The organism is Actinophytocola sp., from assembly GCF_009379765.1.
Lineage (GTDB): Bacteria > Actinomycetota > Actinomycetes > Mycobacteriales > Pseudonocardiaceae > Actinophytocola.
This window is the reverse complement of record NZ_WHTD01000042.1, coordinates 1-51,759: the sequence shown is the minus strand read 5'-3', so window position 1 is coordinate 51,759 and position 51,759 is coordinate 1. Positions and strand designations below refer to the sequence as shown.

General features: G+C 74.0%; 27 protein-coding genes and 1 pseudogene. 13 read left to right on the top strand and 15 right to left on the bottom strand.

What is annotated here, in order from left to right:
• On the top strand, window positions 1-595 hold a 595-nt coding region (locus GEV28_RS15315; protein WP_367115106.1), incomplete at its 5' end, for a peroxidase family protein.
• A 253-nt stretch (window positions 596-848) separates the two neighbouring features.
• On the opposite strand, the gene GEV28_RS15310 is transcribed toward GEV28_RS15315, so the two are convergent.
• Window positions 849-1,241: a DoxX family protein gene (locus GEV28_RS15310; protein ID WP_291412735.1), complete on the bottom strand. Its 393-nt coding sequence runs from the start codon at window positions 1,239-1,241 to the stop codon at window positions 849-851.
• Window positions 1,242-1,613: 372 nt separating this feature from the next.
• Between GEV28_RS15310 and GEV28_RS15305 the strand changes: the two genes are divergently transcribed.
• Window positions 1,614-2,594 (top strand): aldo/keto reductase, encoded by a 981-nt coding sequence (locus tag GEV28_RS15305; protein WP_291412733.1) that lies wholly within the window; start codon window positions 1,614-1,616, stop codon window positions 2,592-2,594.
• Between the two features lie 183 nt (window positions 2,595-2,777).
• Here the strand turns inward: GEV28_RS15305 and GEV28_RS15300 are convergent, their stop codons facing one another.
• A complete protein-coding gene (locus tag GEV28_RS15300) occupies window positions 2,778-3,716 on the bottom strand; it encodes an aldo/keto reductase (protein WP_291412732.1) in 939 nt (312 codons plus the stop codon).
• A 45-nt stretch (window positions 3,717-3,761) separates the two neighbouring features.
• On the opposite strand from GEV28_RS15300, the gene GEV28_RS15295 reads away from it, so the two are divergent.
• Window positions 3,762-5,210 carry a PLP-dependent aminotransferase family protein gene (locus GEV28_RS15295; RefSeq protein ID WP_291412731.1) on the top strand — a complete coding sequence of 483 codons (1,449 nt, stop codon included), beginning with the start codon at window positions 3,762-3,764 and terminating at the stop codon, window positions 5,208-5,210.
• 369 nt (window positions 5,211-5,579) lie between these two features.
• Here GEV28_RS15295 and GEV28_RS15290 read toward each other — a convergent pair whose 3' ends face one another.
• The 5 genes from GEV28_RS15290 to GEV28_RS15270 form a co-directional block, all read right to left on the bottom strand.
• Window positions 5,580-11,162, bottom strand: coding sequence for a carboxyl transferase domain-containing protein (locus GEV28_RS15290; RefSeq protein WP_291412730.1), 5,583 nt, complete (start codon window positions 11,160-11,162; stop codon window positions 5,580-5,582).
• Window positions 11,163-11,552: 390 nt separating this feature from the next.
• Complete coding sequence (locus GEV28_RS15285) at window positions 11,553-12,140, bottom strand: dihydrofolate reductase family protein (protein ID WP_291412729.1); 588 nt, start codon at window positions 12,138-12,140, stop codon at window positions 11,553-11,555.
• A 4-nt stretch (window positions 12,141-12,144) separates the two neighbouring features.
• Window positions 12,145-12,741 (bottom strand): dihydrofolate reductase family protein, encoded by a 597-nt coding sequence (locus GEV28_RS15280; protein ID WP_291412728.1) that lies wholly within the window; start codon window positions 12,739-12,741, stop codon window positions 12,145-12,147.
• 236 nt (window positions 12,742-12,977) lie between these two features.
• Window positions 12,978-14,228 (bottom strand): aminotransferase class V-fold PLP-dependent enzyme, encoded by a 1,251-nt coding sequence (locus tag GEV28_RS15275; RefSeq protein ID WP_291412727.1) that lies wholly within the window; start codon window positions 14,226-14,228, stop codon window positions 12,978-12,980.
• Window positions 14,225-14,911, bottom strand: a complete 687-nt coding sequence (locus tag GEV28_RS15270; RefSeq protein WP_291412726.1) for a hypothetical protein — start codon at window positions 14,909-14,911, stop codon at window positions 14,225-14,227. The genes GEV28_RS15275 and GEV28_RS15270 overlap by 4 nt, the downstream gene beginning before the upstream one ends.
• Before the next feature lie 263 nt (window positions 14,912-15,174).
• Between GEV28_RS15270 and GEV28_RS15265 the strand changes: the two genes are divergently transcribed.
• Complete coding sequence (locus tag GEV28_RS15265) at window positions 15,175-15,336, top strand: hypothetical protein (RefSeq protein ID WP_291412725.1); 162 nt, start codon at window positions 15,175-15,177, stop codon at window positions 15,334-15,336.
• Between the two features lie 169 nt (window positions 15,337-15,505).
• On the opposite strand, the gene GEV28_RS15260 is transcribed toward GEV28_RS15265, so the two are convergent.
• The 7 genes from GEV28_RS15260 to GEV28_RS15230 are packed head-to-tail and all read right to left on the bottom strand — an operon-like array spanning window position 15,506 to window position 30,124.
• Entirely contained in the window at window positions 15,506-20,950 is a 5,445-nt protein-coding gene (locus GEV28_RS15260) for a type I polyketide synthase (RefSeq protein ID WP_291412724.1), read from the bottom strand.
• Entirely contained in the window at window positions 20,947-24,171 is a 3,225-nt protein-coding gene (locus GEV28_RS15255; RefSeq protein ID WP_291412723.1) for a thioesterase domain-containing protein, read from the bottom strand. Before GEV28_RS15255 ends, GEV28_RS15260 begins: the two co-directional genes overlap by 4 nt.
• A complete protein-coding gene (locus tag GEV28_RS15250) occupies window positions 24,164-24,370 on the bottom strand; it encodes a hypothetical protein (RefSeq protein WP_291412722.1) in 207 nt (68 codons plus the stop codon). Before GEV28_RS15250 ends, GEV28_RS15255 begins: the two co-directional genes overlap by 8 nt.
• Complete coding sequence (locus GEV28_RS15245; RefSeq protein WP_291412721.1) at window positions 24,367-25,773, bottom strand: polyketide synthase; 1,407 nt, start codon at window positions 25,771-25,773, stop codon at window positions 24,367-24,369. Before GEV28_RS15245 ends, GEV28_RS15250 begins: the two co-directional genes overlap by 4 nt.
• A 5-nt stretch (window positions 25,774-25,778) precedes the next feature.
• On the bottom strand, window positions 25,779-27,683 hold the full coding sequence (locus GEV28_RS15240; RefSeq protein ID WP_291412720.1) for a non-ribosomal peptide synthetase: 1,905 nt from the start codon (window positions 27,681-27,683) through the stop codon (window positions 25,779-25,781).
• A 33-nt stretch (window positions 27,684-27,716) separates the two neighbouring features.
• Entirely contained in the window at window positions 27,717-29,138 is a 1,422-nt protein-coding gene (locus GEV28_RS15235; RefSeq protein WP_291412719.1) for a DUF6002 family protein, read from the bottom strand.
• Window positions 29,138-30,124 (bottom strand): hypothetical protein, encoded by a 987-nt coding sequence (locus GEV28_RS15230; protein ID WP_291412718.1) that lies wholly within the window; start codon window positions 30,122-30,124, stop codon window positions 29,138-29,140. The genes GEV28_RS15235 and GEV28_RS15230 overlap by 1 nt, the downstream gene beginning before the upstream one ends.
• A 673-nt stretch (window positions 30,125-30,797) precedes the next feature.
• On the opposite strand from GEV28_RS15230, the gene GEV28_RS15225 reads away from it, so the two are divergent.
• The 9 genes from GEV28_RS15225 to GEV28_RS15185 are packed head-to-tail and all read left to right on the top strand — an operon-like array spanning window position 30,798 to window position 51,225.
• A complete protein-coding gene (locus tag GEV28_RS15225; protein WP_291412717.1) occupies window positions 30,798-31,112 on the top strand; it encodes a hypothetical protein in 315 nt (104 codons plus the stop codon).
• On the top strand, window positions 31,109-34,711 hold the full coding sequence (locus GEV28_RS15220) for an amino acid adenylation domain-containing protein (protein WP_291412716.1): 3,603 nt from the start codon (window positions 31,109-31,111) through the stop codon (window positions 34,709-34,711). Before GEV28_RS15225 ends, GEV28_RS15220 begins: the two co-directional genes overlap by 4 nt.
• 1 nt (window position 34,712) lies before the next feature.
• Complete coding sequence (locus GEV28_RS15215; RefSeq protein WP_291412715.1) at window positions 34,713-34,934, top strand: MbtH family NRPS accessory protein; 222 nt, start codon at window positions 34,713-34,715, stop codon at window positions 34,932-34,934.
• Entirely contained in the window at window positions 34,931-38,488 is a 3,558-nt protein-coding gene (locus tag GEV28_RS15210) for a condensation domain-containing protein (protein ID WP_291412714.1), read from the top strand. The genes GEV28_RS15215 and GEV28_RS15210 overlap by 4 nt, the downstream gene beginning before the upstream one ends.
• Window positions 38,485-40,674: an acyl-CoA dehydrogenase family protein gene (locus tag GEV28_RS15205; protein ID WP_291412713.1), complete on the top strand. Its 2,190-nt coding sequence runs from the start codon at window positions 38,485-38,487 to the stop codon at window positions 40,672-40,674. The genes GEV28_RS15210 and GEV28_RS15205 overlap by 4 nt, the downstream gene beginning before the upstream one ends.
• A 2-nt stretch (window positions 40,675-40,676) precedes the next feature.
• The gene (locus GEV28_RS15200; protein ID WP_291412712.1) at window positions 40,677-41,990 is read left to right on the top strand and encodes an MFS transporter; all 1,314 of its coding nucleotides are present in this window, start codon (window positions 40,677-40,679) and stop codon (window positions 41,988-41,990) included.
• Window positions 41,987-48,607 (top strand): non-ribosomal peptide synthetase, encoded by a 6,621-nt coding sequence (locus GEV28_RS15195; protein WP_291412711.1) that lies wholly within the window; start codon window positions 41,987-41,989, stop codon window positions 48,605-48,607. Before GEV28_RS15200 ends, GEV28_RS15195 begins: the two co-directional genes overlap by 4 nt.
• 33 nt (window positions 48,608-48,640) lie before the next feature.
• On the top strand, window positions 48,641-49,660 hold the full coding sequence (locus GEV28_RS15190) for an iron-containing redox enzyme family protein (protein WP_291412710.1): 1,020 nt from the start codon (window positions 48,641-48,643) through the stop codon (window positions 49,658-49,660).
• Window positions 49,657-51,225, top strand: a complete 1,569-nt coding sequence (locus GEV28_RS15185; protein WP_367115105.1) for an AMP-binding protein — start codon at window positions 49,657-49,659, stop codon at window positions 51,223-51,225. The genes GEV28_RS15190 and GEV28_RS15185 overlap by 4 nt, the downstream gene beginning before the upstream one ends.
• A gap of 383 nt (window positions 51,226-51,608) precedes the next feature.
• Here the strand turns inward: GEV28_RS15185 and GEV28_RS15180 are convergent.
• Window positions 51,609-51,759: pseudogene (locus GEV28_RS15180) on the bottom strand (RNA polymerase subunit sigma-24); the annotation flags it as partial.

Here is a 51,759-nt window from a genome sequence, read left to right as displayed (position 1 = left end):
GTGTGCCGCCGTCGAGCAGGCCGCCAGGAACGCCGGCCACGAAGTCCAGGTCCCGTTCACCCCGGGCCGCACGGACGCGTCGCAGGAGCAGACCGATGTGGAGTCCTTCGCCCCGCTGGAGCCGGCCGCGGACGGGTTCCGCAACTACCGCGGGAAGGGTCATCGGATGCCGTCCGAGTACCTGCTGGTCGACCGCGCGAACCTGCTGACCCTGAGCGCGCCCGAGATGACCGTTCTCGTGGGCGGCCTGCGCGTCCTGGGCGCGAACCACCAGCAGTCCACGGTGGGTGTCCTCACCTCGGCGCCCGGGTCGCTGACCAACGACTTCTTCGTGAACCTGCTCGACATGGGTACGGAGTGGAAGGCGGTGGCGACGGCGGAGTCCGGGGACGCGGAGACCTTCGAGGGCCGCGACCGTGCCACGGGCGAGGTCAGGTGGACCGGCAGCCGCGTCGATCTCGTCTTCGGCTCGAACTCCGAGCTGCGTGCCGTCGCCGAGGTCTACGCGAGCGACGACTCGCGGGAGAAGTTCGTGCACGACTTCGTGGCCGCCTGGGACAAGGTCATGAACCTCGATCGGTTCGACCTCACCTGATCCCGATGTCCAGGTCGGCCGCTCGATGGCCGACCTGGACATCCTCGGTCGGTGGCCGTATCCCCTTCCACGAATTGAGGACGCCCCATGGCCCTCGTCGTGCTCGGCGGGTGTGCCGCCGTCGAGCAGGCCGCCATGACCGCCGGCCACGATGTCCAGGTCCCTTGACCCCGGGCCCGCGGCCCGCAGGTTCCCCGGCTGACGGCACGCGCGAGCCCGGGCGACCGGCGGTCACCCGGGCTCGGCGGCGTGGTCAGGCGGCGGCGCGCCGGCGGCGCAGCGTGTCCAGGGCGAACGCGCCCGGGCCGAGGATGCCGATCAGCAGGAATATCCAGCTGTACAGCGCGGCGGGCTCGCCACCGTTCGGGATCGGCAGCAGCGCGATCGGCTGGTGCACGGTGAAGTAGGCGTAGGCCATCGCGCCCGAGCACAGCAGCGCGGCTGCCCTGGTGAACAGGCCGACCAGCACCAGTGTGCCGGCCACCAGGTGGATCATCGAGCCCCACCAGTCCGGCCAGGTGAAGAGCTCGACGGTGCCACCCTGGCCGTCGACGCCGCCGAAGGTGCCGAACAGGCCCATCGCGCCGTGGCAGATGAACAGGAACGACACCACCACGCGGGTCGCGGCGATCGCGCCGGCCTGCAACGTCGGGCTCGTCGAGGTGGTTGTGGCGGTCGGTTCGGTGGTGTGCAGGGGTCGCAGCGACGGCCGGATCGACAACCGCGACCAAGATTGTGGCTACCAGTAACGGGACGTCGGGCGGCGGCGGCCGGCCACGCCGCCCGTCTCGTCGGCCGGCCACCGCGTGCGCGATGCCGGGCCGGATCTGACTTGGGCTTATGGAGGAGTTCTAGGCTGATGACCTTGGTTTTCCAGGCAAGTCGAGCCGCCTGCCTTCAGATAGCCATTCAGATGGCCGGGTCCAGCTCGCAGAATACGACCGTGCCACCAGCCGCCGGCAGCGCCGGTCGCGTCAGCTGCTCACCATCCAAGACATCCATCTCATGTGGAGGCTGTATGAAATACGCCCGACTGGGCTGGTCGGGCCTGCGCGTGTCGCGGATCTGTCTCGGCATGATGAGCTACGGATCGAAGACCGAGCGGGCATGGCATCTGGACGAGGCCGAGGCCGAGCCGATCGTGCGGCGGGCAGTCGAGGCCGGCGTGACGTTCTTCGACACTGCCGACATGTACTCCGACGGCCTGACCGAACAGATCACCGGCCGCCTGCTGGCCAAAGTCTTCCAGCACAGGGACGACTACGTGCTCGCGACCAAGGTCTACTTTCCGATGGGACCCGGTCCGAACGACGGAGGGCTGTCGCGCAAGCACATCCTGGCCGCGATCGACGGGTCGCTGAACCGGCTGGGCACCGACTACGTCGACCTCTACCAGATCCATCGCTGGGACTACGAGACGCCGATCGCCGAGACCATGGCGGCACTAGACGACGTCGTACGAGCCGGCAAGGCACGTTATGTCGGCGCGTCGAGCATGTACGCCTGGCAGTTCGCGAAGGCGCAGCATATCGCCGAGCTCGGCGCCTGGACCCGCTTCGTGTCCATGCAGAACCACTACAACCTGGTCTACCGGGAGGAGGAGCGCGAGATGATCCCGCTCTGCCTCGACCAGGGGATCGGTGTCATCCCCTGGAGTCCGCTGGCTCGCGGCCTGCTGGCTGGTACGCGGGATCGGGAAGGTCCGAGCCGGACGGTACGGTCCGGCAGCGACCCGCTCGCCGACCAGATGTACAACGACGCCGACTTCGACGTCGTCGACGTCGTGTGCGAGATCGCCGGCGAGCGCGGACTGGCACCCGCACAGATCGCCCTTGCCTGGCTGCTCGACCAAGCAGCCGTCACCGCACCGATCGTCGGCGCCACCAAGATCGAAAACCTCGACGACGCAGTCGCCGCCGTCGACGTGACCCTGGACGCCGACGAAGTCGCGCGTCTGGAAAAGCCCTACCGCCCCCACTCGGTCCTCGGCCACTCATGACGCGGCAAGGGCCACGGTCACAATGAGCCGACGGTCCCAATCCAGCCGGCATCCGGCGGCACGGACATGCTCCCCGACTCCGCGCCAGGCCGATGAACGTCAGCGCGTGGATAAGCGAAAGTGCCTCTCCTGCAAGGGAACTTGTTTACGGCGTGGTCGAGGGAATAAGCGTGTTCTGACAGGTCACACCGCGGAGTCCAGGCGTTCGCGCTGGTCGGCGGTCAGCTTCAGGGACACCCCCGCGACCGCCTCGTCCAGGTGTTCGACGGTGCTGACGCCGACGACCGGCCTGACGGCCGGGATCCCTGCGGCCAGCCACGCCAGCACCACCCGGTTGCGGTTCGTGCCGGTCTCGGCGGCGATCTCGTCGAGCACCGCGAGGCGACTGGTGGTGCCGGGGTGGTCGTACGTCGCCGCCAGCGGCTTGTCCGCGCGGGTGTAGCTGCCGCTCAGCAGCGGCGTGTACGCCCACAGCGCCATGTCGGCGTGGTGCTCCAGGTAGTGCAGCACCTCCTCGGTGACCGCACCGAACCGGAGCCCGCTGGGCCGGACCCCGGGGCGGGGCTGCAGGTACGTGTGGTGCTGCTGCACCGCGGTGAAGCCGGTGCCCCCGTTGGCCCGCGAGATCTGCCGGGCCCGCTCGAGCTGCCAGACGGGGTAGTTGGAGCAGCCGAGCCGGCCGACCACACCGGCGGACACCAGCTCGTCGAAGGCGCCGACCGTCTCGTCCAGCGGTGTGGCCGGATCGGGCATGTGGGCCCAGTACAGCTCGACGTGGTCGGTGCCCAGGCGCCGGAGACTGTCCTCGATCCCGCTCTTGATCGCCCCGGCCGAGAGGCCCTCGGCCGTCTCCGGCCACGGCCCGGCCTCGGTCGGCGCGGCGCCCACCTTGGTGCTGATCCGGACGCGGTGACGGACACTCGGACGACGCGCCAGCCAGCGTCCGAGCACCGTCTCGCCCTGCCCGCCGAAGCCGGACGGGTCCACCCAGAACGCGTAGGAGTTGGCGGTGTCGATCCAGACGCCGCCCGCGTCCACGTAGCGGTCCAGGATCTCGAACGACCGGTGCTCGTCCACGAGCGTGCCGAACCACATGGCACCAAGAGCCAGGCTGTCAGTCATGTTCGCCACCGTAGGCGGATTCGGCTCGGCGTACCCTCCAATCTCGTGGCGGTTTCCCAGACCAATCTCGCGTGGGCGACGTTGCTGGACGTCGGCCCTCCGGACCACGGCCGCCGCCTGCACGATCGCCTCGCGCACGCGCTGCGCACCACGATCCGGGGCGGCCGGCTCGCGGAGGGCGCGGCCGTGCCACCGAGCCGAGCGCTCGCCGAGGAGCTCGGCATCTCCCGCTGGGTCGTGACGGAGGCGTACGGGCAGCTCGTCGCGGAGGGCTACCTCTCGGCCAGGGTGGGTTCGGCCACGCGTGTCTCATGGACACCGGACACGTCACCGGGCACCGCGCCGCCGCGCCCGCACACGCCGCGGGCCCCGGCGGTGCCACCGATCCGGTACGACCTCGCGCCCGGCCTACCCGACCTGCGGGCGTTTCCCCGCCGCCGCTGGGCGGACGCCGTCCGGGCGGTCACCGGCTCGGCCGTCCACTACGACCTCGGCCTGCCCCACCCCGCCGGGCACGCGGTGCCGCGTACCACCGTCGCGCAGTACCTGCGGCGCTCGCGCGGCGCGGACGCGCACGCCGCGTCCGTGTTCGTGTGCGCGGGCGTCACCGACGGTCTGGTCCGCACGTGCCGAGCGCTGCGCGCCGAGGGGATCGCCGACCTGGCTGTGGAGGACCCGGGCTGGGGGCGGCTGCGGGACGCCGCGACGAGTGCCGGCCTGCGCGTGCACCCGGTGCCCGTGGACCACGACGGCCTCCGCGTCGACGACCTCGCGCGTACCCCGGCCCGGACCGTCGTCGTCGGTGCGGCACACCAGTTTCCCACCGGCACGGTGCTGTCCCCGGCGCGCCGGGCACAGCTGGTGCGCTGGGCCCGTGAGGTGGACGGCTTCGTCATCGAGGACGACTACGACGCCGAGTTCCGCTACGACCACCACCCGGTCGCCGTCATGCAGGGGATGGACCCGAGCCGGGTCTTCCTCCTCAGCTCGGTCAGCAAGACGCTGTCACCCGCGCTCGGCCTGGGCTGGCTGGTCGCGCCTGCCGCGATGACCCCGGCGCTGCGGGCGGCGAACCCCGTCGCCGCGGCGCCACCGGTACTGGACCAGCTCGCGCTCGCCACCTTCATCGACCGCGGGTGGTACGACGCACACCTGCGCGCGGCGCGGCGGCGGTTCCGCTCCCGCCGCGACGTGCTGGTCCGCACACTCGGCGCCCAGGTGCCGCAAGGCCGGGTCGCCGGTACCGCCGCCGGCCTGCACATCCTGCTGCACCTACCGAACGACACCGACACCAGCGCGACGGTCCGAGCGGCAGCCACCAACGGCCTACAACTGAACGACCTCGACGACTACCGCACGAAACCGTCGACGGAACGCGCGCTCGTCCTCGGGTACGGCAACATCAGCGACACGGAGATCCCCCCGGCCGTCGCGCTCCTCCGCGAAGCGTTGCGTTCGACCGCTCCGCGGTCACGGCCCCACGCTGACCAATGACGAGGCACGCTGATGCCGGAGGGTTGGCGACACGGGTGATCAGCAGTCGGCACTCGCCCGGCTCGACGTGCTGTCGTCGGCGTGTAGACAAGCGAAAGCGCCGCTCCTGCAAGGGGAACTGTTCGACAAGCTCCAGGAGTCCCGCGCGTCGATCGAGGATCTCGGCCCACCTCGACCGACGCCAGGTACGGCATGCTGGTCACCGTGATGCTCGGCAAGCAGCTCAGGCCGTCCGATCGGCGGCCCGGTTTCGCGCGGGGTCGTTGACACGGGCACCCACCAGCACCGTCCCGAACGACAAGGGAGTCGACGAGTGCCTGAACGACGTCCTGACCTGGGGCTTGGGCGTCGGGTGGGTCGAGACACAACCTAACGCGGACGGGACTCGATGGCCTCGATGATGCGCGGGCGGAGCTCGGCGGCGCGGATGACGGCGTCGACGGAGCCGACCTCGACGGCGCGCTGGATGTTGTGCACGCGGTCGAACTCCGTTGCCACCTCGCCGAGCTTCTCCGCGCGGACCGACGAGCGGAGCTCGTCGAGCTCCGCGGCCAGCGCCGCGCGGTCGGCGCCGGAGGCAGCCGCGACGCGGGTCTCCAGGTCCCGCACGCGCGGGTCGGCCGCGGTACGGGCGTTGACGTCGCCGGCGAACACCACCGCGGCGGCGGGGGCGCCACCGAGCACCGAGGCGAACGAGCCTTCCAGCGCGAGCACGGTCATGTTCGGGTTCAGTACCTTCGAGAACACCACGAACGCGCCGCCGTGGTACCGCGAGATCACGCAGAACACGATGGGCCCGCGGAAGTTCACGATCGCGCGGCCGATCTCGGCGCCGTACTCCAGCTGCAGCTTCCGCATCGACTCCGGCGAGCCGTCGAAGCCGGACAGGTTCGCCAGCACCACCAGCGGCCGGTTGCCGCTGGCCGCGTTGATCGCCCGGGCGGCCTTCTTCGACGACTGCGGGAACAGCGTGCCGGCGGTGTAGGTGTCCGGGCCGTCGGTGGGCGGGAAGCCGCGCCGCGGCACCGCCTGTGACTCGATGCCGAGCAGGCACACCGGCATGCCGCCGAGGTGCACGTCCTGCACCACCGCGGTCTCCGCGTCGGCCATGCCCGCCCAGCGTTCCAGCACCGGGTGGTCCTGGTCGGAAAGCGCCCGCATCACGGTCCGGATGTCGAACGGCTTCTTGCGGTCCGGGTTGGCCTCGGCGGAGAAGATCTCGCCGACGCATGCGAAGTCGCTGTCCACCACGGCATGCGGGAAGTCGGAGATGTCGCGGTCGACGGGGTCGGTCGTGGTCGCCCGCCGCGGCGCCTCCTCGCCGGGTGCGACGTACGTGTGGTCGTAGTGCGACATCAGCACGTCCCGCGCGGCGGCCAGGTTCGGCGCCCAGTACTGCGCCTGCCCGTTGGGGCCCATCACCCGGTCGTAGCCGCCGATGCCGAAGTTGTCCTCGGCCGACACGCCGCCGGAGAAGTCGAGCGACTGCTTGCCGGTGAGCACCATGGCCGAGTCCGGTGTCATCACCAGGATGCCCTTGGTGTGCATGAGCATCGTCGCCTCGGCGTTCCAGTACGGCTGCGCGCCGACGTTGATGCCCGCGACCACGATGTTGATCTCGCCGCCGTCCTGGGTGAACTCGACGATCCGCTTGAGCGCCGCGGCCACCCAGTCCATGTTCTCCGTGCCCGACGCCATGGAGATCCGCGCGCCGGCGGACAGCGCGTACCACTCCAGCGGCACCCGCATCCGGTCGGCCAGGTCCAGCGCGGCGATCACGCGGCGGCACTCCGGTTCGGAGAGCGCCCCCAGTGACTTGGTGGGGTCGCCGAGCAGCACGACCCTGGCGACGCCCCGCGGGTGCCGCCGGGTCGGCGTGGTCACCACGCCCGCGACGATCGCCGCGGTGTTGCGGCCCTTCGGTCGGTCGACCGGCACCAGCGCGTGGTCTCCCGCGTCGTCACCGTCGAGGTCGTGCTCGACGAAGTCGCCGAGCAGGCCGGTCAGCTCGTACGGGTACACCGTGTTGCGGCTGCTCGCGCGCAGCACCTTCTGCCGGTAGTCGTCGAGCGGCTCGACCGGCTCGGCCGACGGCTCGCGGACGGTCAGCTCGGTGCCGCCGGTGGCGTCGAAACAGATGCGTACGGCGATCTTGGTCAGCTCGCCGGTCTTCCGGGAGCGCTGCCGCGCGATGAACAGGATCTCTTCCAGCCCGGCGCCCGCGGTCGTCGGCAGCACCCGCCGGGCGATCATCTCCAGCTCCGCGCGGGTGATGTCGCTCGGCGGCCAGACGTAGACCACGATCCGGTTGGTGTTGAAGCGACTCGTCGATGGCCGCCCTGACTGTGCGCGGCGGATCGAGTCGAGGCAGGTGGCGATGGTGTCCTCGGCCGTCGGCAGCGCGACCAGCCTGCCGTCGTGCTCGCGCAGCTCGGTCAGGTCGCGCACCTGAGCGAACGCGACGAGGCGGTCGTCCGACGGGTTCTCCCGCGCCACGCACTGGAAGAGGTAGACCTCCTCGTCCGACGACGGCAGCCGGGTGAGGTCGAACTTGCCCAGCCGCTCCAGCTGCATCCGCTGCGCGATGTACGGATGCAGGCCGCGGATCAGCCGTTCCTCGGTCATCCCGGTGGTCAGTCCGGTCGTCACTGGGCGGAACGTGACGTGGTGGTGCATCACCGCGCCGCCGCTGCCCGCGACGGTGGCGGTGAGCCTGCGGACCTGGTTCGGCAGCGGGTGCGCGCTGACGACCTCGTGCAGCGCGGCCGCCATCGCGTCGGAGTCCTCCGGCTGCCTCTCCCAGGCGAGGTAGATGTCGGCGTCGATGGCGTCAGTGGCATTCTGGCCGCTCGCCAGCTCCGCGAGCCCGCGCAGCGCGCTGCCCAGCGCCTCGAAGCTCACCGCGGAGGAGACCACGCACGAGCCCGCGCGCTCGGCGACCACGAACGTGCAGCCCGCGACCTCGCTGGTGCGGACGCCGGTGAGACCCTTGTTGCCGTAGTACCGCCGGGTCAGCACTTCCAGCATGATCGCGTTGTCCAGGTCGGTGTCCGTGGTACCGCGGACAAGCCGCTGGCCGAGCAGCCGCACGAGCGGCTCGGTGCTGCGCACCATCTCGGCGACGCGCTCGGCGCGGTCCGGCGCGTCCGGGTGCGCGTCCAGGTGGCGCAGGTGCTTGCGGACGTCGGCGTAGACGCGGGCGCGGTTGCGGCGCAGCAGCGGCTGGCCGAACCAGGCGAACACCACGCCGCGCGCGAGGTCGGACACCACGGGGAAGCGGACCTGCGTCGCGGCCACCAGCCGCTCCAGCGCGAGACCGGCGGGCTCGCGCAGCGTCTCGTCCGGCGGCGGCTCGCGCAGCCACGCGCGCAGCAACGTCGTGACGACCGTGGCGTCGGCGGACGCGCGTTGCTGGGCGAGGAAGATCCGGAACACCGCGGCTTCGAGCTCGGGGGAGCGCTCCAGCTCGGTGACACCGTAGTGCCCGAGCGCCTTGGCGAGCTTGGCCTGGAACGCCTCCGGCAGTCCGGCCCGCTCGACGTCGAGGCTCTGCAGGTAGGTGTGGAAGTACTCGCGGGCGGTGTGGACGTGCAGGTGCACGTGGTCGTTACCGCCGCCGTCGGTGCTTCCGTCGCTGCCCGCCTGCCGGTTGCGGCTCAGCTCGGCGAGGTCGGCGAACACGTCGACGAGCTCGAGCTCCTCGGCCAGCGGCCGGTGGCCGTCCTCGGTTGCCGCCCGGCGCGCGACGAGGTAGTCGTCGAGCACCCGGCGTTCGTCGTGCGGGTCGACGTCGAAGCCCAGCAGCAGGCCGCGCAGGTCCTCCTGGCCGCGCGTGGTGCGCGCCCGCGCCGGGATCTTCCCGGGCGCGGCGGGCAGGTCCAGCTCGACGGATGCAAGTAGGTCCCGGGTGTCCTCGGCTTCGGCGTCGGCTTCGTTGTCGGCGTCGGCGAGCGGCTCCAGCCGCAGCAGCGGTGTACCGGTCTCCACCTGGCTGCCCACGGAAACGGGGCATTCCTTCAGCCGCGCCTTGAACGGCGCCCGCAGCACCGTCTCCATCTTCATGCTCTCCAGCACCAGCACCGGCGCGCCGGCCTCGACCTCGGCGCCGACCGCCAGGGGCGTGGCGACGACCAGCGCGGGCGCGGGCGAGCGGACGACGCCGCCCTCGTCGCGGCTGACCCGGTGCGTCACGCCGTCCACCTCGACCTGGTGGATCGGCCCGTGCGTGCCGGTGAGCAGGCGGTACCGGGTGCCGTTGACGACGATCCGCCCGGTGTGCCGGTCGAAGCGGTCGAGCTCGACGTCGGCGATGCGGACAGTGGTGTTGACAGTCGTATTGACACTGCCACCCGCCCCACCATCTTCCATGCCGACGCGGAACCGGTGCGCGCCGACCCGCGCGACGCGCACGCGGTAGCCGACGCCACGCAGCTTGAGGTCCAGCGGTCGGCCGCTCTCGTGCTGCACCTGTGGGCGTCCGCCGAACGCCGTCGACAGCAGCCGCTGCCGCTCGACGCGTTCCTCCTCCTCGTACGCATCGATGGCGGCGGCCGCCAGCGCGACGGCGGAGTGCCGGTGCGAGACGAGCCTGCCCTCGCCGCGGACGCGGTCGATCCAGCCGGTGTCCGCGCTGGCGTCGATCACCTCTGGCTGGTCGAGCAGGTCGAGCACGAAGCTCTTGTTCGTCGCGCCACCCTCGATGATCACCATGGTCCGCGCCATCGCCCGGCGCAGCCTGCCGAGCGCCTCGTCGCGGTCGCGGCCGTAGGCGATGATCTTCGCGATCATCGAGTCGAAGTCGGCGGGGATGGTGTCGCCCTCGCTGACGCCGGTGTCCACCCGGATACCCGGCCCGGCGGGCAGGTCCAGCCGCGCGATGCGGCCCGGGGAGGGCGCGAAGTCGCGGTCGGGGTCCTCGGCGTTGAGCCGGGCCTCGATGGCGTGCCCGCGCTCGACCGGTGGCTCGCCGTCGAGCGAGTCTCCACATGCCACCCGCAGCTGCGCCTTCACCAGGTCGAACCCGGTGGTGGACTCGGTGATCGGGTGCTCGACCTGCAGGCGGGTGTTGACCTCGAGGAACGCGAACTGCTTGTCGCCGGGGTGGTAGAGGAACTCGACGGTCGCCGCGCCGCGGTAACCGACCGCGACGGCCAGCCGTTCGGCCGACGCCTTGAGGTCGGCCGCCTGCACCGGGCTGAGCACCGGCGACGCCGACTCCTCGATGACCTTCTGGTTGCGCCGCTGCACCGAGCAGTCGCGGACGCCGAGCGCCCACGCGGTGCCCTCGCCGTCAGCGATCACCTGGACCTCGACGTGCCGGGCACCGGTGACCAGGCGCTCCAGGAACACGATGCCGCTGCCGAACGCCCGCGCGGCCTCCTGGCTGGTGCGCTCGTAAGCGTCGGCGAGCTCGGCCTCGTTCGTGACCACGCGGATGCCGCGTCCGCCGCCGCCCGCGGTCGCCTTCAGCATCAGCGGGTAGCCGATCTCGGCCGCCGCCGCCAGGGCGGCGTCCAGGGTCTCGACCGCACCGCGGCTCCACGGCGCGACCGGCACGCCGACCTCCTCGGCGATCAGCTTCGCGCCGATCTTGTCGCCGAGCTTGCGCATGGCCTCCGCGCTCGGTCCGACGAAGGTGACTCCGACCTTCTCGCACAGCTCCGCGAACGCAGGGTCCTCCGCGACGAAGCCCCAGCCGACCCACGCCGCGTCGGCCCCGGTCTCCACCAGCGCGCGCTCCAGCGCCTTCAGGTCGAGGTACGGGCGCGCGGACGCGGGACCGAGGTCGTAGCACAGGTCCGCTTCGCGGACGAAGGTCGCCGTGCGGTCGACGTCGGTGTGCAGAGCGACGGTCTCGATCCGCGTCCCGGTCTCCGCGGCGATTTCCCTTACGGCGTGGATGAGCCGCATGGCGGCCTCACCACGGTTGACGATGGCGACACGACCGAACACCCGACCGAGCCCTCCTGTAGACCAACGATGTGCGCGCCGCGACACGGCTGCCCCGGCAGTGTTCACCCTTCCGTCTACCGGCTGCCAGCGCCATGTCGCAGACAGCGCACGCTACGCGGCTCCAGTTGTGGAAAACGACCAAAGCAGTCGGCCGCCCGCGCCTGACCAGGGCATGTGCGAACGGAGTAGCGGCACGCTCTGCCGCACGTCGACGGTTGACACGACGCAGGCTCGATGCGGATACCAGTACAGGCCGGCTGGGCCGCTGGGGGCGCGTCGGCAATCGTCCCGTCCCGCATCGACCGGGTTGTGACCGGACACGGCGGCGAGGCGGCCGGTAGCCCGCTCCCGGTCAGCGGCCCGCGCTCCGACCGGGAGCGACTCGGCGGGTCACCGGCGGCGGACGCGGTAGCGCAGGTGCGTGACGTGCTGCGCGAGCTCCTCGACCTCCGGAGTGGTCAACCGGCGGACCAGGTCGAGCTCGATGTGCTCCGCCGGCAGGTCGTCGAACAGCCGTCGCCCCCGCCCGAGCAGGACCGGTACGACGTGCAGCTCCAGCTCGTCGAGCTGGCCGGCCCGCAGCAGCGCCTGCGCCGCCCCGGCCCCGTGCACCAGCACGTCGCCGTCCCCGGCCGCCGCGCGGGCCTGCGAGGCGCACTCGCGCACATCGGTGACGTAGCGGACGCTGCCCGGCGGCGGGTCGTCCGGGACGTCGTGGGTCAGAACGAAGACCGGTACGCCGTCGTGGTGGTCGCCCTGCCAGCGGCCGGCCAGGTCGTAGGTACGGCGGCCGGCGATGACCGCGCGGGTGGACATCGACTCGGTGAACACCTGGCCGCTCGGTCCCGGGTCGTTGCGCCGGTCGAGCCAGTTGAAGAGGCGGAACCCGTCGATGCCCATCGGCGCGTCCACGCTGTCCTGCGGCCCGGTCACGTAGCCGTCCAGGGACATGGTCATGTACAGCCGGATGAGTGCCATCGCCTCAGCCCGCCGACCGCACGCGGTAGCGCAGGTGCTGCACACCCGGCCCGTCCAGGGCACGGAGCAGTTGGAGCTCGGTGTGGTCGGGCGGCATGTCCTCGAACAGCCGACGGCCCTGCCCGAGCAGCACGGGCATCAGCTGCAGCTCCATCTCGTCCAGCAGGCCGGCACGGAGGCACTCCTGCGCGACCGCGGCGCCGTGCAGCAGGATGTCGCGGCCACCGGCCGCCGCCTTGGCCTGTGCGACGCAGGATTCGATGCCGTCGGTGACGTAGCGCGCATGTCCGGGCGCGGGCTCGTCGGGTGCGGCATGGGTCAACACGAAGATCGGGACCCCGTCGTGGTGATCGCCGGCCCAGCCGCCCGCGTTGGCGAAAGTACGCCGACCGGCGATCACCGCTCCCGTGGCCATCAGCTCGTCGAACACGGTTGCACCGGGTCCGTCGACGGGCCGGTGCGAACGCGGATCCACGCCGCCGGAGCGCAGCCAGTCGTGCAGCCGCTCTCCGTTGACGCCGAGTCCGTGATCCATCCCGTCGTCCGGGCCGGTGATGAACCCGTCCACCGACATCGACATGTAAAGCACGACCTTGCTCACTAGTGCTCCAGCCGTAGATTGTTGTGATCATGATTGTGCGGCTTGTTGGCGCTGGTAGTGACTGGTCTGGGCGCGGTGTCGTCGCCAGTGTGACCAAGCGTGTGGGCTGGCTACGGTGCGGGTGGGCTCGATGACGAGGGTGGCGAGGGCCCAGTTGTAGAACCGCTGTCCCGTTCGCGCCCGGCCCGGCTGAGAGGTGCTGCCAGGCCCGTTCCGGCAGCCCTTTGGTGATCTCATCAGCGCGTTGTGGCCCGTCGGGGGTCGGGACGCGCCGGTTGCACGTCAGGCGCCCGCCAGGAACGGGTGGAGCTCGTCGAGGGCGTCGAACGCGAGGTGGATGTCGTCGGCGGTGTTGTAGAGATAGGCGGACAGGCGCAGCACCGCGTGCCGGCGATGCTGTCGACCAGGGGTTGGGCGCAGAGGTGGCCGCTGCGGCACATCACGCCGTAGCTGTCCGACAACGCCCGCGCGAGCTCGGTCAGGTCGTCGACCCCTCGCACCGCGGCCGACAGCGTCGCGCTGCGCTCGCCCGGGCCGGGCTCGAGCACGGCCAGGTAGTCGCGCTTGCCGGCCTCGGCGTAGAGCAGCTCCGCGAGCCACCGGTCGTGGTCGGCGACCTCGGTCATGCCGAGCGCGTCGAGGTAGTCGACCGCGGCACGCAGCCCGTAGGCGCCGGCGATGTGCGGCGTGCCGGCCTCGTACCGGTGCGGCGCCCGGCGCAGCACCCACCTGTCGACGTCGACCCAGTCCACGACGCCGCCGCCGAGCGCCGTCGGCCGCATCCGGGCGGCGAGCTCCTGGCCGATCGCGAGCACCCCGATCCCGGTGGGACCGAGCATCTTGTGGCCGGAGAACGCGATCGCGTCGGCGCCGAGGTCGGGCAGCAGGACCCGCCGGTGCGGCACGGACTGCGCCGCGTCGACGACGGTGAGCGCGCCGTGCTCGCGGGCCAGCGCGGCCATCTCCACGACCGGGGCGTACCGGCCGGTCACGTTGGAGCAGTGGGTGATCGCCACCAGTGCGGGTCGCCGGGCGAGCAGGCCGGCGTAGGCGTCCAGGTCGACCGTGCCGTCGGCGTGCACCGGCAGCCACTCCACCCGCGCCCGCGCGCGCAGCGGCAGTTGGAGCGAGTGGTGCGCGTCCCGCGACATCAGCACGAGGTCGTCGGGGCGAAGGTCCAGGCCGGCGGCCACGATGTTCAGCCCGTGGGTGGTGTTGGCGGTGAACACCACGTCGGCGGCGCGCACGCCGAGGAAGGCCGCGACGCGCACGCGGGCCGCCTCGTAGGCGTCGGAGGCCTCCTCGGACAGCATGTGCTTGCCCCGGTGGATGTTCGCGCTCACGTCGGTGTAGTAGTGGGTCGTCGCGTCGATCACCGGCTGCGGCTTGAGGGAGGTCGCCGCGCTGTCCAGGTAGGTCACCCGCATGCCGTCGACCTGGCGGCGCAGCACGGGGAAGTCCGCGCGGAGGGTGTCCCGCATGGTCATCGGGCCTCCCGGACGCAGCCGAACAACTTGCCCGAGCGCTCCGACTCGATGTGGCCGACCGCCGTGGCGGTGACCTCGCGGCCGGTCCGTTCCCTGATCGCGGCGGCCAGGCGCCGGCCCGGCCCGGCGTGATCGGCCCCGGGCACCGGGATGTAGCGCAGCAGCAGCGGCCCGGTGTCGTGGTGGGTCAGCTTGTAGAAGGCGAGCCACGCCGCGGGGCCGGCAAGCTCGTCGAGCGTGCGCGGGGTCAGCACGACCGCGCCGCCGGCGGTGAGGTAGTCGCGGCACCGTCCATGGTGGACGGCGCGGGGGAACCGGTGCCCGCACGGGCAGTCGCCGTCGAGCAGTACGTACCCGTCGCCGGTGCGGTAGCGGATGTGCGGGCTGAGCTGGTCGCCGATGCTGGTCGCGTACAGCTCGGCCGGCTCGCCCGGCTCGGCGGGCCGGTCGGTGCCGTAGGCGAGCAGCTCGAGGTAGAAGCTGTCGGTGTTGAGGTGTAGTCGCCCGTGCGGGCAGGTCATGCCGAGCCAGCCCAGCTCGGACATGGACGCGACCTCGACGACGACGGTGTCCTCCGGCAGGTGGCCCCGGATCCGCCGCAGCGCGGCGCCGGGTGGCCAGGTTGTAGGCCAGCACGACGCCACCCACCTCGGGTACCGGCAGATCGCGCTCGGCCATGGCATCCAGCAGGAACGCGAGGTGCGCAGGGTCCGCGTAGATCCACTGTGGACCGTGGGCGAGCAGCTCTTCTGCGGCCTGCTCGACGAGCTCCTGCGACGTGGCGAGCAGGTCGTGCGTGACCGGCAGCACCAGCGTGCCGTCGTCGAGCGTCCGGCTCGCCATGGTCGTGAACGGTGTCGCGCACTCGACGTCCGAGCAGGCGGGCGGGGCGTAGCGGCAGACCCGCTGCGGGCGCGCGCCGGCGAACACCCGCAGCATGTCCCTGTTGACCGAGGTGGTCCGCATCTGCCGCTGTGCCAGGGTGAACGTGTGCGCCAGGGTCACCAGCCGCTCGCCGGTGGTGCCGGAGCTGCGGCTGCGGAACACGAACTCGTCGACCAGCGTGCTGCCGCGCACGAGCACTCCGGCGGGAAAGTGTCGCCGGTAGTCGGCCTTGCTGGTGGCCGGCACCCGGCGGAAGTCGGCCGGGCTTCGGATGTCGCCCGGCCGCAGGCCGGCCGCGTCGAGGTGCGGCCCGTAGAACGGCACCACCTCGTAGGCCCTGGCGAGCTCGTCCACGGCACCGGCGAACGACGCCTCGAACGCCTCGGTGGTGGTCATGCCGGCCCCCGGTCCGAACTGCGGGCAAGTCTCCGAATCGTCGAGGAGGGCTCGGGCTCGGCGGGCGGCGCCGCGCTCATCGCGGTGATGGTGACCGCCATCTCCGCGACCGTCGGAGTCTCGAAGATCGCCCGCATCGGCAACCGCACCCCGGTCGCCTCGCGGATCTGCGCGATGAGCTGGACGGCGACGAGCGAGTTGCCGCCGAGGTCGAAGAAGTCGCTGTCGGCGCGCACGGTGGTCACGCCGAGCACCGACGACCAGATCCCCGCGACCATCGCCTCGGTCGGGTTGGCGTCCGGGTCCGCGGGCGTGGCCTGCGCCACCGGCTCGCCGCCCGCGGGCGCTCCGCCGCCGAGTGCCGCCCGGGCGTCGCGGGCGACCTGCTCGACGACCCAGTCCAGCGAACGCGGAGTGATCAGCACGTGCCCGCCGACGTCCGCCCGCAGGCTGCGCAGGAACGCGTCGACGCCCTCCGCGGGCGCGAGCCACCGCGCCTCGGCGTCGGCCGGAGCGGCCGGGGCCCTCCGTGCGGCGGCCGGCCGCACGGAGTCCATGCGGCGCAACAGGAAGTCCGTGACGGATACGAGCTCGGTGCCGTGGTCGTCGACGACGGTGAAGCTGTCGGTGCGGATGTCCGATGCGACGGCGTCACTGCCCGGGGTGGCTAGCCCGCGGTGGACCCACACCCGCGCCGGCAGCGGCCCGTGCACCAGCAGCCGGCCGTAGCCCATGGGCAGCGCGCCACCGCCCGCGCCGTCGAAGACGAACGTCGCCTGGTCGAGCACGGCCGGGGAGAAGCCCCAGCCCGCCAGGTCGCCGCGCTGGTCCTCCGGGACCTCCAGGAGGGTGAGCTGCTCGCCGGCCGAGCGCCACACGTCGCGAACGGTGCGCCAGTGCGCGCCGTAGGTCACGAGGGCGCCGGGCGGCGCGTGGCTCCCGGACGCCAGGTCCGGCCGTGGGGTACACCGGGCCCGCACGGCATCGAGGTCGAGTGCCGCGCCGCGTTGGGTGGTGGGCCAGGCGACCGTCGCGCGGCAGTAGGTCGTCCCGCCTCCGGTGAGCGTGGCCGGCGCCGAACCGTCCGCGCGCGGGCCGATCGTGACCCGGAGGTCGGCGGTGGAGCCGTCGGGCACCGCGAACGGCTCGAGGAACAGCACGTCGGTCAGCTCGACCGGCGCACCCGTGCCGGCGGCGGCCGTGGCGCGGACGGCCTCGAGCTGTGCGGTGCCGGGCAGGACCGGCACGCCGTCGATGCGGTGCTCGTCGAGTGCCCAGTGGGTGCCGGCCGAGACGGTGCCGTGGCCGGTCGTGGTGCCGTCCGCGGCGCGGCGGATCTCGGTGACCAGCGGGTGCGCCGGCGGCTCGGCCGGCCCGGCGGCACCCTCGTCGCCGCGCCCGGCGCCGGGCTCGAGCATGTCGGCGAGCATGCCTACCTCCAGCCAGCCCGCCCAGCCGAGGGAGCGGACGGGCGCGCGCCAGCCGCCCGCGGACGCGTGGGCGTCGAGGTAGGCGTTCGCGGCGCAGTAGTCGGTCTCGGCCAGCCCGCCCGCGGTGCCGGTGACCGACGAGAACAGCGACACGAAGTCGAGCTCGTCCGCGCCGAACACCGCGCGCAGCGCCACCGCGCCGGCGACCTTCGGCGCGAGCACGGCCCGCATGTCGGTGATGTCGCGCGTCTCGACCAGGCCGCCGCCCGCGATGCCGGCGGCGTGCACGATGCCGTCCAGCCGCCCGAACCGGGCGAGGAGCTCGGCCCGCAGGTTCCGCAGGGCGTCCACATCGGACACGTCGACGGCCGCGGTGAGCACCTCGGCGCCGGCGGACTCCATCCGGCGCACGGCGCGGACGGCCCGGCCCATCTTCTCGCCCGGTCCGTGCCCGCGCAGGTACCCGTCCCACTCCTCGCGCGGCGGCAGACCGGACCGTGAGGTCAGCACGAGCCGGGCACGCCGGCGCTCGGCGAGTGTCTCGCCCAGCACGAGGCCGAGGCCGCCGAGGCCGCCGGTGATCAGGTAGACGCCGCCCTCCCGGACCACGTCCTCGCCGGCCTCGGGCAGCTCGACCTGGTCGAACCCGACCGTCCACACGCGACGATCGCGCAGCGCGAGCAGCGCGTCGCCGGCCGGGCGGCCCAGCACGCCGGCCAGGTCGGCCGGCCGGGTCGCCGCGGTGCAGTCCACGTGCCGCAGCCGCATGCCCGGCACGTCGAACGGCGCGGAGCGGACCACGCCGGCCACCGTCGCGTGCTCCGGCCGGGAGAGGTCGTCGCCGACCACGTGCTGGGTTGCCGCGGTGACGACGTCGATGTGGACGTCGATGCCGGCCGGGCGGCCCGAGCCGGCGAGCGCCTGCACCAGGCGCACCACGCTGAACAGGCCGAGGCGCTGGGCCGCCCAGGTGGCGTCCACGTCGCCGGCGGGCCCGCCCGCGAGCGCCCACGCGTGCACGAAGCGGCCGGGAACGGCGCCGAGGTCGGCGTCCAGGTCGGCCAGCAGCGCGGCGTAGTCCTCCGGAACGTCCGGCCGGATCGCGTACCCGGTGCCGGCGCGGGCGTAGGTGTCGCCGGGCACCACCTCGGTGACCGCACATCCGGCGGAACGCAGCAGCCCGGCCGTGGCGCTGCCGAGCTCGTCGGCGGCGAACAGCACGCACGACGCCGGCGGCTCGGCCGCGGGAGCCGGCGGCAGCTGGCGCCAGCTCGGCACGGCGAACCGGCGCGACGGCGGCAACCGGTGGTCCTCGGCCCGCGCGCCGGCGCCGGGCCCGGCGGTCACCGGGTCGGCGTCCACCCAGTGCCGGGTGCGCTGGTAGGCGTAGCCCGGCAGCGAGACGCGCCGGCCCCTCGACGGCGGGGCCACCGGGATGCCGTGGGTCCACAGGGTGCCGGCCGCGGTGTACAGCGTCTCGATCTCGCTCAGCTTGCCGGCGGGCCCTGGGAGGCTCGGCACTGCCGGCCGGCTTCCGTCGCGGGTCTGCATGCGCACCAGCCCCGCGAGCTGGCGGCCCGGCCCGCACTCGACGAACAGCGACGGGCCGGTGGCGAGCTGCGCGGCGACGCATGCGCCGAACCGGACCGTCTCGCGCAGCTGGCTGGCCCAGTAGCCAGGGTCGGTCGCCTGCGCGCCGGTGATCGGCTCACCGGACACAGTGGACAGGAACGGGGCGGTGGGAGTGCGGAGCGGCACGGCGGCGACCGCTTCGGTGAACGCCGGCAGGATGGCGTCCATCATCGGTGAGTGGAAGGCGTGCGAGGTGCGCAGCCGCTTCACGCTCACCTCCTCGCCCAGCCCACCGGCGAGCTCCTCGACCAACTCCTCGGGGCCCGCGACGACGCACGTGCCGGGGCCGTTCACGGTCGCGATCGAAAGGCCCTCCGGCAGCAGGGGCGCGATCTCCGCCTCGTCGCGGGAGATCGCGGCCATCGCGCCGGGCGGCAGCGAGCCCATGAGCCGGCCGCGGGTGGCCACGAGCCGCAGCGCGCCGGGCAGCTCGAACACCCCGGCGAGCGTGGCGGCGACGTACTCGCCGACGGAGTGGCCGATCATGCCGTCCGGCCGCACCCGCCACGACTTCCACAGCGTGGCAAGCGCGTACTCCAGCGTGAACAGCGCCGGCTGGGTCAGCTCGGTGCGGGCCAGCGCCGCGTCGGCCTCCTCGCCGGTGGCGAACATCAGCGTGCGGAGGTCGGCACCGAGCTCGCCGCCCAGCACGCTCGCGCACTCGTCGACCGCCGCGGCGAACACCGGCTCGCGCTCGTACAGCCGCGCGCCCATCCCGCCGTACTGGGCGCCCTGGCCGGTGAACAGGAAGACGACCGCCGACGGTGCGTCCGGCACGGTGAGCCCGTTGCGGCGCTTGGGTTCCCGCAGGCCAGCCACGGCCTCGTCGGCGGTGGCCGCGACGACGAAGCCGCGGTGGGGGTGCTCGGTGCGGCCGACCCGCAGCGTGTGGGCGACGTCGGCCAGCCGCGGGTCGGGCAGCGCGGCCAGCCGGTCGGCGAGCCGCTCCGCGCCCGCGGCGAGCGCCGTGGCGTCCCGCGCGGAGACCTGGAGCAGCTCGGGGTCGGGGGAGGCGCAGCGGTCCTCCCGCGGTGGCGCCTCCTCGAGGATCACGTGCGCGTTGGTCCCACCGATGCCGAACGAGCTGACCGCGGCCCGCCGCGGTCCGGTGTCCCGCTCCCATTTGGACAGTGTGGCGTTGACGTAGAACGGGCTCGCGGCGAAGTCGATCGCCGGGTTCGGGCTGGTGTAGTTCAGGCTCGGCGGGATGAGGCCGTGCTCCATGGCCAGCGCCGTCTTGATCACACCGACGACCCCGGCACCCTGGCTGAGGTGGCCGATGTTGGACTTGACCGAGCCGATCCCGCACCACTCGCGGTCGTCGGTGCCGCGCGCGTACACCCGGGTCAGGGCCGCCATCTCGATCGGGTCGCCGAGCGGGGTCGCCGTGCCGTGCGCCTCGACGTAACTGATCGTCCGCGGGTCGACGTCGGCCTGCGCGAGCGCGTTGGCGATCACCGCGGCCTGCCCGTCGACGCCGGGCGCGGTGAACCCGACCTTGCCGGCCCCGTCGTTGTTGATCGCGTTGCCGAGGATCACCGCGCACACCCGGTCGCCGTCGCGCAGCGCGTCGGCCAGCGGCTTGAGCAGCACCGCGCCCCCGCCGGAGCCCCACATCGTGCCGGTCGCGGCGGCGTCGAACGAGCGCACGTGACCGTCGGCCGACGCCACCCCGCCCTCGTGGTGAACGTGGCCCCGGTCCTGGGGGAACTCGATGCTCACCCCGCCGGCGAGCGCCATGTCGCAGTCGCCGGCCCGCAGCGCGTCCGCGGCCATGTGCACCGCGACGAGCGAGGTGGAGCAGGCGGTGTACACAGCGGCGCTGGGCCCGCGCAGGTCGAGCTTGTACGACACCAGCGTCGTCACGTTGTCCGACAGGTTGCCGATGCCCACCGCCATCGACGGTGTGGTGGCGAGCACCGCGTGGTTGCGGTGGACATGCTCCCATCGGTACCGCTCGGTGCCGCGGCCGGCATAGACGCCGATGTCACCGGGGTAGCGGGCGGGGTCGTAGCCCGCGTCCTCCAGCGCGCCGTGGCACAGCTCCAGGAACACGCGGTGCTGCGGGTCGGTGACGTCGGCCTCGCGCGGGGTCATGCCGAACAGGTCCGCGTCGAACATGTCGCTGTCGTCGAGGACGAAGCCGGCTGCCACCAGGTTCGGATCGTCCAGTTCGGACTCGGTGGCCCCGGCCGCGGCCATCCGCTCCCGGCTCAGCCGGGTGAGCGACTCGACGCCGCCGACCAGGTTCTCCCAGAACCGCGCCACGTCGGCCGCGCCGGGCACCCGCGCGGCCATCCCGATGATCGCGATCGGCTCGACCGCCTCGTCGGCCCGGTCGTGGGCCCGGTCGCCCTCGGGCGCGGGTAGCTGTGTCACTGGGTGCCTCCCTGGTGAGCTGCGCGGGCGGGCGTTCGCGGGTCTCGGATGTGCAGCCGCAGCTCGGAGTAGTAGCGGCGGCCTTGGGCGTCGGGCACCCACGCCTGCTCCGGAGTCGGCAGCAGCTCGGTGAACGTGACCGGCACGTCCGGGCCGTGCTCGGCGTGGGCGGCGTGGAGCATCGTGCAGAGCGTCGAGACCGACACCGGGCTGGTGAGGTCGACGTAGCACGGCTTGATCTCGGTGCCGACCTTGGTGAACATCCGGTCCGGCAGGCCGAGCGCGCGGCGGAGCGCCCGGGCGGCGAGGTAGCGGTCGGGGTAGTGGACCACCTCGGCGAGGCCGGTGGCGCCGATCGTGGTCCGCCACGTCTCCCTGGACACCACGAGCCGGTCGATCGTGACCCGCGGCGTGTGCCCGGCGGCGCCGACGAGTTTGTAGGCGTCGGCGGCGAACGTGCCCAGGAACTCGCCGAAGAGTTCCACCAGCGACCAGCTCCGCCCGCGCCCGTCCCGCGCGACGAGCTCACCGTCCACATCGGACACCGTCAGTCCGCTGACGGACACCAGCTGCTCCTGGTCCCACACCGGGGCCGCTGCGTGGCCGACGCGATGGTCACCGGGGCCGACGAGCATGTCGGCGATCCGCGCGGTGAGCATCGGGAAGTCCGTGGAGTACAAGGGAACCGTGCGCCGCCCGAGGTCGCGGTGAGCGGCGGCGACGAGCGCGTCCCGGTCCGGGTGGAACTGGACGAAGACGCCCGCGGTGCAGGTCAGCCACGCGGCGTGCAGCTCGCCGAGCACCGCGGTGAACTCACCACGCGCGAGATCGTCGATGCTCCCGGCACACAGGAGGAGGTCGGGGCTGTGCAGCCGTCCGGCGGACCAGCCCGGCCGGTCCGCCGGGAACGCCCGCAGCGCCAGGTCCGCCAGGTCGGCCGACGCCAGGTCCACCCGCCGGGTGCCCGGCGGCAGGGCGTCGAGGCCGAGCAGCCCGGCCCAGCGGCGGACGAACTCGGCCATCACCGCGTCCACCGGCCGCTCGCCGACCCCGTACACGAGGCCGTTGGCGAGGAACCACAGCTCGCCGAGCGGCACGTCCGCGGTGCCCAGCTCCGCGGCCATCTCCTCGTACAGCGCGCGGAACGCGGCGCGGTAGGCGTCCGCGATCGCCACGGTCAGCCAGCGCGCGGCGTGCAGCAGGATGTCCAGTGGGGCGGCGAGCGCGGCGAGCACCGGCTCCCCGATGACGAGATCGAGGTCGCGCTCGGTGTCCTCGTAGCAGAGCGCGCGGCCCGCGTAGGTCTCGCCGGCACGGTGTCGCGGTTCGAGCCCGGTCACCGCGGTGAACTCCGTGCCGAGCCGCTCGATCGCCGCGCGCACCTCGCCCGCGTCGCCCGTCGCGCCGGCCACCGCGTCGCGCGCCTTGCTCAGCCGCCGCAGGTCCGCGTCGATCCGGTGCCGCACGACCTCGTCGCCGATCCCGTCGACCCAGGACCGCAGGTAGCTCTCCGCGGACAGGTCGTAGGGCAGGTCCAGCCGCCACCGCAGCAGTTCCTGGCCGGTGAGCCGGTCGGCGAGCAGGTAGACGTCGTTCTCCTTGCGCAGCCCCGAGTCCGGGTCGGCGACCGCGAGCCCGGCGACCTCGTTCGCCGGGCGGCCGTCGGACAGGGCGAGCACGGCGGCGTCGGCCGGGCTCAGCCGCAGCGGCGGGTGACCCGGCCGCAGCAGCACGCCGTCGCGCAGCTCGTGGTGCGGCTGCCGGGTGAGCGGGAACCAGCGGCGGACGGCAGGGTCGCCGGCGTAGTGATCGGCGAACGCGGTCAGCGCCCACCATTCGAGGTGCACCACCCGCCGGCGGATCAGGCTCGGGCCCGGCCCACCGCGCACCGCGTCCGGCGCAGCGGTCACCGAGGTCCAGCAGACCGGCCCGAAGAACCCGACGGTGTCGTTCTTCCCGCAGTAACGCGACCAGTACCGGGCGACGATCTTCTCCCGCTCCCGGCGCTTGTTGTTGCTCGGCCTGTCCGGATCGGCCGCGACCAGCTTGTCCAGCGCGATCATCGCGCCGGGGTTCTGCCAGGTCACCGCTTCGCGGAAGGCCGGGTCGGCCGCCACCCCGGCGAGCCGCGCGCCGACCGCGCGGGCGGCGTCGTCGAACGTGGCGCGGAACGCCTCCCGGCCGGTGCGCCCGTCGAGGTGCTCGTCGGCCACCGCGGCGCACTCCGGCGCGGCCAGCAGGTCCAGCCCGTCGGCCGGGAACCCGGCGGTGCGCAGCAGTCCCGACGACCAGACCTGCCAGCCGGTGCCCGGCAGGGGGACCAGATCGATGCCGGCGGCGGCCTGTGGCCCGTGATTCTGGTGTGTTGCGTGGATCCGGTGATCCACGTGGTCCTCTGGCAAGGCGGAGGGAAGTCCTCGTACCGGGTCGTACTCGGACTTTCCGACAACGCCGCCAGAGGCCGCGTGGGCGCCGGAGGCGCGTGACAGGCCAGGATCGCTGGCCACTAGATCGGCCGCGACCAGCTCGGTGACCACCCGCGCGGCGGACTGGAAGAAGAAGTGGTCGCCGGGCAGCACGTGCGCGCGGAAGCCCGCCGTCGTGTGCCGGACCCATTCCGCGGCCAGCTCCGGGCGGGTCACGGTGTCGCCCTCGCCGGCGATCGCGACCAGCGGCACGGGAAGCGGTGGCTCGTCGGCGAGCCGGTAGTCGTGGTACCAGGTGAAGTCGTGCCGGATGGCCGGGAGCATGAGCGAGACCAGCTCCGGATGGTCGAGTACCTCCGGGGGCACGCCGCCGATGTCCCGCACGGCCGCGAGCAGCTCCGCGTCGGGCGCGAGCGCGACGGCCGACAGCGGGTCGGGCAGGTGCGGCGGGCGGCTCGCGGCGAGGTAGCAGCGTGCCGGCAGCCGCGCGCCGCGGCGGCGCAGCTCGCGGGTGACCTCGAACGCGATCCGACCGCCGAGGCTGTGCCCGTAGAAGGCGTACGGCCGGTCCGCTCCGGCCTGCACCGCGTCGGCGATGAGCGCGATGTCGATGGCCGGCGGTTCGGTGATCCGCCGCTCGTGGCCGGGCAGGGCGAGGACCCGGAGCTCCACTGTGGACGGAAGCAGCGGGGGCCACGTCCGGAAGGAGCTGGGTCCGGCGCCGGCCGGGGGATAGCAGAACAGGATCGTGCCCGCCCCCGGGCGCGGCACCGGGGTGACGAACTCGTCAGCCATCGTCGCCCGCCTCGCTCCGGTCGTACCGGTGCGGCCGCGGCTCCGAGCGGTACCGGCGGCCGGTGGCGTCGGCCGGCCAGGCCTGGTTGGGCGTCGGCAGGGTCTCGGTGACCACCACGGCGGTGTCCGCACTGTCGGTGCGACGGGCGCGCGTGCCGGCGAAGTCGGCGAACATCCGGTCACGCTGGACGGCTCTCACGGCGCCCCCTCCGGTGGGCTTGCGGGGTCGATCCAGTGCCGCCGGCGACGGAACCGGGGCAACGGGCGGCGGGGGCGTTCGCCCTGACCGGTGGCCTGCTCCACGATCACGTGCGCATTGGTGCCGCCGAGGCCGAACGAGCTCACCCCGGCGCGGCGCACGGCGTGTCCGGCGGGCCACTTGGTGAGCTCCGTGTTGACGTGGAACGGACCGCCGGTCAGGTCGATGTCGGGATTGGGCGTCGTGAAGTGCAGCAGCGGCGGGATGAGGCCCTCGCGCACCGCGCAGACCGCCTTGACCAGCCCGACCACGCCGGCGGCGGCGTCGAGGTTGCCGATGTTCGTCTTCGCCGAGCCGAGCGCGCAGAAGCCGGTCGAGCCGGTGCGGAACGCGCGGGTGAGCGCGGCGACCTCGAGTGCGTCGCCGACGACCGTTCCGCTGCCGTGCGTCTCGACCAGGCCGATGGTCTCGGCCGCGATGTCGCCGCCGGCCAGCGCCTCGACCACGACGGCGGCCTGACCTTCCCGGCCGGGTGCGGTGAAGCCGGCGCGGCGCGCGCCGTCGTTGTTCACCGCCCAGCCGCGCAGCACGGCGTCGACGTGGTCGCCGTCGTCGAGGGCGTCGGCCAGGCGTTTGAGCACTACCGCGCCCGCCCCGTTGCCGAACACCATGCCGTTCGCGGCCGCGTCGAACGCGCGGCAGGTGCCGTCGGCCGACAGGGAGCCGCCGGGCCGGTACCGGTAGCCCGCCTGCTCGGTGGAGATGACCGCGGCGCCGCCGGCGATCGCCACGTCGCAGCGGAAGTCCAGCAGGCTCTGCGCCGCCTCGCACACCGCCACGAGCGACGACGAGCACGCGGTCTGCACCGCCACGGCGGGCCCGGAGAGCCCCAACTTGTAGGCCACCCGGGCCGGCATGAAGTCCGGCGTGCTGCCCGGGATCGCGTCCTCCCACTCCTCGCGGTGCAGGTGGCCGAGCACGTTGAACAGGAAGTAGCGGTTGGCCGCGGCGCCCGCGAAGACGCCGACCGTGGCGCGCCGCGCGGCCGGGTCGTGACCGGCGTCGGCGAGCGCGGTGACGGCCACCTCGAGGAAGAGCCGCTGCTGCGGGTCGATGCGCGACGCTTCCTCGCCGGTGTAGCCGAAGCGGTCGGCGTCGAAGCAGGTCAGCTCGTCCAGGTGGCCGTAGGCCCGGACGTAGTACGGATCCGCGAGCAGCGCGTCGTCCACACCGGACTCGCGGAGCTCGGCGCCGGTGTAGCGGCGCACCGAGTCGACCCCGTCGAGCTGGTTGCGCCAGAACGTCGCCACGTCGGGCGCTCCCGGCACCCGGCATGCCATGCCGACGACCGCGATCGTGTCCTCGGCGGCGTCGTTCGGGACGTCCGGCTCGTCGCCCTGCATGGCGGTCACCGTCCCGCCCGCCGGGCGCGCGCCTGCCGCCGGCGCGCGGACCGCTCGACCGCCGCGTCGACCGCGTCCTCGGCGGGGAGGTCGGCGCCGGACAGGTACGCGGCCAGCCCGCCGACCGTCGGGTGCGCGAACAGGTCCGACATCGGGATGCGCCGGCCGAGCGTGCCTTCCAGATCCTCGTGCACGAGCGCCATCAGCAAGGAGTGCCCGCCGAGGTCGAAGAAGTTGTCGGCCCGGCCGACGCTCGGCAGGTCCAGCACCGTGCACCACGTGCGTGCGATCACCGCCGCGACGCCGTCGAGCTCGTCGCCGGCACCGGCGGGCGACGGCGGCGGCTGTGCTGGCGGCTGTGCGGGAGGCGCGGGCAGGGCGCGCTCGTCGAGCTTCCCGGTGACGGTCAGCGGCAGCTCCGCGAGCGCCACGACCGCGCGCGGCACCATGTAGTCGGGCAGCAGCTCACCGAGCGCGGCCCGGATCGTGGCCTCGTCGGCGCCTTCGTCCGTGGCGCCGTGCCGGGGTACGACGTAGCCCACCAGCTCGGTCTCGCCCCGGCCGGTGCCCGCGCGCCGCGCCACCACCGCCGCCTGTGCGACGCCCGGCAGGTCCGCCAGGCAGGTCTCGATCTCACCCAGCTCCACCCGGAAGCCGCGGATCTTCACCTGCCGGTCGGCGCGGCCGAGGAACGTCAGCGTGCCGTCTGGGGCACGGCGCGCGAGGTCGCCGGTGCGGTAGGTGCGCTCACCCCGCAGGGTGCCGAAGCGGGCCGCGGACGGCTCGGCGCGGCCGTGGTAGCCGAGCGCGACGTGCTTGCTGCGGGCCAGGATCTCGCCCTCGGTCGCGCTTTCCCGGCCGTCCCGGTCGAGCAGCACCACCTCGATGCCCTCCAGCGGGCGGCCGATCGGCACGACGCCGTCGGCCACCGGCGCGCCGGGCGGCAGGTGGTGCTGGGCGATGAAGCTGACCTCGGTGGCGCCGTAGCCGTTGACGAACACGCAGGCCGCGCCCATGTGGCGCCGGCAGAGCCGCACGTCGCGGGCGGTCACCTCCTCGCCGCCGAGCAGCACGACCCGCACGCGCGGAAGGGCCCGCTCACCGAGGCTCGCCACCAGGTAGCGGTAGACCGTCGGCGTCGAGTGGTAGACGGTCACCCCACGCTCGTCGAGCGCCCCGGCGAGGTGGGCGAGCCCGCGGCCGCGGATGTCGATCGGCGCCGCGGCCGCGCCGGACAGCAGCGCGGAGAACGTGTCGGTCACCGCCATGTCGAAGCCGAACGAGGTGAGCACGCCGGTCCGGTCGGCGGGCGTGATCCCGAAGGTGCGGATGTGGTTGCGGGCGCCGAACACGACGTTGCGGTGGCTCTGCCGCACCCCCTTCGGCGTCCCGGTGGAGCCGGAGGTGTAGAGCAGGTAAGCGGTCGCGTCCGGGTCGGCCGCGGTCGCCATCCCGGCGAGGTCCACAGTGGACGCATCGGCCAGCACGGGGTCGGCGTCGACCGGTGCCGGCCCGGCATCGGTCGCGACGGACCGGGCGAGCGGCCCGTTGTCCGCGTCGGTCAGCAGCGACGTGGCGCCCGAGTCGGTGAGCTGGAAGGCCAGCCTGCGTGCCGGGAACGTCGGGTCGAGCGGCACGTAGGGCCGGCCGGCCTGCAGCGCACCGAGCATCGTGCTGATCATGGTGACGCCGTGCCGGCACAGCAGGGCAACCGGCCCGGTGCTTCCGGTGTCCCGCAGTAGCGCGGCCACGGCGGTGGCGTTCGCGGCGAGCTCGCGGTAGGTCGCCACGCCGTCGTCGGCGAGCACCGCGGGGTTGTCGGGGGCGTTGGCGACCTGTGCGGCGAAGCCCGCGGTGATCGTCTCGCTGAGGGCGGGGCTGCTGGGGGAGCTCTGCTGGGTCGTGGTCATGACGGGCGTGTGTTCATCCTTCAGCGATCGTCGTCAGCCGAGCACCGCCGCCGCGACGTCCGCCACGGACTCGACGGTGGGGGTCGTGCTCAGGTCCGGCGTCTGGTAGTCGGGCGTGGCGTACCAGCCGGAGCCGTGCACCACGATGTCCGCGCCCGGCTCGACGAGCCCGCGGTCGATCGCGTTGAACACGCCGGTCATCGCCATCACCAGCGACCACTCCCGCAGCGTCCGGAAGTCCGCCGGCAGCCCGCGTCCGTGGCCGGCCAGCCGGGCCCGGATGGCCGGGTACCGCTCGAGGCACTCGTGCAGCGACACCACGATCCCGTCGCCGCCGAACCGGCCGATGATGGCGTTCATCGCCGCCGAGGTGACCGGCCGGCGCGTGTAGAAGGTCGGGTCCAGCACCTCGTCCGGGTCGTGGATCGTCGCGGGGAAGCGCGGGTCGGCCTCCTCGGCGTCCTGGTGGTAGAGCCCGGTCGCCGGGTCGCGCCGGTAGCTTGGCAGGTTGTCCCGCTCGAAGCTGCCCCGCCGCAGCGAGAGCACCATGTCCGAGGTGGCCATGTGCTGCACCAGCAGACTCGCCGGCCGGCTCGCGACGCTCGCCTGCCCGCCGTGCTCCAGTACGGCCCGTCCGCGGTGGTACCCGAGCAGGCCGAACGCGCTGGACACGGCGTGCGCGTGCAGGCGCGGCCGGCCGGTCGCGTCGGTGGGGTCCGCGTCCTGCTCGAAGTAGGCCCGCGCGGTGTCCGCGACGAGGTAGTTGGTCAGCTCGAGGGAGAACCAGAGGTTGGTCCCGTGGCGGCGCTTGAGCTGGGCGGCGTGCCGGTCGGCGAACTCGCGGCCGATCCGCTTGACGGCCTCCGGCTCTCCGCCGGTGTAGAGCAGCAGCGGGTTGAGCTCGCGCAGGCGGGCGTCGGCCGACAGGCGGCTGGCGCGCAGCTTGTCCCGGCAGGACCACGGCGCGAGGATCACCACCCGCAGCTGCTCCGGCGTGACGAGGTTCGCGTCGATCGCCCGCAGGACGGCGTCGCGCAGCGCGGTGCCCTTGTTCGCCGACGTCGGCGAGAAGATCGTCACCGGCTCCCCGGTACGCCGGATGTACTCCACCGCCCGGGCCACGATGAGCAGCGAGGGGAACGTCTTCGTCGTGTGCGTGCCGGGGTTTCCGGTGAGGTCCAGCAGGGAGAGCCGGTGGCCGGCGTACTCGCCGAGTGGGCGCCAGCCGGCTGTCGCGGCGGAGTAGAACTCGCGCACCTCCTCGGTCGGCTCGGGCAGCGCGAACCCCGGCGAGAACGCGGCCGGGTCGCCGGTCACGGGGGTGGGGTCCGCCACGCACGCGCCGACCGAACGGGGCATCAGCTCCAGGTAGTCGATCAGCAGGTTGCCGGACGCGGTCGCGGTCGCCTCGATCGTCGCGGTGCCGCCGACCGTGCCTCCCGGGTCTGAGATCATCAGAGTCCCTTCGTCTGCGCTGGGTTGTGCGGTTGCTTGCGTAGCTCGGCGCGCAGCGCCAGCAGCTCCCGGCACACACCGGTCAGCTCGGCCGCGTCGAAGCTCTCGAGCCCGGGTGCCGCCGGTGGCAGAGCGGACACGACGGCGGGCTCGAGGTGGACCTTGCCGTCCTCGACCCGCACGCCGTCACGCTTGGCGGCCCGCTGGTTGAACCCGACGGCCTCGGCTTCGCCGATGTCGGCCGGCAACCGCAGGGACACCCGGCCGGCGGCGACTCGGACCGGATAGCCGCCGGGCAGGCCGTTCGGTCCGGGCACGTGGGTGTCGGCGGTGTCGCCGGTGAGCATGGCGGAGAGGACGAGGGCGGCGGTGAGGCCGGTGAGCCGGTTGAGCAGGGCGCGGTCGGTGGCGCGCTGCGTCGCGAGCAGCGCCGTGATGTCGGGCAGCGGGGTGCCGTCGAGCCAGGCACATGCCTCGTCCGCCGCGTCGTGGGGCGGGTGCAGATGGGCGTGGTGGGCGAGCAGCTGCAGCCTGGTCTGGTCGGGCAGGCCGAGTGCGGCCTGCAGCGAGGCGGCGAGGGTGCCCACGTTGCCGACGCCGCACAGCACGGGGATCTCCAGCCCGGCGAGCACGGGGTTGACGGCGTCCGGGAAGCACGCGTTCACCAGCCACGCGCCGGGGGCGTGCGTCGCGATCAGCCGTTCGGCCCGGGCCGCGATGTCCGCGTGCAACGGCAAGGCCAGGCCGAACCCGGCGCGCGCGAGCAGGTCGGTCCACGCGGACGGTGCGGTGACCCGCTCCCACGGCGACTGATGGGAGGCGCAGACGAAGACACCCGTGGGGCGCGCGCCGGCGAGGACGTCCGCGAGCCGCGCGCCGAAGTCGGCGACGACCGGCTGGAACGTCACGCCGGTGCCGCCGAGGGCCGCCCGGGTGCCGGCCAGGTAGCAGACGGCGTCGGCCTTGCCGCGGCTGCGGCCGACCACGGCGACGTCGACTGGTTCGGGTGAGACTGTGGCGAGAGCGTCGCACGTCGCGTGTGCCAGTGACCCGGTACCGAGGACGACGAGGGACGCTCCGCTCATAAGCGGGTGCTCTCGATCTCGCAGCACCGCATCGACATCTCGGCACCCTCCACCACGGCTGGCGCGCACGGGGCGACTCGGTGGTGTCGTTCACCCTGCGCGGGGTGGGGGGATTGTTACACGCTTAATCCGTTGATTGGAAGTAACGCTACAGCGATTGGGTGAGTTACTTACTCCGAAGAGAATCTCCCTCCGCCGGACGGTCAGTGGCCGAATTGTTCCGGAGATATCGGGCCTTTTCCGACGGAACGGTCTTTGTGGACATCCCGGCTGTCTCTGCTCGCCGGGCTTGCCGATGACGCCCCGCTGCCACGATCACCTGCGTGAAAGTCGATCGGTGCCGCGCGGTAACTCGCACCGGACAAACAATTGGCGCGTCCGCGATCATCAGGCGCGCGCTGCCGATCGGGAGCCGGGCGGGCCGGCCTGGTCAGCGAAGCGCATCGCTTGTCTCCCGGCGTTGGAACCGGTTAGAGTCCGACGTGCTTGGAAATTAACGGGCGATAACTTGTCGGTGTCGCCGCGGTGCGCGGGCCGGTTTTCGTGCGCGTTCGGCGAGCACTCCAAGGGGATGATGACGCTGTCATTAGCGGATCCGCCGGAGCACGCGACCGGGCTCCCCGGAACGTCGTGGCAGGTCTGGCGGGACGCGTTGCCGCGCGCGGCCGGATTCGCCGTGGACCACCACCTCGTCGGCCGCGGCCGGGCCGCTCGCCTCGGGCCGATCCTGTGCATCCTGCCGCGCTCCGCGCGGCGGGCGGGCGGCGACGGCACCGCGACGGCGGTAAGCGAGATGCCGCCGAACCAGGCCTGGCTGGCCGACCCCGATGGCCGTCGGCACATCTCCGAGCCGCCGCGCCAGGTGGAACCGGTGGAGGCCGCACGATGACGGGTGAGGAGTCGGTGGGCGACTTAGCCGAGCCGCCCCGCAGCCGGTGGCGGGCGAGCGCCTCCGGGGTGCGCGCGGTACCCGCGGACTGGATGGTCGCCGCCCGTCCCGGCTGCCCCGCCGGCACCGTGGGTGAGCTGATCGCGGCGCACGCGGCCGTCCGGCCGGATGCGGTCGCGGTGCGGCAGTGGGACACCGAGCTGACCTATGCCGAGTTGGTGGCGACGGCGTGGCGCTTGGCAGGGACGCTGCGCGAGCTCGGCGTCGGCCCCGAGACGCGGGTCGGCGTCTGCGTCGGGCGGCACCCCGGGCTGCTCGTGGCGCTGGTCGGCGTGCTGCTCTCCGGCGGCGCCTACGTTCCGCTCGACCCCGATCTGCCGGCGCTGCGGCTGACCGAGACCGCGCGGGCCGCCGGGGTGGCCCGCGTGGTCGCCGACGACGCAGGCCGGGCCGTGTTCGCCGGCACCGGACTGTCCCTTGTGGACCTACCGGGCGCCGGGCCGGCCCCGGCCGCGTTTCCCTGCCCGGCGATGCCGGCGAACGCGGCCTACGTGATCTACACATCCGGTTCGACCGGGCTGCCCAAGGGCGTCGTGGTCACCCACGCCAACGTGGCCGCCTTCATGACCGGCATCCGCGAGCGCGGCCGGATCGAGCGCGGCTGCCGGGCCCTGGCGATCACCTCGATCGCCTTCGACGTCTCGGTGCTGGAGTTGCTGGTGGCGCTGATGGTCGGCGCGTCGGTGCAGCTCGCGGCCGAGTCCGACCGGGCGGACCCGGACCGGTTGCGCCGCTTCATGGTCTCCCACGACGTCACCTGGGCCGAGGTGGCCCCGGCACTGCTGCCCCTGCTCGACCCGGCCGACCTGCCACTGGTGCGCTCGGTCGTCACCGGGGCCGAGGCGCCCGGCCCGGAGCAGGTGGCCCGCTGGACCGCGGACGGCCGGCGGCTGATGAACGGCTACGGCCCGACCGAGACGACGGTCGCGGTGGCCGGGTTCGTCGCGTCCGGCGAGTGGCACCGGCCGATCCCGATCGGCCGCCCGATGCTCAACCACCGCCTGTACGTCGTGGACGAGCGGCTGCGCCTGGTGCCGCCGGAGGTGCCGGGGGAGCTGCTGGTCGGCGGTCCCGGGGTGAGCCGCGGCTACCTCGACGCGCCCGGCCTGACCGCGGAGCTGTTCGTCCCCGACCCCTTCGGCGACGAGCCCGGCGAGCGGCTCTACCGCACCGGCGACCTGGTCAGCTGGGGTGCCGACGGCCAGCTGCGCTTCCACGGCCGGACCGACCGTCAGGTCAAGGTCCGGGGCCAGCGGGTGGAGCTGGCCGAGGTGGAGGCCGCGTTGCGCACCCACCCCGGGGTGGCGCACGCGGTGGTGGCCGCGGTGTCCGACGCCGTGTCCGACGCGGTGTCCGATGCCGCGCTCGGCCGGGCCGGGGTGAGCCTCGCGGCGTTCGTCACCCCGGCCGGCGCTCCGGACGACGAGGAGCTGCGTGCCCACCTCGCCGCCCGGCTGCCGGCGGTGATGGTGCCCACCCGGTTCCGCAGGCTGGCCGAGCTGCCGCTGACCACGTCGGACAAGGTGGACGTGGCCGCGCTGGTTTCCGGCCTCACCGACGAAGCGCTCGCCGAGGTCGCCGACGTGCCGGGGGTGCCGCGCGAGCTCGTTGCGGTCTGGTCCGGCGTGGTCGGCGCGCCGGCCGGCTCGGCCGAGGACGACTTCTTCGCCGCCGGCGGGCACTCCCTCGCGGCCATGCGGCTGGTCGCCGCGCTGCGCTCGGAGCTGCGCCGCGACGTCGCCGTCGAGGACGTGTTCGCCGCGCGCACCCTCGGCGGGCTCGCGAAGCGGGTCGCGGCCGCCGCCGAGTTGTCCGATGTGGACGACACGGACCTGCCGACCGGCAACCCGCCCTCGCTGTCCGCCGCCCAGCGCCGGCTGTGGTTTCTCGACCAGCTCGCGCCGGACGCCGCCGCGTACAACATCGCGCTGGCGCAACGCCTGCGCGGCCCGCTGGACCCCGACGCGCTGCGCCGGGCGCTGATCGAGGTGGTGGCCAGGCACGACGTGCTGCGCTGGCGGGTGCCGGACGACGGTGGCCACCCGTACGCGGTCCTCGACAAGGAGAGCACCGCGGTGCCGCTGCCGGTCGAGGACCTGACCGCGCTGTCCACTTCGGACCGCGAGCACGCGGTGCGGGATCGGCTGCACGCCGAGGCGGCCATCAGGTTCGATCTTGCCGAGGGCGGGCTGCTGCGAGCCCGGTTGCTGCGGCTCGGCGAGGACGAGCACGTCCTGGCGATCACCGCGCACCACGCCGTCTTCGACGGCTGGTCCGAGCGGATCCTCTACCAGGAGCTCGGCGCCGCCTACGCGGGGAGGACCCGGCCGCCGCTGCCCGCGGCGTTCGCCGACTACGTCGTCTGGCGCGAGAAGCGGGCCGGCCGGCGCGGCAAGGAGGACCTGGCGTGGTGGACGGAGCACCTGGCCGGCGCGCCGACCGTGCTCGACCTGCCGCGCGACCACCCGCGCCCGGCCGAGCAGAGCTACGCCGGCGCGTTCGCCGCCACCGACCTGCGCCCGGCTACCGACGCGGGGATCCGGTCGCTCGCCGTCGAGCTGGGTGCGACGCCGTCCACCGTGGTGCTCGCGGCGTTCGCGGAGCTGCTCCGCCGGGTGTCCGGCCAGAACGACGTGGTGGTCGGCTCGCCGGTCGCGGACCGCCGGCACACCGCGTTCGCCGACCTGATCGGCTTCTTCGTCGACATCGTCCCGCTGCGCCTCGGCGGCGCCGGCGAGTGCACGTTCGCCGAACTGGTCACCGGCTGCCGGGACGAGCTGTTCGACGCGCTCGCCCATCCGGACGCGCCGCTGGAGCGGGTCGTGGACGCGCTCGCCCTGCCCCGCGACCCGTCCCGGGGGGCGCTGGTCCAGGTTGTGTTCAACGTCTACAACTTCGCCCAGGCCCCGCTGGAGCTGCCGGGCATCCGGGTCGAGCAGCTGCCGCCCGGGGTGCCCGGCTCGCCGTTCGACCTGACCACCTACCTGGTCGAGCGCGCCGGGAGGATGCGTTTCGAGCTGGTCTACAACACGGACCTCTACACGGCGCAACGGATCGAGACGCTGCTGGCCGCGTTGGTGCACCTGGTCGACGCCGCGGTGGCCGGGCCGCACCGCCCGATCGGCGCGCTCGAGGTCCCCCATCTCGACGTGCTGCGGTCCGGGCTCGTTCGGGAGCCGGCGGCCCACGTCGAGCCGGCCGCGGACATCCCGGGGACGCGGCGAGGGGACGGTGGTCGGGAAAAGGAGGTGCCGCCGGCCGCGGCCACCGAGCGGGCCGTCGCCGCCGCCTGGTGCGCGGTGCTGCGCCGGGACTCGGTCGGCGTCACCCAGAACTTCTTCGACCTCGGTGGCACGTCGCTGGACCTGGTGTCCCTGGCGAAGCTGCTGCCCGGAGACCCGAGGGTGGTGGACCTGTTCCTCTACCCGACGGTGCGCACGCTGGCCGCGTTCGTCGACGGGACCACCGACCGCGACGGCCTCGACGGGGACATCGATGGGGGAGCAGCGGACTCGCCCGTAACCAGTGGAGGGAGCTGACATGGCTGGCGAGCAGGCCTTCCAGGTCGTCGTGAACGACGAGGACCAGTACTCGGTCTGGCCGGCCGAGCAGGAGCCGCCCGCGGGCTGGCGGCCGGCCGGGTTCACCGGCGGCCGGGACGACTGCCTCGCCCACGTCGACCAGGTGTGGACCGACATGCGCCCGAAGAGCCTGCGGATCGCCATGGAGTCGGCCGGCTCGGCGGGGGCCGGATCGCGGTGAACGAGGTCCTGAGCTACCGGGCGTCGCACGCCCAGCAGCAGATGTGGTTCGTCGAGCAGTTGGTGCCCGGCGAGCCGGTGCACAACATCAGCCTCGAGCGCCGCCACGCCGGCCTGCTCGACCCGGCGGCACTGCGTGCGGCGGTGGCCGACCTGGTGGGCAGGCACGAGTCACTGCGCACCCGGTTCGAGGTGCGGGACAACACCTTGTGGCAGGTCGTGCAGGCCCCGCCGGACCAGCCGCCGGTGGAGTTCTGCGAGCTGAGCGGCGCGGCCGACCCGGAGGCGGCCTACCGCGACCTGTGCGCGCGGGTCGGCACGCGGGTGTTCGACCTCGGCCGGGCACCGCTGCTGCGGATGGTGCACGCCCGACTCGGCCCGGCCACGGACGCGCTGGTCGTGGTGCTGCACCACGCCATCGCGGACGCCACCTCCGCGGGGATCCTCATCCGCGACCTGACCACCGCCTACGAGCGGCGGCTCGCCGGTCGCGCGCCGGACTGGCCGGAGCTGCCGGTGCAGTACGCCGATTTCACCGCTTGGCAGGAGGACCGGGCCGCCGGCCCGGCCGTGCGGCAGGACCTGGACTACTGGCGCGGGCAGCTCGCCGAGCTGTCCACATTGGACCTCGCATACGGCAAGCCCCGGCCGGGGCGGCTGACCCAGCGGGGCCGCCGGCTGAGCTTCGCGATCGAGGCCGGTGTCGTGTCCGCGCTGGACGAGTTCGTCCGGGCCGAACGGGCCACCGCCTTCATGGGTCTGCTGGCGGCGTACGCGGCCACCCTCGGCAGGGTGTTCGGCGGCGAGGACGTCGCCGTAGCGAGCACGGTCCTCGGGCGGCCGCTGCCGGTGCTGGGAGATGTCATCGGCATGTTCGTCGACCAGGTCGTGCTGCGGCTCGACCTGTCCGGCGGGCCGACGTTCCGGGAGCTGGTGCGGGCGGCGCGGCGGGTGGTCGGCGAGGCCCACGACCACGGCTCGGCCACCTTCGACCAGATCGTCGCGGCGGTGGCGCCGGAACGGGTGGCCGGCATGACCCCGCTGGCCCAGGCGGCGATCAACCTGCAGCCGCCGGTGCGGCCGCGGCCCTCCGCGGGTGGGATGCCGAGGACGACGGGCTCCTCGCAGATCGACACCGGGACGGTCACCCACGACTTGCTGCTGGACCTGGTACCCGACCCGGCGCCCTACGCCGGCACCGTGCGGTACCGCCCCGACGTGGTCGACGACGCCGCGGCCGAGCTGGTGTGCGAGATGTTCCCGCGGCTGCTGCGGGCCGCGCTCGCCGAGCCGGATCGTCCGATGTGGACATTCCAGGGGCTGTGGCCCGACGAGGACGCCGGGCCGGTGGCCACCCCGGACGGCCTCCTGCTGCACGAGCTGATCGAGCAGCAGGTCGCCGGTACCCCGCACGCGCCCGCGGTCGTGTGGGCGGGCGGGTCCCTGGATTTCGCCGACCTGGCCGCCGCGGCGAATCGGGTCGCGCACGCCCTGCGGGCCCGGGGCGCCCACCCGGAGGAGCCGGTGCTGGTGGCGCTGCCCCGGTCGGCCGAGCTGGCGGTGGCCTTCCTCGGCGTGCTCAAGGCGGGCGGCGTGTGCGTCCCGGTCGACCCGGCGACGCCGGCGGCACAGCTGGCCGCCCTCGCCGGCCGGTGTGGAGCCGGCCTGGCGCTGACCCTGCCGGACGCCAGGGTCGCGCTGCCCGGCTCGGTCGAGGCGGTGCCGGTTGCCATCGCCGCCGCGCCGGACCCCGGCCCGCTCTCCGTGCCGGTGCGGCCGGACAACGGTGCGTACGTGATGTTCGGCTCGGGACCGGCCGGCGTCCTGGTCACCCATCGCAACGCGGTGTCGGCCGTGGGCGGTCTGCTCACCGTGCTGCCGGCCGGTTCGAGTCACCTGCCCACGGGGTCGTCGCCGACCGCGCTGCTCTGCGCACTGGCGGGCGGCGGCGCCCTGCACGTGGCCGACGACGCGCCGCCGGCCGACTTCCTGCACACCACCCCGGCACACCTGACGGCGTTGTTGGCCGGGGGCGATCCGGCGGCGGTGCGGCCCCGCCGAGCCGTCGTCCTCGGTGAGCCCGCCGACCCCGCACTGCGGGCGCGGTTGGACGGTGCGGGCTGGGACGTGGTCGTGCTGTACGGGCCTGCCGAGACCGGCACCGTCGCGGCGGGCCCGCTCGACCTGGCCACGCCGCTGCCCGGGGTCCGCGCGGACGTCCTGGACCGGTGGGGGCAGCCGGTGCCGCCGGGCTGCCGCGGCGAGTTGTACGTCGGCGGCCCCCAGGTGGCGCGCGGCTGTCCCGGCGCTCCCGGCGCGACGGCTGCCGCCTTCGTGCCCGACCCGGGTTCGCCCGGCGCGCGCCGGTTCCGGACCGGCGACCTGGTGCGCCGCCTGCCGGACGGTCGCCTGGAGTTCTGCGGGCGCACGGACCGGCAGGACGTGACCCCGGTGCCCGAACCCGCGGGTCCGCCGGAACGGGAGGGTCCGCGGGAGCCGGAGACGCCGGTCGAGGAGGCGCTGCTGGACGGCTGGCGGTGGCTGCTGCCGAAGCGGGAGTTCGGCGTCACCGACGACTTCTTCGACATCGGCGGCGACTCGATCCTGGCTATCCACGCCGTCGCCGAGGCCCGCCGGCACGGGCTGACGCTGACCGTGCGGCAGATCCTCGACCTGCGCACCGTCCGCGCGCTCGCCCGCGCGCTGGACGTGCGGGATCCGGTCCGCCGGCCGGCGCCCTTGGGGATCACCGGCCCGACGGTCCTCCGCCTCCCGGCCCCGGTGGCCGAGGCACCCGCGATCCCCGGCGTCACCGTCGCCGGCCGCCGGCTCACCGCCGATCCGTCCCAGGTGGACGACTGGTCCCTCGGCCGGATCGTGCGCCAGCTGCGCCCGGCCGGGCCGGCCGCCCCGGCTGCGTCCGCCGCAGACGGCGTGCCGGGCCTGCTCGTGCCGCCGGAGACGGTGGCCGCGCTGGACGGTCCGGCCCACGAGGCGTACGCCACCACGACCACCGACCTCGTCGTGGCCGCGACCCTCGCCGCGACCGGTGAGCCGGCCGTCGCGGTCGCCGACACCCGGCGCGAGGAGCCGGCCGCGACCGGCGGCCATGCCGTGCCCGGCCTGGCGCGGGTCGGCACGGTGGCCGGCGAGGTCGACCTGATCCGCGCGGTCAAGGCCGCCCTGCGCACACCGGAGGAGGACGACCCGGCCGTGCCCGGCGTGCGGGTGCTGCTCCCGCCGGCCGACATCCCGGTGACCGCGGTGGGCGATGCCGGAACGCGGCTGCTGGTGACCCTGGCCGGCGCCCGGCTGATCGTCACCGGCGAGGGCGGGGACGGGCTGGCCGAGCGAGTTCGCGACCAGCTGGTCCGGCTCGTCGAGCACTGCGTCGCGGCCGAGCCGGCGTACTCGGCGGCCGACTTCCCGGACGCGGGCCTGGACGACGCCGCGATGGCCGGCCTGCTCGCAAGCCTCGACGGCGTGGGCTCGGCGGTCGACGCAGCGGTCGACTCGGCGGTCGACTCGGCGGTTGACGCGGAGGCCGCGCCGTGACCAGCGCCGTGACGAGTTGGGTGGCCGACCCGGATCTCCGGCCGGACCTGGCGGTGGACCGCACGGCGGAACTCGTCGCCAGGGAGGTCCGCGCGCTGCTGGCCGGCCCGCCGGCCAGCCGCGCCCTCGCCGCACTGGCCGAGGCGCGCCGCGGGGGCACCGAGCTCGATCCGCGCCCGCTGTACCGGCTGCTGGGCGAGCACCGGCTGCTCGCGGTGTCTTGGCCGAGGGCTTACGGCGGGCGCGAGCTGCCCGCCCGGTGCGCCGCCGCGGTGGTCGGCGAGCTGATCGCGGGCGGCGTGCCCGAGGTGCTGCACACCCTGTCGGTGCAGATCTGCGGCAACTTCCTGCTGACCGCGGGGTCCGACGAGCAACGGGCCGCGGTGCTGCCGGGGCTGGCGTCGGGCCGGCGGACCGCGACGGTTCTCTACTCCGAGCCCGGCGTCGGCTCCGACCTGTCCGCCCTGGAGACCACGGCGGCGCCGACCGGGAACGGCGGCTGGCGGATCACCGGTCGCAAGGTGTACAGCGTGGGGACCGCGCTGGCCGATGTCGGTCTGGTCGCGGCCCGGACCAGCGTCGAGCCGACCCCGTACCGGGGCATCACGCTGTTCCTCGTGCCGCTGAACCGTGCCGGCGTCGGCACCGGTCGGCTGGACTCGCTGGCCGATGAGGACTTCGCCGACGTGCGGCTCGACGGCGTCGAGGTACCGGCGAGCGCGGTGATCGGCCCGGTGGGCGGAGCCTGGCCGCTGATCACCGAGGCGCTGGCGCTGGAGCGCACCGGCGTCGACTACGTCGCGAAGGCCGAGCGGTGGCTGGGGGTCGTGCCCCCCGCGCCCGGCGACGAGCGGGCGGCGAGCGAGTACGGCCGGCTGCGCACGCACACGGCGGCCGCCCGCGCGCTCGCCGTGCGCTGCGTCGACCAGCTCGACACCGGCCGGGTCGACGCGGTCGGCGCCGCGGCGACCAAGCTGTGGTGCTCGGAGACCGCCCGCTCGGTCGCCTGGTGGTGCGCCGAGACGGTCGGGCCGGCCGGCCTGTGGCGGTCCGGCGGTGACAACGGTGACGCGGACGGTGCTGACAACGGTGCGGGCGCCGCGCCCGACGGCGGGCTGCTGGAGGCCGCCTACCGCGAGGCACCCGGCCTCACCCTGTCTGCCGGCACCTCGGAGATGATGCTGGAGCTGGTGGCCTCCGCCGGGCTGCCACTGCCCGACACCGATGAGCCGCTGGCCGGCGAGCTGCGCGCGGCGTGCCGGGCCGTCTCGTCCGCCTACGACGAGCGCGACCCGGCCGGCGCGTGCTGGCCGGAGCTCGCCCGGATCGGGGTGTTCGGGCTGACGGTCCCGGCCGCCCGGGGCGGGCTGGACCTGGGCCTGCGCGCGGCGGTGATCTGCTGCGCCGAGCTGGGCCGGGGCCTGCACGACGACGGGCTGCTGGACACCCTCACCGCGATCGACGCCCTGGCCCGGGCCGGCCGCGAGCTGCCCGCGCCGGACGGCCGGTGGCGGGCGGCGTTGGCGGACCTCCGGCTGCCCGACCGCCCGGTTGCCGACCCGCACACGGCGGACGCCGTGGTCGCGGTGCTGGACGGCCCCGCCCTGGCGCTCGTCTCCGCCACCGACGTGGCGATCCGGCGGCACCGCACGTCCACCGGTCCGGTGTGGACCGTCCACGGCCCGGCGCCGGCCGGACCGGTGCTGGTGGACGGCACCGCGGCCGCCGAGGTGCTAGCCGCCGGACGGGTGCGCCGGGCCGCCTGGCTGCTCGGTCTCGCCGCCGGCTGCCTCGAGCACGCCTGCCACCGGGCCCGCACCCGCGAGCAGTTCGGTCGGCCGCTGATCGCCAACCAGGAGATCGCGTTCCGCCTCGCCCGGCTGTCCGTGCGGCTGGCCGCGCTCACCGCCCTGGTCACCGAGATCGCCGGGCGGTTCGACGACGGCATCCACGGCGGCATCCACGGTGGCATCGACGGTGGCGCTCCCGCCCCGTGGCTCGCCGCCGGGGCACTCGCCGAGGCGGGCACGCTGGCGCTGGACGTCAGCCGGGAGGCCGTCCACCTGCACGGCGCGTTCGGCATGACCGACGGATCGCCCGTGCGCCGGCACTACCTGGTCGCGCCGCGGGCGGTCGCGGCCGACGCCGCCCCCGCCGCGCTGCGCGCCGAGGCGGGGGTGGACTGACCGTGGCCGAGAGAACCGGCAAGACCGCCACCCGCCGGCGCCCGTTCTCCGCACCGGTATGGCGCAACCGCGACTTCGTGCGGCTGTGGTCCGGCCAGGCATTCTCCCAGTTCGGCAACCACGTGAGCACGGTCGTGGTGCCGCTGCTCGCGATCGAGACGCTGCACGCCGGCGTCGGCGATCTGGGCCTGCTCGGGTTGCTCAGCAAGCTGCCCGCGCTGCTCTACATCGTGGCCGGGGTCTCGATCGACCGGATGCGCAAGCGCCCGACGCTGATCGTGACGAACCTCGCGCGGGCCGTGCTGCTGCTGATGATCCCCGTCGAGGTGGCGCTCGGGGTGCTCTCGATCGGCCTGCTCGGCGCCACCCTGCTGGTCTCCGCGGTGCTCACCGTCTGGTTCGACACCGCGTACCTGAGCTACCTGCCCGGCCTGGTCGGCCGCGAGCACCTGGTCGAGGCCAACAGCCGGATGGAGTCGGCCAGGGCCAGCGCGCAGCTCACCGGTCCGTCCCTGGGAGGCGTGCTGGTGCAGGCGGTCACCGCGCCGGTGGCGATCATCCTGGACGGGCTCGCCGTGCTCGCCTCCGTGTTCATGCTCGGCCGCATCCGCCACAAGGAGCCCGTACCCGAGCGCAAGCCCGGGCCGACGTCCGGCCAACGCTGGCCGCGCCGGGTGTGGGGCGAGGTGGCCGCCGGGATCCGGTTCCTCGCCCGCCACCCCGTGCTGGGGCCACTGATGCTCGCCATCACCATCAACAACGTGGCGTGGGCCGCCGAGACCACGCTCTACGTGATCTACCTGGTCTCCGTGATGGACCTGCCCGCGTCGCTGGTCGGTCTCACGCTGCTCGGCGCGGGCCCGGGCGCCGTGGTCGGTGCACTGGCCGCCGGGCCGGTGGCCAGGCGGATCGGGCTCGGCGGTGCCATCTGGTCCGGCCTCGCCGGCTTCTGCCTGGCCGCCCTGCTGATCCCGCTGGCCCCGCCGGCCGTCGCGGTGGCGCTGCCGATGCTGATCGCCGCCTCGTTCCTGATGGCGAGCAGCGGCCAGGTGTGCGCGATCAACGTGGAGAGCATGTGCCAGAGCGCCACCCCGGACCACCTGCTGGGCCGGGTGAACGGCGCGTTCCGGTTCCTGTGCGTGGGCCTCGCGCCACTCGGCGCGCTCGGGGGTGGGCTGCTGGGCGTCGCGATCGGGCCCCGCGCGGCGCTGTTCGCCGCTGTCGCGGGGTTGGCGATCGCGCCGGCGCTGGTGTGGTGCTCGCCGGTGCGCCGGCTCACCGAACCGCCCCGGCCGGTGGAAGGGACAGCCCGATGACCGTGACCGCCAGGCGCCGGGTGCGCGACATCTACCCGCTGACGGCGATGCAGCAAGGCATGCTGGTGCACGCGCTGCGGGCCGCCGAGGCGCCGGTGTACCAGCAGCAGTTCGTCCTGGCGGTCACCGGTGTGCCGGCCGAGGCCGCGTTGCGGGCGGGCCTGGACGACCTGGTGGCCCGGCACACCGTGCTGCGCACCGGGTTCGTCTGGGAGGGCGTGGACACCCCGGTGCAGGTGGTGTTCGCCGACGCCGCCCCGGGGCTCGCGGTCACCGACGCGCGCGGGTCCGATGTGGACGCGGCGGTGCGGGCGGCGTTGGCCGACCAGTGGGCGACGCCGTTCGACCTGCGCCGGGCGCCGCTGCTGCGGGCGCACGCGCTGCGGGTCGGCGCGGACGAGTGGCGGCTGGTCACCACGATCCACCACCTCGTGCTGGACGGCTGGAGCATGCCAACCGTCCAGGCCGAACTGGCCGAACTGGTCGCGGCCCGGCTGGCCGGGCGGACCGCGACGCTGCCACCGGCCGCACCGTTCCGGGAGTTCGTGACCTGGCTGCGCGACCACGACACCACCGAGGCGGCGGGCGCCCACTTCAAGCGACTGCTCGGCGACCTGCGCCACCCGACCCCGCTCGGCGTCGACCGGGTGAGCAGGGTCAGCGCGGAGCCCGGACCGTCCGGCCGGGTCGAGCTCTTCCTTCGGTGTGACCCGGAACGGCGGCCGGACGTCCTCGCCCGCCGGCGCGGCCTGCTGCCCAGCACGATCGCCCACGCCGCGTGGGGACTTCTGCTGGCCCGGTGCGCGAGCACGCCCGACGCGGTGTTCGGGACCACGGTCTCCGGCCGCCCGGCCGAGCTGCCCGGCGTCACCGAGCGGGTGGGCATGTTCGTCAACACGGTGCCGGTGCGGGTGGCCATAGCCGACACAGACGGCGAGCTCGTCGTCGATCGGTGGCTCGCCGCGCTGCAGGAGCAGCTGATCGCCGGCCGAGCGTTCGAGCACCTCCCGGTCGCGGCCGCGCAGCGGTGCAGCGCCGTGCCGATGGGGGAGCCGCTCTACGAGAGCGTGCTCGGCTTCCAGAACTACTTCGTCGACGAGCCCACGGGCGAGCCCGCCGGCCCGGTGACCGTCCGCGCGCTGCGCCAGCAGGAGCAGACCGGGCTGCCGCTGGTGGTGTCCGTGGCGCTGCCGCGGGGCGCGACATGGGTCCGGGTGGAGTTCGACGAGCGGCGCATCGACCGGTCGGTTGCCGAATGGCTCGCCGATCGCTACGCGCGGCTGCTCGGTGAGCTGGCCGCCGCCGAGGACGGCATGCCGCTGCGCGACATCCCGCTGCTCGCGCCGGCCGAGGCCGCGCCTGTCCGGACGCGCCCGGCGACCGGCCTGCCGGCCTACCCTCCGGCCGGCGCGGCGGCCGGCCAGCTGCGCGCCGCGGGTGTCGGCGCCGGCGACCGCGTCGTACTGTGGCTGCCGGCGTCGGTGGACCTGGTCGCCGCGGCGCTCGGGGCGCTGGCGCTGGGTGCCGATGTCGGGCAGTTGCCCTCGGGCGCGTCGGCGACCGAGCTGGCCGAGCACTGCGGGGGTGCGGCCGCACTCGTGGTGCCCAGCGGCACGGAGCTCACCATCCCGCCGCCGGCCTCGGTCGTCTACTTCGGACAGTCCGAAGTAGACGACCGGCTGCCTGACCTGTCCGGCTGGTGGCGGGGTGCGCCGGTCGGCACCCTTGCCGAAGCGGTGGCCGTGGCGAGCGAGCTGCCGTTCGCGGCCGGCGAGCCGGCGGTGCTCGCGCTCGGGCCGGACGAGCCGGCGCTGCTGCCGGTGGCGCTGGCCGCGCTGAGGGCCGGCGCCCGCCTCGACTTCCGCGATCCGCTGGCACCCGGCCCGCTCGGCGCCGGCGTGGTCGTCGGCTGGGAGGTGCCCGGTGCCTGGCGGGTGCACGGCACCGACGCCACGGGCGGCGCCTACGCCTGCGTACCGCCCGCCGGTACGGATCTCGGCGCCGTGCCGGGTGGCTGGCTGGCCGACTCGGCCGGCCGGCCGGTACCGGACGCCGTGGCGGGCGAGCTCGTCGTCACCGGGGCCGGCGGCGACGTCCGCACCGGTGTGTGGGCCCGCCGCCGGGCCGACGGAACCGTCCAGCGGCTGGGAGAGCGGCCGGGCAGCGAGGACGTCTGGGTGGCCGGTCAGCTCGGCCGCGACGAGGCGGTCGCCGCCGCGGTGGTCATGGGTGAGCGCGCCTGGATCGTCGCGCCGGACGGCCGCCCGGTGGATGTGCCGGCGCTCCTGGGACGGCTGCGCCACCGGGTACCCAGTGCCCTGCTGCCCGGTGACGTCCGCCAGCTGGCGGAGCTTCCGCTGACCGCGGCCGGGCACGTGGACGTGGCCGCCCTCCTCGGGCCGGGGCCGGCCGGCGTGCGCACCGAGCCGCGGCCACTGGCCGCGCGGCTCGCCGCGCTGCCCGAGCGCCGGCGCGGCGAGTTCCTGGCCGGCCTGCGGGCGGCGCAGCGAGCGGCGCCGCCCATCCGGCCCGGCCGCATCCGCGGCCCCGTGCCGCGGTCGGTGCAGCAGGAGTTCTACGACGACACCGCCGCCTCGGCCCTGCGCCCGCTGTCGGAGTCCACAGTAGACGATCCGGACGCGCCCGACGCCGGTACGGCGCTGCGTTACGCGGACTATGCCGGATGGCAGGCCGATCCTCGCCGGACCGGGGAGCGGGACCGGCAGGCGGCGCACTGGAAGACCGTGCTCCGCGGCGCCCCGGCATCGGGCATCCCGGCCGACCGCGTGGCACCGGACGCGCCCGCGCGCGGGCAGATCAGCCTGACCGTGCCGGAAACCGCCACGCCGGAGCAATGGTTCGCCGCCTTGGCACAGGTGCTTGCCCGCTGTGGCCGCGACGACGACGTGGTCCTCGGGGTGGTCACCCGCCCGGTCCTGCCGCCGGAGCTCGACGGCGTGCCCGGGCCGTTCAGCCGGATGCTTCCGGTCCGGGTCGCGGTCGGGGCCGGCGACGGGCCGGCCGCGGTGACCGAGGCCGTGGGCGAGGCGCTCGCCACCGCCCGCTGCGACGCCGACCTGCCGTGGCCGCGGCTGCGCGCGATGCTGGCCGAGGACCCGCTGGTCAGCGTCGCGGTGCACGACCGCCCCGGAGCGCTGGCCGCGCACGCCGCCGCGACCGTGGGGCTGGACATCGGGCCGGACGCAGCGGGCGGCACCGGCATCACCGCCGTGTTCGACGGCCGCGCGATCACCGAGCACACGGTGACCGGCCTGATCCGGCGCGCGGCCCGCGCGGTGTCACTGGCGCGCACCGAGCCGAACCGGCCCATCGACGCCGCCGACCTGGTCACCGGCGCTGAACGGGACGAGCTGCTGCGCGCGGCGGACGGCGGCGCCGTCGCCGACCCGCCGGCCACGGTGCCCGAGCTGGTCGCCCGGCAGGACCTCGACGCGGTGGCGGTGGTGGCGGCCGACGGCGAGCTCACCTACCGGCAGCTGCTCGACCGCGCGGCCGGGCTCGCCGCCGAGCTGCGGGCCCGGGGCGTCGGCGTGGAGCACCGGGTCGCGGTGTGCCTGCCCCGAACCGCCGCGACGGTCTGGGCACCGCTGGGCATCATGCTGGCCGGCGCCGCCTACGTGCCGGTCGACCCGAAGTACCCGCCGGCCCGGATCGAGTACCTGTGCGCGGACGCCGGCGTGTCCACAGTGGTCACCAACGCCGGGCTGGCCGGCCGGTTCCCCGCCGGGATCCCGGTGCTGAACCCGGATCCGCTCCCGGAGCGTCCGTTCGAACCGGTCGCGCCGGGCCGGCCGGACAGTGCCGACCACACCGCCGCCTACGTCATCTACACCTCCGGCAGCACCGGTCGGCCCAAGGGCGTGCTGGTCGAGCACCGCGCCGTGGTGGACTTCTCCCGCCACATCGCGCGGGCCTACCGGATCGGCCCGGACACCCGGCTGCTCGGTTTCGCCGCGCTCACCTTCGACGTGTCCGTGTTCGACCTGTGGTCGGCGCTGTGCTCGGGCGCGACGTTGGTGCTGGCCGGGGACGAGGAACGGCTCTCGGTCGAGGCGCTGCGCCGGCTGCTGGTCGAGCAGCGGGTCACCGTCGCCGAGCTGCCACCCGGCCTGATGCCGCTGCTCGATCCTGCCGAGCTGCCCGACCTGCGGCTGGTGTCCGTCGGCGGGGAGGCGCCCGCGGGCGTGCTCGTCGACGAGTGGGCCACCGGTGGCCGGGAGTTCTGGAACGGCTACGGCCCGGCCGAGGCCACGGTCGCGGTCACCCTGATGCGCTGCCGGCCGCCGTCGGGCGGACGGACACCACCGATCGGCCTGCCGATGCCGAACCATCGCGCCTACGTGCTCGACGAGCGGTTGCGGCCGGTCCCCGCCGGAGTCCCGGGCGAGCTGTGCGTCGCCGGGGCCGGGCTCGCCCGCGGCTATCTTGGCCGGCCCGGCCACACCGCGGACCGGTTCGTGCCGGATCCGTTCGGCGATGAGCCGGGCTCGCGGCTGTACCGCACCGGCGACCTGGCGCGCTGGGCGACTGTTCCGATGCTCGACCCTGCAAGCAGGTCTTCGGTGTCGATGCTCGACCCTGCAAGCAGGTCTTCGGTCGTGCTCGAGTTCCTCGGCCGGGTGGACCGCCAGGTCAAGATCCGCGGGTTCCGGGTGGAGCTGGGCGAGGTCGAGTCGGTGCTGGCCGCCGACGAGCGCATCCGGCAGGTCGCGGTCGAGGTTTGGGAGGGCGGGGACGCCGGCCGGCACCTGACCGCCTACGTGGTGCCGGCCTCGACCGCGCCGACGCTGGCGGAGGTCCGCGAGATCGCCGCGGCCCGGCTGCCGGACTACATGGTCCCGACCCGGCTCGCGGTGCTGGCCGAGCTGCCCAGGACGCCGAGTGGCAAGATCGACCGCCGGGCGCTGCCCGCCCCGCCGGAACCAGCCGCCGCCGCTGACGACGCCGCGTGGACCGACCTGGAGCGGGCCATCGCCACCGACGTGCTCGGCCCGCTGCTGTCCCTGTCCACTGTGGATCGCAGGGCCGACTTCTTCGAGCTGGGCGGCAACTCGCTGCAGGCGACCCAGGTGACGGCGCGGGTGCGGGACCGGCTCGGGGCCGAGATCGCGCTGGCCGACTTCCTCGCCGAGCCGACCGTCGCCAGGCTGGCCACCCTGGTCGAGCAGGAGCGGCACCGGGCCGCCGAGCGCCAGGACCAGGTCTACGACGACCGCCCGGCCCCGCGCATGACGCCGGGAACCGTGCTGCCCCAGTCCTTCCCGCAGCAGGCGCTCTTCCGGACCGAGGAGCGCTACGGGCACGACCCCCGGTACAACGCCCCGTTCGCGCTGCGGATGTGCGGCCGGCTCGACCTCGATGCGCTGCGCCGGGCGTTCGCCCTGGTGGTGCGCCGGCATCCGACGCTGCGGGTGTCACTGCACCGCGACGGCGACGACTACGTCCAGCGCGTGCTTGCCGTGCGCGACATCCCGCTCGAGGTGTCCGATGTGGCCGGTGCGGACCTCGACGAGCGGTTGCGTACGGTGCGCCGGCTGGTCCGCGAGGAGGGCGCCCGCGCCTTCGACCTGGCCACCGGTCCACCGATCCGCGTCCGGGTGCACCGACTCGGCGAGGACGACCACGTGGTGCAGTGGACGGTGCACCACGTGGCCATCGACGGCTGGTCGATCGGCATCCTGCTGCACGAGCTCGGCACCGCCTACCACGCCTACGCCGAGGGAACCGAGCCCGACCTCGAACCGCTCGATGGCGACTACGCGGAGTTCGTCCAGTGGCACCGCGACTACGTGGCCGGCTCGCGCTACGCCGAGGATCTCACCGACTGGCGGGACCGGCTGCGCGGGCTCGGCGGGATCGGGCTGCCGACCCCCGTCGAGCGGCGGGGCCACGCCTTCCGTCCCGGCTACCTCAACCTGACGATCGGGCCGGACCTGGCCGCGGCGGTGGCGGAACTGGGCAGGCGCAACGGCACGTCGCTGTACATGACCGGGCTCGCCGCGTATGCGACCGTGCTCGCGGCCCACTCCGGTGCCGGCGAGATCGCGGTTGTCACGCCGAACTCGTTGCGGGTTCGGTCGCACTGGGAGCGGCTGATCGGCTGGTTCGTCAACCGGGTCGTGGTCCGGGTGCCGGTTGCCGGCTCGGCCACCTTCGGCGACCTGCTGCGGGTCACCCGCGAGGCCACCACCGCCGCGTTCGGCCGCCAAGCCGTGCCGTTCGAGTCGCTGCGCGCCGAGCTCGAGCTGCCGGACGCGGCGCTGGCCGCCTGCTTCTCCGTGCAGAACGCGCCGGTGGCCGGCCGCGCGTTCCGGTCGAGCGAGTTCACGATGGAGCTGGTCGGTGAGGACATCGGAATCGAGTTCAGCCCGATCGGCCCGGTGTATGCGCCGCACGGGTTGCGTTACGAGAGCTCGGTCGTGCTGGTGCCCCAGCAGGACGGCACCGTGGTCGGCGGTTGGGAGTTCGACGCCGAGCTGTTCGACGAGCGGACCGCGCTGCGGTGGCGCGCCGGCCTGATCGCGGTGCTCGCCCGGGCGGCGGCCGCGCCCGACACCCCCGTCCGCGAGCTGTGTCGGCTCGCGGCGGCGAGCTGAGGTCAGAGTTCCCGATTAGACAAGGAGTGCACGATGACCCAGATGGACGTGAAGATCGAGGCTGGGACGACCGACCTCGCCGGCCTGGTCCGGTCCTACGCCGCCGACCCGTCGGGCGACGCGCTGCGTGAGCTCGGCCGGCGTGCCGACGAGGTGAGCGTCGGCGCGTTCGGCGACGGCGACCCGGCCGCCGAGCTGGAGGCGCAGCGCTTCCTGTACGAGGTGTACGCACACCGGATCCTGCCGCCCTGGTCGCCGCACTGGCGCAACTACACCCACCCGGCCATTGTGGACGCCCACCGCCGGGTCGGCGACGCGTGGCTCTCCCGCGACCGTGCCGGGTACGGCGCGGGCCTCGAGATACCGACCACGCCCGAGGCGTTCGGCCGGTGGGCGACCGAGGTGTGCCAGACGCACGCGTCCGGTGTGACCCACCCGCTGTTCGACTTCCTCGCCGAGCGGGCCACCTTCGCGCAGCTGCGGGACTTTCTCGGCCAGGAGACGCCGTTCGACATCCATTTCGGCGACCTGGTGGCGCTGCTGCTGCCGGGCATCCACGGCGGTCAGAAGATCGAGCTGGCCGGCAACTTCTGGGACGAGATGGGCAACGGGCAGCTGGCCGGAACGCACCGCCAACTGCGCCTCGACATGATGGAGCGCGTGGGCATCCCCGCCGAGGACTATCTGTCCAATGTGGATGGATACTGGCTGGAGGAGCTGCGGATGGCCAACATGTACTTCCAGACCTCGTCGGACCGAAGCCTTGCCCCGCAGTCGATCGGCATGCTGCAGGCGACCGAGCTCGTGGTTCCCGGACGGCTGGAGCGTCAGATCGAGGGCTGGCGGCGGGTCGGCCTGACCGAGGGCGACATGCACTACCTCCTGGAGCATGTCACCGTCGACGTGGAGCACGCCGAAGGCTGGCTCAACCACGTCATCGCCCCGCTCGCCGCCACGCGCCCCGACCTGCTCCCCGAGGTGGCCATCGGCATCCTGCGCCGCCTCGACTGCGCCCTCGCCGTCTGCGACCGCGCCATGCACGACATCGCGTGACCGACGCGATGGCGGCCAGGACGCTCTACGAGTGGTTCGCCCGGTCCGCCGAGCTGCACCCGGATGCGCCCGCGCTCGACGTCACCGGCGACGTGTTGACCTACCGCGACCTTCGCCGCTGTGCCGAGGCGGTGGCCACCACGATCCTCGCGACCCGTGGCTCGGCGCCGGACCGGGTGGCTCTGCTGGCCGGCCGCGGCGTGGTGGCGCTCGCCGGCTACCTGGCCGCATTGCGGCTCGGGGCCACCGTCGTCCCGCTCAACCCGACGCACCCGGTGTACCGCAACGAGATCATCTGCGGTTCGATCGCATGTGACGTGCTGATCGTGGACGATCACGCCGCCGAGCCGGGTGGCCTCGCCGACGCGGCAGGCACGGTCGTCCGGCTCGATGACGCGGAGGTGCTGGCCGCCCGGCCCGGGCCGCTTCCCGCGCTGTCCGCCACCCTCGCCGATGTGGCGTACGTGCTGTTCACCTCCGGGTCCACCGGCAGGCCGAAGGGCGTGCCGATCACCCACGGCCACGTGTCGCCCTACGTGGCGCGCAACATCGCGCGGTTCGAGGTCGGGCCGGGGTGCCGGGTCTCGCACACGTTCGACCTCACCTTCGACCCGTCGGTGTTCGACCTCTTCGTCACCTGGGGCTGCGGGGCCACTCTGGTCTCACCGAGCCGGACCGACCTGCTGAACCCGGTTGACTTCCTGGTGGACCGGGCCATCACGCACTGGTTCTCGGTGCCGTCCGTGGTGTCGGTCAGCGCGAGCCTGGGCAACCTCCCCACCGGTCGCCCGACGGTGCTCCGGCAGAGCATCTTCATCGGCGAGCAGCTCACCTACGGCCACGTCGCGGCGTGGCGGGCCGTCGCACCGAACACCCGCATCGACAACGTGTACGGCCCCACCGAGCTGACCGTCGCGTGCACGGAGTACCGCCTCCCGGAGGACCCGCGGCATTGGCCCGCGACGTCCAACGACACCGTCCCCATCGGCCCGGTCTACGACTACCTCGACCATGTGGTCGTCGATGATTGCGGGGCGCCGGCCGCGGAGGGGGAGCTGTGCGTGCGCGGGGTACAGCGGTTCGCCGGATACCTGGACCCGCGGGACAACCGGGGCCGGTTCCTGGTCCGGGACGGCGACCGGTACGTGCCGTGCGACGACGTCGCACCGCGACCGGAGTCCTTCTACCGCACGGGTGACCGGGTGCGCTGGGAGAACGGGCACCTGGTCCACCTCTCCCGGCTCGACGACCAGCTCAAGATCTGGGGCTACCGGGTGGAGCTGGGCGAGGTGGAGGCCGCCATCGCCCGTCACCCGGAGGTGACCCAGGCGGTGGTGATCGCGGTACCCCACGGCGACGGCCCGGAGCTGGTGGGCTTCTACACCGGCACGGCCCTGCCCGACCGCCAACTCGCCGGGTGGCTGCGGGACTACCTGCCCATCCACATGGTGCCCCGGCGACTCCACCACCGCGACTCGCTGCCGCTCAACGTCAACGGCAAGGTCGACCGCCAGGCGTTGCGGGAGTGCGTGACCGGCCAGCGGGTGGGCAGACCAGGACGGTGAGGCCCGCCGGGACGGTAAGAGTTCCTATCCGCGTAGTTCCACAGAGGTCCTGCGGCCGGCGGCGCGGCTCTTCACGTCGTAGCGCGCCGCGCAGCCGCGCGAGCTCCCGGCCTTTGAGCGGCAGTTCGCCGGCGTGCTGAGCCAGGTCGCGGGCGTCGGGGTCGATGCCGGCCGGCGCGCGCAGAGCGGATCATGGTCACGGCGGCGGCGGCGGGGACGATGCCGGGGTTACCGGTCGTCGTTGCGATGGTCGTCGAGTAACTGCTCGGTCTGCTCGCGCGGTGTGTCCGCGGTGTGGACGTCGGTCGGCCGGGTCTGGGTGTCGGGCATGTTGTTGCCCGGTCGACAGCTGGCAGGGGACCCGGAGATGCCGGAGACGCGTGTCAGTCTGTCGTCCAGGGCCGGAGTTTCTCGGGGTTGAGTACTGCCCAGATGTGCTTGATCCGGTCGCCTGCGACGTCGAACGCCATCACCACCACGGTGACGCCGTCTTGCTGAGCCACCAGACCGGGCTGAGCGTTGACCGTGCGTTCC

Excerpts from the sequence above, each read along its gene's own strand:
- GEV28_RS15215 (WP_291412715.1), top strand. The coding sequence starts at position 34,713 with ATGGCTGGCGAGCAGGCCTTCCAGGTCGTCGTGAACGACGAGGACCAG.
- GEV28_RS15190 (WP_291412710.1), top strand. The coding sequence starts at position 48,641 with ATGACCCAGATGGACGTGAAGATCGAGGCTGGGACGACCGACCTCGCC.
- GEV28_RS15255 (WP_291412723.1), bottom strand. The coding sequence starts at position 24,171 with ATGGCTGACGAGTTCGTCACCCCGGTGCCGCGCCCGGGGGCGGGCACG.
- GEV28_RS15275 (WP_291412727.1), bottom strand. The coding sequence starts at position 14,228 with ATGACCATGCGGGACACCCTCCGCGCGGACTTCCCCGTGCTGCGCCGC.
- GEV28_RS15305 (WP_291412733.1), top strand. The coding sequence starts at position 1,614 with ATGAAATACGCCCGACTGGGCTGGTCGGGCCTGCGCGTGTCGCGGATC.
- GEV28_RS15225 (WP_291412717.1), top strand. The coding sequence starts at position 30,798 with ATGACGCTGTCATTAGCGGATCCGCCGGAGCACGCGACCGGGCTCCCC.
- GEV28_RS15300 (WP_291412732.1), bottom strand. The coding sequence starts at position 3,716 with ATGACTGACAGCCTGGCTCTTGGTGCCATGTGGTTCGGCACGCTCGTG.
- GEV28_RS15240 (WP_291412720.1), bottom strand. The coding sequence starts at position 27,683 with ATGACCACGACCCAGCAGAGCTCCCCCAGCAGCCCCGCCCTCAGCGAG.
- GEV28_RS15285 (WP_291412729.1), bottom strand. The coding sequence starts at position 12,140 with ATGGCACTCATCCGGCTGTACATGACCATGTCCCTGGACGGCTACGTG.
- GEV28_RS15220 (WP_291412716.1), top strand. The coding sequence starts at position 31,109 with ATGACGGGTGAGGAGTCGGTGGGCGACTTAGCCGAGCCGCCCCGCAGC.
- GEV28_RS15195 (WP_291412711.1), top strand. The coding sequence starts at position 41,987 with ATGACCGTGACCGCCAGGCGCCGGGTGCGCGACATCTACCCGCTGACG.
- GEV28_RS15270 (WP_291412726.1), bottom strand. The coding sequence starts at position 14,911 with ATGCCATGGCCGAGCGCGATCTGCCGGTACCCGAGGTGGGTGGCGTCG.
- GEV28_RS15235 (WP_291412719.1), bottom strand. The coding sequence starts at position 29,138 with ATGATCTCAGACCCGGGAGGCACGGTCGGCGGCACCGCGACGATCGAG.
- GEV28_RS15245 (WP_291412721.1), bottom strand. The coding sequence starts at position 25,773 with ATGCAGGGCGACGAGCCGGACGTCCCGAACGACGCCGCCGAGGACACG.